We start from the raw sequence: 55,619 nt of genomic DNA, 5'->3' as shown, positions 1-55,619 counted from the left end.
TCGTCGCTCGACGAGGAGCGCGCCGTCTCGCGCACCATCCTCGGCGGGGCCGACGGCGCCGCGCCCGTCGAGCTGGTGAACGTGCCGACCGACGTGTTCGGCGACGAGGTCCGCGCATTCGTGCGCGAGATCCCGTGGACGGGCCAGCTCGGCGACTCCGAGCAGCCCCGCCACCTCGCCGAGCTCACGCTGCCCGTCGTGGACGGCACGGTCGTCGTCGAGTTCGACGGCGAGACGCTCCCGCAGCTCGAGGAGTCCTCCGCGTACGAGATCGTCGTGACGCCCGCGGGCGCCGGTGACTCGACGACGTCCACGCCCACCCTGTGGCAGGGCAGCTACGAGGCCGAGGACGCCGCGCACACCGGCAGCGGCTGGACGCGCAACGGTCCCGAGGGCTCGCCGTCGGACGTCGGCAAGTTCTACACGTCCGGCGGCTACGACGTCGGCGGCCTGCGCACGGGCTCGGACGTCGTGCTGGACTTCGAGGTCACCGTGCCCCAGGACGGCACGTACGACCTCTCGGTCTTCGCCAGCAGTCTCAACACCTACGGTCTCGTGCAGGAGCAGGGCCCGACCAACGTGTTCGTGCGCGTCGACGGCGAGCAGGAGCAGGAGATCTTCCTCCCGCTCGGCTACAAGTGGGTCGTCTGGGACCACTCCGACACGACCGTCGACCTGACCGCCGGCACGCACACCATCTCCCTCGCGGCGCAGAGCACGGAGGGGAACGGCGCGACCCAGGGCGACGCGATCGTCGACCGCATCACGCTGTCGCTCGCCAACCCCGACGCGGCCACGGCCGTCTACGAGGCCGAGCTCGCGACCACCGTAAGTGGCGACGCGCTCTACACGGCGCCCGCGGGCGTCGAGGCGGGCGAGATCTCCGGCTCGGGCGGCGTCGAGCTCGCCGAGGGCGAGACGGCGACGTTCTGGGTGTACGGCGAGCGTGACGCGGAGGCGACGCTCGGCGTGGACCTGCTCGACGGTGGCGACGGCACGCTCACGGTCAACGACCACGACGTGCTCGGGCTCGCCGACGGCCAGGAGGTCGCCGCGCACCTGCAGGGCGGCGTCAACGAGGTGGTCGTCACCGGCGGTGCGGACGGGCTCGTGCTCGACCGCCTCACCGTCGGCCCGGGCGAGGGCGTGCTCCCCGCGACCGAGTACCAGGCGGAGGACGCGGAGCTCACCGGGTCCGCCGCCGTCGTCGACCTCTCCCTCGCGGAAGGCGGCCAGGCGGTCGCCGGTGTGGGCGGCGCGCCGGGGAACGACAGCTCCCTGACGTTCACCGTCGACGCGACGGAGGCCGGGGCGCACGCGGTCGTGTTCCGCTTCTCCAACCCGGAGCAGGTGGACGGGACCCACTACAACCCGAACCCCGTCGCGCGGCACGCCGACATCACGGTGAACTCCGGCGACGCGCAGCGCGTGCTGTTCGTCCCGACGTTCCACGAGAACAACTTCTGGGAGCGCACGGTCGTGCTCGACCTCGCCGAGGGTGAGAACACGATCTCCCTGCGCTCCGAGGAGGCGACGAACTGGGACGGCGAGACGCTGGCGTCCGAGACGTGGCCCGCGGACTACAACCTGCGGGCGACGAGGCGCCGATCGTCGACCGCATCACCGTCTCGCCGCTGAGCGCGACGGCGTCGACGCCCGCCAGCCCCGTCGAGGTCACGACGCAGGTCCGGTGCCTCGCGGGCAAGGCGTACCTCGCCGTGCGCGCGACGAACACGTCCGACGCGGCCGTCCCGGTCGAGCTGTCGACCGCCTACGGGTCGAAGGCGTCCGACGCCGTCGCACCCGGCAAGAGCCTCTACCAGCGTTCGCCGTCCGATCCACGGACGTCGACGCCGGTGAGGCCACGGTCACCGCCGGCGGCGTGACCACCACGCACGCGTACGAGGCGGCCACCTGCGGCTGACCCGCCCGGCCGAACACGACGTTGGTGCCGTTATCCGCGGGATAACGGCACCAACGTCGTTCTGGGCGCGGATGGACAGGCCGGCGAGCGGGGCAGGGGGTGGGACGTGCCGGGTCGGTGGTGGGTCGTGGCGGGAGCGCCCGAGGAACGAGGGCGCGGATGGTAGACCCGGCACGTCCCACCCCCTGACGCGCGGACCTCCGCTGCGCTCCGGCTCAGCACTCAGCACTCAGCACTCAGCACTCGATGCTGGTGGTCGTGCTGGAGCCTGCGCTTGCTCCGCTGCGCTCCGGCTCAGCACTCGATGACGTTGACCGCGAGGCCACCCGTCGACGTCTCCTTGTACTTCGACGACATGTCGGCGCCGGTCTGGCGCATGGTCTCGATGACGGTGTCGAGCGAGACGACGTGCGAGCCGTCGCCCTGGAGCGCGAGACGGGCGGCGGACACGGCGGTGCACGCCGCGATGGCGTTGCGCTCGATGCACGGCACCTGGACGAGCCCGCCGACGGGGTCGCACGTGAGCCCGAGGTTGTGCTCCATGGCGATCTCCGCGGCGTTCTCCACCTGTGCCGGGGTGCCGCCGACCACGGCGCACAGGGCGCCCGCGGCCATCGAGCACGCGGACCCGACCTCGCCCTGGCAGCCCGCCTCCGCGCCGGAGATGGACGCGTTGCGCTTGTAGAGCGCGCCGATGGCGGCCGCCGTCAGCAGGTACGTCCGCATGGCCCGACGGCGGCGCTCGCCGTCCTCCGCGACGTCGGGGTGGGTGCGCAGGAAGTGCCGCCCGACGGCGGGGATGATCCCCGCGGCGCCGTTCGTCGGCGCCGTGACGACGCGGCGCCCGTCGGCGTTCTCCTCGTTGACCGCCATGGCGAACGCCTGCAGCCACTCGATGGACAGGTCGGCCGCGCTCGACGGGTCCCGCTCGAGGGCCTCCAGGCGCTCGCGCTGCGCTCGCGCCCGACGCCGGACCTGGAGCCGACCGGGGAGCACGCCCTCGCGCTCGAGCCCCGCGTCGACGCACGCGCTCATCGTGTCCCAGATGCGGTCGACGCCCGCCTCGACGTCGGCGGACGGCCGCAGCGCCACCTCGTTCGCCCACGCGAGCCGGGCGACGGACGTGCCCTCCCGCTCGCACAGCGCCAGCAGCTCGGCCGCGTTCGCGAACGGGAAGGGGACGCCCACGTCGTCCGCCCGCTCCGGGGAGGGGGCGCCGTCCCTCGCCGCGGCATCGGTCCGGTCGCCGGCGACCTCGGCGCTGCGCTGGGCCGCCTCGGCCTCGGCCGCCGCGGTGATCTCGTCCGCGGTGAGCACGAACCCGCCGCCGACGGAGTAGAACTCGCCCTCCGCGACCACCGCGCCGTCCGCCGCGACGGCGGTGAACCGCATGCCGTTGGGGTGCCCGGGCATGCGGGTGAGGGGCGCGAGGCGGACGTCCTCCTGCGCGACGACGACCTCGTGCCACCCGAGCAGCGGCAGCCGCACGCCGTCGCCGAGCTTCTCCCAGCGGCCGGGGACCAGGTCGGGGTCGCACGTCTCCGGGTCGAGCCCCACGAGGCCGGCGACCACGGCGTCCGGCGTGCCGTGCCCGACCCCGGTGGCTCCGAGCGACCCGCACAGCACCACCCGGACCCCCGACACGCGGGCGAGCTCGCCGCGGTCCGCCAGCGCGGTGACGAACGCCGTCGCGGCACGCATCGGCCCGACGGTGTGCGAGCTCGACGGGCCGAGGCCCACGGAGAACAGGTCGAGGACGGACACGTACGAGCTCATGCCCCCATCGTCGCACCTCGTCTCACGATGTGGGCGCCTGGGGGGTGCCGCGCGGGCACCCGGTCACGACGCCCGGTCACGACGCCCGGTCACGACCGCCGCGTCACGACCGCCCTGTCACTACCGCCCTGTCACGACCGGACACGTGGCGAGGTGGTCGTCGACGAGCCCGCACGCCTGCATGGCGGCGTACGCGGTGGTCGGACCGACGAACCGGAACCCCTCCTTCTTCAGCGCCTTCGACAGCGCAACCGACTCGCTCGTCCACGACGGCACGTCGGTCCACGAGCGCGGGCGCTCCGCGCGCGGGGGAGGGGCGAAGGACCAGAGCATCGCGTCGAGCGTGCGACCGCGCTCGTGCAGCGCGAGCAGCGCGCGGGCGTTGCCGATCGTCGCCTCGATCTTCTGCCGGTTGCGGATGATGCCCGCGTCCGCGAGCAGACGCGCGACGTCGTCCTCCCCGAAGCGCGCGACCGCCTCCGGGTCGAAGCCGGCGAACGCCTCGCGGAACGCGGGCCGCTTGCGCAGCACCGTGATCCACGACAGCCCCGACTGGAAGCCCTCGAGCGCCAGGCGCTCGTACAGCGCCTCCTCGCCGTGGACGGGCACCGCCCACTCCGTGTCGTGGTACTCCTCGTACAGCGGGTCGCCGTCGCGAAGCAGCGGGCTCCGGGCGGGGGAGCGGCCGGGGCGTCGTCGGGCGCGGCGAGCGAGGTCGTGGGCTCGGCGGAGGCGTCGGTCGTCATGGCGTCACTGTGCCGCGAGCGGCCGACACGCCACCACCGCCGCCGGGTTCCTGTGGAGGAACCCCTCGTCGTCCGGGGCTGTGCACGGTCTCGACGCGCGCGGCTCAGTCGTCGTCGGGGCGCGGGACCTTCACCGTCGCGATGGCCCGGAGCGCGGCGAGGTGCGCGTCCAGCGCGGTCCGGCCCGCGGGCGTCAGCCGTACCCAGGTGCGGGGCCGGCGTCCGGCACGGTCCTTGGAGAGCGCGACGTACCCGGCCGCCTCGAGGGTCGCGAGGTTCTTCGACAGGGTCGGGTCCGTCACCTCGACCGTGTCGCGGAGGCTGCGGAAGTCCGCCTTGTCCACACCCGCGAGCGCCGCGACGACGGAGAGCCGGACGGCGGACTGGAGCAGCTCGTCGAGGTCGTGGCGGGGGTGGCCGGCAGGCGTCGTCATCGGCTGCCGCCGGGGTGTGCGTCTCGGTGGCCGACGGCGCCGGCCACCACGCGCCGCGAGCAGGGGGAGGGCGCTGACCCCGGCGGCGGGGACCCAGTACGCGGGCTCGCCGGCCGCCGTCGGCAGCCCGACGGCGAGCACGATCCCGTAGACGGCGGCCCACAGCCCGGCGCCCACCCCGATGCGTCGTCCGGCGGCGGCGACCGTGAAGCCCTGGCGGCGTGCCCACGCCACGCCGACGCCGACGAGCGCGGCCCACGCGGCGAGACCGACGACCGTGCCGACCGGGCCGCCGAGGCCGATGAGCAGCACCAGGGCGACGCTTCCCGCCGCCCAGCCGGTGAGGTACGCGCGCACCCATCGCCAGGCGGCGGTGCGCGTGCGGGCGGCGAGGCGATCCGCGCGGTCGAGGTCCCGCCGGGGGTCGAGCTCGGGGTCCGGTGTCGTGTCGCTCATGCCTGCCATGGAAGCATCTACTTTCCATGTAGGCAAGTAGATACCCCGAGGAGAAGTCGTCGCCCGGGCGGCGCGGACGGTCAGCGCCGGGAGGCGATCCGCTGCTCGACGAACGCCGAGACGCCGTCGAGCACGATCTGCAGGCCGACGTCGATGTCGTCCTCCCACAGGTCCTCGTGCCGGGGTGAGCCGGGCGGCTGCGGGGCGCCTGCGAGCGCGGCGTAGAGCTCCGGGTACGCGTCGGGGCTCGCGAGGTGCGCGAGGACCGTCTCGAAGTCGTAGTAGGGGTTCGCGCGGTCGAGCGCGTCCGGGTCGAGCTCGGACTCCGGGGTGCTCGCCGGAAGCCCGTGCTCGCGCCGCACGGCGTCCGCTGCGGCGCGTCGCGTCTCGACCTGGACGCGGCCCTCGCCGAGCACGTGCTGGGCGAGGAGCCCGACGATCTGGAGCTTCTCGTCGACGGTGAGCTCGAGGTCGCGCAGGATCGAGAACGCCGCGTCGACCCAGCGCAGACGGTTCGGCCCGAGCTGGACCGTCGCGAGCGGCAGGTCGAGGAACCACGGCCGCGCGAGGGCGCCGTCGATCTGCGCGCGCGTCCACGCCTCGAGGCCCGCGCGCCAGTCGCCGTCGGGGAACGGGGGGAGCTCGAAGTCGGCCGCGGCGGCGTCGGCCATGAGCGCGAGCAGCTCGTCCTTGCTCGCGACGTACCGGTAGAGCGCCATCGAGGAGTAGCCGAGTGACTCGGCGACGCGCGCCATCGACACCGCGTCGAGCCCTTCGGCGTCGGCGACCTCGATCGCGGCGCGCACCACCTGGTCGATGCTGAGGGCGGGCTTGGGCCCGCGACGGCGGGGTGCGTCGCGCCGCCAGAGCCGCTGGAGCGTGGTGGAGGCCGGCGCTGCCGGGGTCGCCGCCCGGTGGCGGGCCTGTCGTGGTCGCACCGTCCTCCGCCATGGCGCCATCTTCTCCCGGGTCTTGACCGGACCTGCAACCGTGTCTACCGTAAACAGAAACGTTTTGCCCATAAACAGTTTCACCACGGCCTCACACGGAGGAGCAGCCATGTCCCCACCCCTGGTCCGGGCCACGGGCCTGCGCAAGAGCTATGGCAGCGCACGGCGACCCGTCCGCGTGCTCGACGGCGTCGACGTCACGCTCGCCGAGGGCGAGGTCCTCGCGCTGCTCGGTCCGAACGGCGCCGGCAAGACGACGACCGTGCGCATCCTCTCGACGCTCCTGCGCCCCGACGGCGGGACCGCGATGGTCGCCGGGTACGACGTCGTCCACGACGCCGCGCGCGTGCGCCAGGTCATCAGCCTCACCGGCCAGTCCGCGGCCGTCGACGAGAAGCAGTCCGCCCGGGAGAACCTCACGATGATGGGGCGACTCGCGCACCTGCCGCGTCGCTTCGTGCGCGGCCGGGTCGACGACCTGCTGCACGCGTTCGACCTCGGCGACGCGGCGGACCGCCGCGTCGGCACCTACTCGGGCGGGATGCGCCGCCGCCTCGACCTCGCGGCTGGCCTGCTCACGCGACCGCGCGTGATGTTCCTCGACGAGCCGACCACCGGCCTCGACCCGCGCAGCCGCCAGACCATGTGGGAGGTCGTGCGCGAGGTCGTCGCCGACGGCACGAGCCTGTTCCTCACCACGCAGTACCTCGAGGAGGCCGACCAGCTCGCCGACCGCGTCGCGCTCATCGACGACGGGCGCGTCGTCGCGGAGGGCGCTCCCGTCGAGCTCAAGCGCCGTGTCGGCGACGCGGCGGTCGAGCTGACCTTCACCTCGGCGGAGGACGTCGCGCGGGTCGGACTCGTGGGGGCCACGCCGGACGGCCGCGTGCTGCGCGTGCCGACCGACGGGTCCGTCGCGCACGTGCGCGACGTGCTCGCCGCCGTCGCGGCGGCGGTCGGGGTCGAGCCCGAGCGCTGGGAGGTGCGGGCGCCCACGCTCGACGACGTGTTCCTCACGCTGACCGGGCACGCCGCCCGGACCCGGGACGAGGAGGCCGCGGCATGACCGCCCCGACCCTGCCCGCGCCGTCGGGCACCCGGCCGCGCCGTCCCGCTCCCGCCGCCCGCCCGGGGAGGCACGTGCTCACCGACACGTCCGCGATGATCGGGCGCTCGCTGCGCCTCGTGCGGCGCGAGCCCGACGAGCTGCTCCTCGCCCTGGTCCTGCCCGTGATGCTCATGGTGCTGTTCGTGTACGTGTTCGGCGGCGCGATGTCCGTGGGCACGGACTACCTCACGTACGCCACGCCCGGGATCGTCCTGCTGTGCGCGGGGTACGGGGCGTCGAACACCGCGATCGCGGTGGAGCAGGACATGTCCGGCGGCATCATGGACCGCTTCCGGTCCATGCCGATCGCGAGCGCGACCGTGCTCGTGGGCCACGTCGTGGCGAGCGTCGTGAAGAACCTCGTGACCACCGCGGTGGTGCTCGGCGTCGCCCACGTGCTCGGCTTCCGGTCCGACGCGACGGCGCTCGAGTGGCTGGCGGCCGTCGGCGTGATCGTGGCGTACATCGTCGCCGTCACGTGCGTCGCGACGTTCCTCGGCGTGCTCGTGCGCTCGCCCGCCGCCGCCGGCGGGTTCGGCTTCTTCATGCTGTTCCTGCCGTACGTGTCGAGCGCGTTCGTCCCGCCGGGGACCATGCCTGCGTGGCTGCGCGGTTTTGCCGAGCACCAGCCCGTCACGCCCGTGATCGAGACGATCCGCGGCCTGCTCGTCGGCCTGGGCAGCGACGCGCAGCCCGTCGCGGACCTGGGGCCGACGGCGGCCCTCGCCCTCGCGTGGTGCGCGGGCCTGGTCGTCGTGTTCCTCGTCGGCGCGGCATGGGTCTTCTCGCGACGGCGGCGCCAGTAGGACGTGCCGGTGGTCGCCGCCGCCGGCCCGCCGGAGCGGGGGCTCAGGCGGCGCCCGCCGCCGGGTAGTCCGTGTACCCCTCGGCGCCGTCGGCGTAGAACGTGGCCGGGTCGGGCGCGTTCTCGCCCAGGTCCCGCGCCCAGCGCGCGACCAGGTCGGGGTTGGCGATCGCGGCGCGGCCGACCGCGGCGAGGTCGACGACGCCGTCCTCGACCAGGCCGACGGCCTCGTCGCGCGTGGTGCTCACCGCGAAGCCGGAGTTGCCGATCAGCGGCGCGCCGACGCGGGGGCGGATGCCCTGGACGAGCTCGCCGCCCAGGTCCCGGTGCAGCACGTCGACGAACGCGAGCCCGAGCGGCGCCAGACCGTCCGCGAGGCCGCGTACGTCGCGGCGGTGACCTCGGGGTCGGTCTCGACCGCGCCCTGGATGTCGTGCTGGGGCGACAGCCGGATGCCGGTCCGGTCGGCGCCGATCTCCGCCGCGACGGCGGTCACGACCTCGATCGCGAACCGCGCGCGGCCCTCGGGCGTCGCACCGTAGGCGTCGGTGCGCAGGTTGCTGGCGGGAGAGAGGAACTGGTGGATCAGGTAGCCGTTGGCGCCGTGCACCTCGACGGCGTCGAGGCCTGCGTCGACCGCGCGGCGGGCGGCGGCGGCGAAGCCGCGGACGACCTCGGCGATCTCGTCGGCCTCGAGCGCGTGCGGCACGGGGTGGTCCGCCTTGCCGGACGGCGTGCGGATCTCGCCCGGAGCGGCCACGGCGCTGGCGGAGACGACCCGCGCACCGGTGACGTCGGGATGCGCGATGCGGCCGCCGTGCATGACCTGCATCGCGATGCGCCCGCCCGCGGCGTGCACGGCGTCGGCGACGCGCGCCCAGCCGGCAGCCTGCTCGGCGGTCTCGATGCCGGGCTGGCCCGTCCACGTGCGGCCCTCGAGCACGGGGTAGGTGCCCTCGGTGAGGACCAGGCCCATGCCGGCCCGCTGGCGGTAGTGCTCGACGAGCAGGTCGCCGGGGACGCCGGCCCGCCCGGCGCGCAACCGGGTGAGCGGCGCCATCACGACACGGTTGGCGAGCCGGACGCTGCCGACGGTGATGGGGTCGAAGATCTTCACGCAGGTCCCAGCGTCGGCCGCCGCCCGCGCATTCCGTGACGCGCGCCACGGCCGCCGGCGTGGCCGGCGTCAGTCGCGGTCGTTCGGCATGAGGAGCCACAGGACCACGTAGGCGAGGACCTGCGGACCGGGCAGGAGGAGGGAGGCGACCGTCACGACGCGCACGACGGTCGTGCTCCACCCGAAGCGGCGGGCGATGCCCGCGCACACTCCCGCGATCATGCGGCCGTGGCGCGGACGGGACAGGGACGGGGAGGCTGCGGAGGTGCTCATGGCTCGAAACTACGGCGACTCCTCGTCCCGCGACATCGGGGTGTCCCCCGATCCGACCCGGATCCTCGGCGCCGGACGTCGACGGCCGAGCCGCAACGCGCGCGAGCGCCGGGGCGCCGTGCGAGCGTGATCGCGTGACCAGCACCGACGCCCCGGCCGGGCGCGAGGGGACGGACCCGGACACCCGGCTGTCCCGCTCCGTCGGCGGACGGCTCCTCTACCTGTTCATCCTCGGTGACGTGCTCGGGGCCGGCGTCTACGCGCTGGTCGGCGAGATGGCGGGGGAGGTCGGCGGGGCCGTGTGGCTGCCGCTGCTCGTCGCGCTCGGCCTCGCGCTGCTCACCGCCGGCTCGTACGCGGAGCTCGTCACCAAGTACCCGCGCGCCGGCGGTGCTGCGGTGTTCGCCGACCGCGCGTTCCGCAGCCCCCTCGTGTCGTTCCTCGTGGGCTTCTCGATGCTCGCCGCCGGCGTGACGAGCGCCGCGGGGCTGTCGCTCGCGTTCGCGGGCGACTACTTCGCGACGTTCGTCGACGCGCCCGACCGCCTCGTCGCGGTGCTGTTCCTCGCCGCCGTGGCCGCGCTCAACGCGCGCGGCATCAAGGAGTCGCTGCGCGCCAACGTCGCCATGACCGCGATCGAGCTGTCCGGCCTCGTGCTGGTCGTCGTGCTCGCCGCCGTCGTGCTCGGCCGGGGGGAGGGCGAGCCGGCGCGCGTCACGCAGTTCGCCGAGGGGACGACGCCGGCCCTGGCCGTCCTCGCCGCAGCCATTCTCGCGTACTACTCCTTCGTCGGGTTCGAGACGTCGGCCAACCTGGCCGAGGAGGTGCGCGACGTACGCCGCGCCTACCCGCGCGCCCTGTTCGGGGCGCTGATCACCGCGGGGGTCGTCTACGTCGCGGTCGGATCGCCGCGGTCGCCGTCGTCGCGCCCGACACGCTCGCCGGCTCGACGGGCCCGCTGCTCGAGGTCGTCGACGCCGAGGGCTCGGTGCCGCAGTGGGTGTTCTCCCTCATCGCCCTCGTCGCCGTCGCCAACGGTGCGTTGCTCACCATGATCATGGCGAGCCGGCTCGCGTACGGCATGGCCGAGCAGGGCATCCTGCCGTCCGCGCTCGGCCGCGTGCTGCCCGGCCGACGCACCCCGTGGGTCGCGATCGTCGCGACGACCCTCGTCGCGATGGGACTCGTCTTCACGGGCGACGTCGCGGCGCTCGCCGAGACCGTGGTCCTGCTCCTGCTCGTCGTGTTCGCGGCCGTCAACGTCGCGGTGCTCGTGCTGCGGCGCGAGCACGTGGACGAGCCCCACTTCCGCGTCGCCACGGTCGTGCCCGTCCTCGGCGTGGCCTCCTGCGTGCTGCTGCTCAGCCAGCAGGACGCGGCCACGTGGCTGCGGGCCGGCATCCTGCTCGCCGTCGGCGTCGTGCTCTACGCGGTGGTGCGCTGGACGGGCGGGGGCCGCGGCAGGCGCGCTCCCGACCGCGACGGGGCGGGCGACACGACGGCGGGCGACACGACGACGGGCGACGCGAGGGCGGGCGACGCGCGCGCCTGACGGCCCGCGACCCACGGCCGGTCGCGCCGTCGGGCGGACGCCGGCGCGTCTCAGGCGCGCGACACCACGACCGCCGCGCTGTGCCCGCCGAACCCGAACGCGTTGACGAGCGCGTGCTCCGCGGTCGTCGGGCGCGCCGCGCCGGTGACGACGTCGAGGTCGACCCCCGGGTCCTGCTCGTCGACGTTGAGCGTCGGCGGGACGCGGCCCTCGCGCAGCGCACCCAGGGCGGCGACGATCCCGAGCGACCCCGCCGCGCCGAGCAGGTGACCGGTCGCGCCCTTCGTCGACGTGACGGGCGGCGGCGACGGGAGCGCGGCCCGGATGGCGGCGGCCTCCGCGAGGTCCCCCGCGGGCGTCGAGGTGGCGTGCGCGTGCACGAACCCCATGTCGGCGGGCGCCAGGCCGGCCGACCGGAGGGCGAGGGTGATGGTGCGCGCCTGGTTCTCCGGGTCGCCGCCGACGATGTCGAACGCGTCCGACGTCACGGCCGCACCGGCGATCGCGCCGAGCACGCGCGCCCCGCGCGCCCGCGCATGGCTCTCGCGCTCGAGCACGACGAGCGCGCACCCCTCGCTCATGACGAACCCGTCGCGTCCGACGTCGAACGGGCGCGACGCCCGCTCGGGCTCGTCGTTGCGCGTCGACAGGGCGCGCGCCTGGGCGAACGCCGCGAGGGAGAACGGCAGCACCCCGGCCTCCACGCCCCCGCACACGACGACGTCCGCCGACCCGGCGAGGATCATCTCTCGACCGGTCGCGATCGCCTCCGCGCCCGCCGCGCACGCGCTGATCGGTGCCCGCGCGCCCGCCTTCGCGCCGAGGTCGATCGACAGCCACGCCGCCGGACCGTTCGACATGAGCATCGTCACCGTGTGCGGCGACACGCGCCGGTGCCCGCGGGTCTCCAGCACGCGGCTCTGCTCCAGGGTCGTCGCGATACCGCCGTTGGCGGAGCCGATGACGACCGCGACGCGCTCCGGGTCGGCGTCGGGGCTGCCGGCGTCCGCCCACGCCTCGCGTCCCGCGACGAGCGCCAGCTGCTCCGCGCGGTCCGTACGACGCAGCTCACGCACCGCGAGGGCGTCGGCGAACGCGTCGTCCACCCGCCCCGCGATGCGCACGGGCAGCTCCTGCGCCCAGTCGTCCTTGATCGAGGCGATCCCGCTCGCGCCCTCGACCAGCGCGCCCCACGTCGATCCTGCCGTGACACCCATCGGCGTCACCGCACCGACCCCCGACACCACGACACGATCCATCCGGCACCCCCTGCGAGCCCCGGGTCCCGCCCTGCACGGGACCTGCTGGCACAACTGTGCCTCATCCGGGTGAAGTTCAGGTTTCGGCCGGCGCTCGCGGAACGGTGGGAGCGGGGTCCGTGGCCCATGCTGTGGGGGATGACACAGACCGTGGAGTGGCTGTTCGACGCCCGCGGCGAGGCGTGGGTCCGGGACTACTGGGACCTCATGACGTCCGCCGGGCTCGCGAGCCTCGCGCTGCACACCTCGCCGTCGAACCGGCCGCACCTGACCGCGGTCGTGTGCCGGGCGCTGAACGACGACGCGGCCGACCGGCTCGAGTCCGCCGTCCGGCGCGCCGACCCCCGGCTCACCGGGCGCGAGACCCGCGTCGACGGCCTCGTGCTCCTCGGCGGGCGGCGGCGCCGCGCGCTCGCCCTGCACGTCGTGCCCGACGTCGGCCTGCTCACCGCCCAGGCGTGGCTCCGCGAGCACCTCGTGCGGTCCGAGCCCGGCGAGCTCACCGAGCCCGGACGCTGGACGCCGCACGTGTCCCTCGCCCGCCGCGTCGCCGACGACCAGCTCGGCCCCGGCGTCGCCGCGCTCGGCGAGCTCGCGCGGCGGCCCCTGCGCCTCGCCCGCCTGCGGGTGTTCGACGACGAGCGCGGCGTCCTCTGGGAGGGCTGATCCCGTCACACGACGGACACACGCGCGTGATTGGATACATCCGCCACGCTCTCCCGCGCGGCGACGAAGCGCCATCCCTCTGCGAGGAGACCCATGACGACGACGAAGGCGAGGGACGGCGCCGCACTGGTCGACGGCCTCGCCGCCCGGATCCGCGACCAGATCCTCTCCGGCGAGATCCCGGTCGGCCAGCCGTTGCGTCAGGCGGACCTCGCCGAGCAGTTCGGGACGAGCCGCACGCCGGTGCGAGAGGCCCTGCGCCAGCTCCAGACGAGCGGTCTCATCGAGATCCACCCCCACCGTGGCGCCGTGGTGCGCGTCCCCGTCCCGTGGGAGGTGCGCGAGACGTACGAGGTCCGTGCCGAGCTCGAGGCGCTCGCCGCCCGCCGGGCGGCGACGCGGCTGTCGGCCCGCACCATCGCCATGATGCGGGAGTCCAACGACGCGCTCTACGACCTGGCTCGCACGGCAGCGGAGCGCTCGACGCCGATGCGGGTGCGCGAGCTCGACGCCGCGAACGACTACGCGCTGCACTCCACGATCCACGAGGCCGCGAACAACGGACGCCTCCAGCGGCTGCTCAACGACATCCTGCTGTCCTACCCGCGCAACGTGCCGGCGATGCTGCTGCGCGAGAACGCGAAGCACCGCGAGGGCAACCACCGCGAGCACGTGGAGATCATCGACGCGCTCGCCGCGGAGGACGGCGACCTCGCGGCGCGTCTCATGCGCCGCCACGTGCTCAACGTCGGCGAGCAGGTCGCGCGCTGGTACGAGCTGAGGTCGTCCACGACGATCCGGGGCTGACCCGACAGGGCGCGGTTTCGCCGGGCGGGCCCCGCGGCCGTACTGTTGGATCCAATCTAGTGCGTATTGGATACGCGCTTCACCGGATCCGAGGAGTGCCCGTGTCCCCCTGCCGAGCCCGTGGTACGCGTTCGATGGGGTTCTGGCTCGTCGTCCTGGCAGCGACGGCCAACTACACGGTCCTCGCCGCCACGGCACCGCTCATCGCGCGCGCCGCTCCGGACCTCCTGGGTGCGGACGAGTCCGCGTCCGGCGCCCTCGTCTCCGTCGCGAGCCTGACCGGTGCCCTCTGCATGACCCTCGTCGGCATGGCGGCAGGTCGGTTCGGGCCCCGGGCCGTCACGCTCGTGAGCGCCCTCGTCGCCGTCCTGGCGATCGGCGCGATGGTCGTGGTCTTCACGACGCCGAGCGTCGCGGCGGCCCGCGTGCTGTACGGCGTGGGCAACGCGGGGATCACGGTGGCCACGACGGCGTGGGTCTCCGCCACGTCGCCACCGGGGGAGCGCGGCCGCGCCTTCGGCTACTACGGGGTCAGCGTCTGGGTGGGGCTCGCGCTGGGTCCGTTGCTCGTCGAGAACGTGTACGCGTCGCGGGGCAACGTCGCCGCGTGGACGGTCCTGCTCGCGGTGCAGGCCGTCGTCCTGGTCGCGGCCTCGTCGGTCGCCGCGCCGCCGCGTACGCGCACCGTTCCGTCCCCCGCGGCGCAGGCCCCGCTCCCGCAGCGGCGTGGCGGCCGCGCGGGGCCGGTCCTGGCCGTGGTCGGTGCGCCCGCGCTCGTCGCGCTCACCGCGTGGGGCGCGCAGGGAGTGTTCACGACGTTCCTCGTGCAGCACCTCGAGTCGCGCGGCTGTCGTCGACGGGCGTGCTCGGGGCGTCGAGCATCTTCCTCGTCTTCGCGGCGAGCGTCGTCGCCGCGCGGTTCGCCCTCGGGTCGGTGCCGGACCGCCTCGGTGCCGTCCGGGTGACGGGCGCCGCCCTGGTCGTCGTCGCCGCGGGGCTCGCGGTCATGGCGTCAGCCTCGTCGTTCGGCGTGGCCGCGCTCGCGGCCGTCGTCCTCGGCGTCGGCTACGCGCCCCTCTACCCGTCGCTGACGCTCCTCAGCACGACCGCGCTGCCGGAGCGCGAGCGACCCACCGCGATCGGGGTGTTCTCGGCCGCGACGTCGCTGGGCATGGCGGCGGGCGCCGCCTGCGGAGGGGTGCTCATCGGGCTGTGGGGGTCGCCCGCGGCGCTCCTGTGCGTCGCGGCCGCGCAGCTCCTCGTCGTGCCCGTGCTCCGGCTCGCCCGGTCGCGGCCCCTCGTCCCGGCACCGGAGGGCGTCCGGGTCTGACGGCGGACGCGGACGGCGCCCCACGAGGGGCCGGCCCGTCCGGGTCGTGCCGACAGGTCGCTCAGCGGCTGCGTTCCGGCTCCGGCTCGCGCACCGCGGCCGCCAGGGCGCGCGCGTTGCGCTCGACGCAGCGGTCGAACTCGGCGCGGCCGTGCTCCGCGTTCGCGTCGGCGACGTCGTTGCCCCACACGCCCGTGTCGCTCACCTGGTCCATGCGGTAGTCCCAGAACGAGTCCACGTCGCGGTGGGAGACCGCGCGGTCCATCCGCACGAGGTCCGGACGCAGGTGCAGCATGACCGACGTCTCGAAGAAGTTCGCGTGCATGAGGCCGCGGCCGTACCGGACGTGGCCGTCCACCTCGGGGCCGGGGTACATGGTCACGTAGCCGACGGACCGGGCGCGCACGTCGTCATAGCGGGTGCGCAGGTTCTCGATCGACACGTCGAGCGCCCCGTTGTTCCAGATGTGCCCCGACATGAAGACGAACTGCCGCACGCCCGAGCGGTAGAGGGAGTCGGTGAGGTCGCCCATCACCGCCACGAGCGTCTCAGGGCGGACGGTGAGGGTGCCGGGGAAGTCGCCGTGCGACGCCGACACGCCGACCGAGACCGGCGGGACCACGGGGATGCCGGTGATCGCCGAGACGGCGGTCGCGACCGCGAGGTCGATCTCGGTGTCGACGTTCAGCGGCAGGTGCGGCCCGTGCTGCTCGATGGCGCCGACGGGGATGATGACCGCGCGGTGCTGCTCGACGACGGCCGGCACGGAGGGCCAGTCGAGCTCCTCCCAGAGGACCGGGCGGCCGGTTCCGCCGAGCTCGGCGGCCAGCGCGGGGACGTCGAGGCCGGTGGGGGGGAGTGCGGTCATGACTGAGGGTCCTTCCGGGGAGGGGCGAGGCGTGCGGTGCGCACGTGACGGAACGGGAGCAGGTCGGCGGCGGCGACCCGCTCGGTGGCTCCTCGCCGGGCCGCCCAGACCGCGGCGTCGGGGCAGTGGTCGGCAAGGATCTCGGCGCAGACGCCGCAGGGCTCGATGAGGTGCTCGGCGCCGTCGGGGCGACGCAGGACGGCCACCAGGCCGACGATCTCCTCGCCTGCGACGGCCGCGGCGGACAGGACCCCGGACTCCGCGCACACCGACGCGCGCCCCTGGCTGGCTTCGACGTGGAGTCCGGTGACGACCTGGCCGGAGGCCAGCCGTGCGGCGGCCGCGACCTCGTGGCGGCCGGCGGCGTACCGGCTGGCCAGGACGGAGCGCGCCGTCTCGAGGAGCTTCCGGTCGGCCGGAGGCATGGCCTGGACGGTCTCGGTCAGAGCCGGGCGTGCGGACGTCGTCACGCCCACCCCATGATCCGGGCCATGTTGCCGCCCTCGATCAGGGCGCGGTCGGCCTCGTCCGGCACGGCCTTCGCGATCTTCATGCGCTCGAGGTCGAAGTCGCTGCCGGGCCACTCGGAGCCCATGAGGATCTTCTCGGCGCCCAGCCGCGCGTACGCGCGCTTCACGTCCGCCATCAGGGTCGCGGACGTCTCCAGGTAGACGTTCTCCCGGCGCTCTGCGACGAGGATCGCCTCCGGCACGTTCCACACCGCGCCCATGTGCGCGATGATCGTCGTCACGGTCGGGTGGTCCTTGGCGATCTCCTCGATGGCGAGCGGCGCGCAGAACGCGTCGTCGAGCGCGTTGATGAGCACGGGGATGCCGAGCTCCGCGCACACCGCGAACACCGGGTCGAGCAGGCCGTGGTCGGCCACGTGGTACCCGTGCATGCTCGGGTGCAGCTTGAGGCCCACGAGGCCCGCGTCGACGAACCGGCGGATCTGGTCCTCGGCGTCGTCGTCCTGCGGCATGACCTGGCCGAACCCGAAGAGGCGGTCCGGGTGCGCCTGGACGAGCGAGGCGAGGAAGTCGTTCTCGATGCGCTGCGCGAGGGAGCACACCATCGCCTTGTCGACGCCCGCCGCGTCCATGCGGCCGAGGATCCGGCCCGCGTCGAACGGGGTGTAGGGCGGCGCGGGCTGCCCCGGGCGGACGCCCGTCAGGTAGTCGCTGCGCCCGCGGACGTCCTGGGTCGTGTTGTAGGCGTCGATGATCATCCGTGCTTCCTCCTGCGTCGCGGGTCGGTTCCCCACGACGGCGTGCCCGGACGTGGGTGTAATGGATCCAATCTAGACCATCGTCGGGTGGTGACTCCGCCGCCGTCGCCCCTCCAGTCCGTCGCGCCCTGATCTTCACCAGGGATCGAACGGGCGAAATAGCGCGCTTCCTGGGACTGCGGCACCTCTGTAACACGGTGGACACATTAGCGACTCGTTCGGGATACATGTGTCGTTAGATTGGATACACATTGCACGGCTCGCCGCTTCGGCGTCCGACGTCCGCGACCTCGTCCCTCTCTCACGGGAGCATCACCATGGCCAGGAAATCTCTCGTCGCCACCTCCGTGGCGGCCACGGCGGCCCTCGCGCTCGCCGCCTGCTCGTCCGGCACCGAGGCGGAGGGCGGCGCCGACACCGGTGGCCCGGCGGCCGCCGACACCCTCAACACCGTGCTCTGGTACGCGCCGTCGACGTTCGACCCGTCGGCGGCCACGAGCTCGCCCGACCTCACGGTGGCCCGCCTCGGCTTCGACACGCTGCTGCGCAAGGGCGACGACGGCGAGTACCTCGCGGTCTCGCCACGGACTGGGAGGCGACGTCCGCGTCGTCGTACGTCTTCACCGTGCGTGACGACGCGACGTGCTCGGACGGGACGCCCATCACCGCCCAGGTGGTCGCGGACTCGCTCGAGCACCTCGCCGCCTCCGACGGGACCAACACGCGGAGCCTGGCCTTCGGCGAGGGTGACCCGACGTTCACGGTCGACGAGGAGTCCGGCACGCTGACGATCGACCTCAGCGCGCCGTACTCCCAGCTCCTGGGCGGCGTCACGATCGAGGGAACGGGCATCATCTGCCCCGCGGGCCTCGCCGACCTCGACGGCCTGGCGACGGGCGACGTCGAAGGTGCCTTCTCCGGCCCCTACACGCTGACCGATCAGGTCGCCGGCGTGAGCGCCACGTACACGCTGCGCGACGACTACGACGCCTGGCCCGACTGGGAGCGTGTCGAGGGCACCCCCGCCACGACGATCAACATCACGGTCGAGTCCGACTCGAACACGAGCGCGAACCTGCTGGAGACGGGCGGCCTCGACGTCGCGCGCTTCTACGACGCGAACGCGACCCGCTTCACGGACAGCGACGAGTTCACCTACGTCACGGACAACAGCACCGCGAACACGCTCCTGTTCAACGAGGACCCGAGCTCGGTCTTCGCGGACTCCCAGGAGCTGCGGGCGGCGGCCGCGCAGGCGGTGTCCGCGACGGCGTTCAACGACGCCGCGCTGGACGGGCTCGGCAACCTCATGACCTCCGTCACCGACTCCGGCTTCGCCTGCGTCGCGACCGACGAGTCGCTCCTGCAGCCCTACGACCCCGAGGCGGCCTCCGAGGTGCTGAGCGGCACGACCGTGCGACTGCTCACGATGACCAACTGGGAGCCCGCGGTCGACTACGTCACCGAGGCCCTCTCCGCCGCGGGCGCCGACGTCGAGGTGACGTCCCTCGACGCGGCCGACTGGGCGCAGCAGCTGCGCACCGAGCCCACGACGTGGGACCTCACCGTCCGCGGTGAGACCAACTCCTCCGGCCTCGTCCACCAGGCGCTCCTGACGAAGATCGGCCCGTCGTTCGGCGAGGGCGGGACGAACTACACGAGCTCGGACAACGCCGAGGGCGAGGCCTTCCTCGAGGCGGCGCTGTCGACCGCCGACCCCGAGGAGCAGTGCGCCGACCTCGTCGCCGCGCAGGAGACGGTCCTGGAGCGCGTCGACGTGGCGCCGCTCGCGACCAGCACGCACTACATCATCGCTCGCGAGGGCATCAACACCTACGAGTTCTCGGGCTACTGGGACGTCTCCGCGCTGCGGATCGCTTCCTGACCCACCGCCCCTCCGGGCCGTCCGTGCCCGCCAGCTCCTGAAGGAGTCCTCATGACCACGCAGCTCGTCACGAGCTCCCCGGCTGGCGGCACGGGCGGCCCGACGGCCGCCGACGGCCCCGCGGGCACCGGGCCCGACGCGTCCGGCGGCCACCGCGCCGGCTCACGTACCACGCTGTGGCGCAGGTTCCTCGCGCGACGCCTCGTCGGCGTCGTCGTGAACATCGCCCTCCTGGTGGTGCTCACCTTCTTCATCGTCCAGCTCATCCCCGGGACCCCGCGACCGCGATCGCCGGGGAGAACGCGAGCCTCGCCCAGGTGGAGGAGGTCCGCCGGTCCCTCGGCCTCGACCAGCCCATGACGGCGCAGCTCGCCCAGTACGTCTCCGGCGTGCTGCAGGGCGACTTCGGGACGTCGTTCCGGTACGGGGTGCCCGCCACGGAGGTCGTCCTCAACGCGCTCCCGTACACGCTGAGCATCGCGGCCGCGGCGGTCGCGCTCGTCCTCGTGGTGGGACGTCCGCGGGCGTCGTCGTCGGGATCGCCACGCGCGGCGACCGCAACCGGTGGCTCGACCGGGCGTTCAACGTCGTCACCGGCTTCATGCAGGCCGTCCCGCCGTACCTGCAGGCCACGCTGCTCGTCCTCGTGTTCGCCGTGTGGCTCGCGCTCCTGCCACCGGCGTACACCCTCGCGTACGGGCCGGTCGAGTCGGCCGTCCTGCCCGTGCTCGCCCTCTCCGTCGGCGGCGTCTCGTCCGTGGCCAGGATCGTGCGCCGCGAGACGGCGGTCGCACAGGAGATGGACTTCATGCGGACCGCGCGGGGCTGGCGGCTCCCGCCGCTGCGCGCCTACGCCAAGCACCTCGTGCCGAACCTGCTCACCACGACCCTCACCCTGGCCGGGATCATCATGACCTCGATGCTCGGCTCGGCCCTCATCGTCGAGACCGTCTTCGCGTGGCCCGGCCTCGGAAGCACCGTCATCCAGGCCATCGCCGTCGACAAGGACTACCCGGTCATCCAGGCGTCGGTGTTCCTCATCGGCACGGTCTCGATCCTCATCACGCTGATCATCGACGTGGTCCTCGGCCTCATCGACCCCCGCACCCTGGGAGGCAAGCATGACTGACGCGACCACCGCGGCGCCGGCCGCCACGGCGACGCCCGTGGCGGCCGGCGGCGGCAAGCGCCGGTTCTCGTGGAACGGGACGCTCGTCGTCGGCCTCGTCATGTCCGGCGTCGTCGTGCTGGTCGCCGTGCTGGCCCCGTTGTTCCTCACCGACGAGGCGACCGCCCTCAGCTCGGACGCCGGCCTCGGCAGCGCGCCGGGCCACCCGCTCGGCACGGATTCCCTCGGCCGGGACATGCTCGCCCGGACGCTCGTGGCCACCCGCGTCACGGTGCTGATGGCGCTCGCGGCGACCGCGATCGCCGGCCTCGCGGGCATCGCGATCGGCGTCGGTGTCTGGCTGGCGCCACGCCGGGTGCGAGAGCTCGGCCTGCGCGCGATCGAGTTCGCCGTCTCGTACCCCACGCTCCTCGTCGCGATCATGATCGCGGCGATCCTCGGGCAGTCCGCCACGACGGTCGTGATCGCCATCGGCATCGCCAACGTCGCCGGGTTCGCCCGTCTCACGGCGAACCTCGCGGCCGGTCTGTCGCAACGCGACTTCGTCTCGCAGGCGCGGCTCGTCGGCGTCCCCGCGCACCGCCTCGCGCTGCGCCACGTCCTGCCCAACATGGCCGAGCCGATGCTCATCCTCCTGACGCAGACGCTCGCAGGTGCGCTCGTGGAGATCTCCGGCCTGTCCTTCGTGGGCCTGGGCTCGCAGAACCCGTCCTTCGACTTCGGCACCCTCCTGCAGGACGGGCTGGGCAGACTCATGGTCAACCCCGTGCTGGTCGTCGGGCCGGCGTTCGCCCTGTTCTTCACATCGCTCGCGGCGCTGTTCGTGGGCGACGGGCTGGCGGCCGCCGCCAACCCGCGGTCCGTCGGCACTCGGGCGCGGCTCCTGCGCGCCGGACGCGGTGACGCGACGAGCGCCCCGACGCGCCGGCTCCTCACCGCCGAGCACGTCACCGTCACGCACGCCCGCAGCGGCCGCGAGCTGGTGCGCGACGTCTCCCTCCACATCGACCGCGGCGAGATCCTCGGCATCGTGGGCGAGTCGGGGTCGGGCAAGTCGTTGACGGCGTCGGTCGTCTCGCGCCTCGTGCCCGAAGGGCTGCACGCCACCGCAGGTCGTCTCACCCTCGGCGAGACCGACCTGCTCGGCAAGGTCCCCCCCACCGAGCTGGCGACCCGGATCGGCCTAGTCTACCAGGACCCCGGGACGTCCCTCAACCCGGCGCTCACGCTGGGATCGCAGTTCTCGGACGTGCTCGTCGCGCACCGCGGGATGTCCCGTCGCGCGGCGCGCGCGCGAATCGCCGCAGGGTTCCGCAGCGTCCTGCTGCTCGACCCGGAGGGCCGGCTGCGCCAGCACCCCCACGAGCTCTCCGGGGGCATGAAGCAGCGCGCCATGATCTCGTCGCGATGAGCACCGAGCCCGACCTGCTCATCGCCGACGAGCCGACCACGGCGCTCGACGTCACGGTCCAGCGCGAGGTGCTGGCCATCGTCAAGCGCATGAACGCCCAGGCCGGCACCGCCGTCCTGTTCATCTCGCACGACATCGGCGTGGTCCGCCGCCTGTGCGACCGGGTGCTCGTCATGAAGGACGGCGAGGTCGTCGAGGAGATCACCTCCACCGAGCGGCTCACCGTCGACACCGTGCAGCACCCGTACACGAAGCAGCTGCTGGCCGCGACGCCGTCCGTCGACGTCCGCCCGGCCACCGTGTCCCAGGAGGGGAGTCGGTCATGAGCGACACGATCGTCAACGTCGAGGGCCTGAACGTCTCGTTCGGGTCGGCGCACGTGCTCAAGGACGTCTCGCTGTCCGTCGACCGCTCGCGGACCGTCGGCGTGGTCGGTGAGTCCGGGTCCGGGAAGTCGACGCTCGCCAAGGCGATGGTGGGCCTCGTGCGCCCGTCGTCCGGGCAGGTCTGGGTCGACGGCATCGACGTCGCCACGGCGAGCCGTCGCGAGCTGGCCGCCTACCGCCGCCGTGTCCAGATGATCCCTCAGGACCCGTTCTCGTCGCTCTCGCCCCGCCAGACCGTCGGGCAGGCGCTCGCGGAGGCCGTCGACCCGCGTCGCGCACGGGTCGGTCGGCACCGCGACCTCATCGCGCACTGGCTGGAGCAGGTGGGTCTGCCGGCGGACGCCATGCACCGCTACCCGTACGAGTTCTCGGGCGGTCAGCGCCAGCGCGTCGCCATCGCCCGTGGCCTCGTCATCGAGCCGTCCCTCGTCATCGCCGACGAGATCACGTCGCGCTCGACGTGTCCGTCCAGGCCCAGATCCTCGAGCTCCTCGCGGAGATCAAGCAGTCGCTCGGCGTGACCATGCTCTTCATCTCGCACAACCTCGCCGTCGTGCAGCGGGTCAGCGACGACGTCGTGGTGCTCTACCGCGGTGTCGTCGTCGAGTCCGGGCCCGCCCGCGACGTGTTCGCCGACCCCCAGCACTGGTACACGCGGGCGCTCCTGAGCGCCGACCCGGGGTCCCCCGACTTCTCGCTCGACATCGACCCCGTCGCCCCCGTACCCGCCTGACAGGAGCCCACTGTGACCCGTCGCCCCGCCCTGCGCCGTCCGCTCGCCGGATCCGTCCGATGACCGGCGCACGCCTGCCCCGTACCCCGGCCGGCCGAGGACGCACCCGCATCGTCGGGGCCACCCTCCTCGACGGGACACTCGTCCCGCCGGTCCCGGACGCCGAGGTGGAGATCGTCGACGGGCACATCGGCTACGTCGGTCCGCGGCGAGGCGAGTCGGCCGACGGCACCGCTGCGGGTGGCACCGCGGACGACGTCACCGTCGTCGACGCCCGGGGCCACCACCTCATGCCGGGGTTCTTCGACCTGCACATCCACGCGTGCATGCCCAACGACGTCGGCCCGGAGGTCGTCAAGGACTGGTTCCCCGAGGAGGAGGCCTTCTCGACGGCTCGCTCCCTGCGGCAGACGCTCGACGCGGGGGTCACCACGGCGCGCGACCTGAGCGGTCTCACCCCGGGGTTCCGCAACGCCGTGGCCGCGGGCCACATCGACGGGCCGCGTTTGCACCTGGCGATCGCGCTCCTGTCACCCACGGGCGGGCATGGCGACCCCGTCGCGCCCAACGGCTCGCTGCCCGTCTACGCGCAGCGAGCGACGACGCCGGGCTGGCGGGTTGTGGACACCGCGGACGACGTCCTGCGCACCGTGCGCCGGCTCGACCGGATCGGGGCCGACGTCATCAAGGTCTGCACCAGCGGCGGGCTGAGCACCCCTGGCGACGCACCGACCGACCTCGGGGTGCCCGAGGAGCACGTCGCGCTCATCGTCGAGGAGATGAAGCGGCGCCGGTCCCAGCCCGTCACGGCGCACGCCCAGAGCGAGCAGGGCATCCGCGAGGCGGTGCGCGGCGGCGCCGCCAGCATCGAGCACGGGTACGGCCTCACGGACGACCTCATCGAGGAGATGCTCGGGCGGGGCACCACGCTCGTCCCGACGCTGTCCGCGCTGAACCGCATCCCGCAGGCAGGGCGTGCCACGCAAGAGGCGATCGACCGCAAGCTGTGGTGGCGTGACACCGGGATGCGCGCCGTCGCACGGGCCGTCGAGGCGGGGGTGCCGATCGCGCTCGGCACCGACGCCGGCATCGTCCCGCACGGGACCAACCTCGACGAGCTGCGCCTGCTGGTCGACGTGGGCATGAGCCCGCTGGGGGCGATCCATGCCGGCACGCTCGTCAGCGCACGTACCACCGGGCTCGCGGACCACCTCGGGTCCGTGGAGACCGGCAAGCTCGCGGACCTCGTCCTGACGAGGGCCGACCCGCTGTCGGCGATCGCGACGTTCGGCGACGCGAGCACGGTCCGGGCGGTGTGGCAGTCCGGCCGCGTCGTGAAGGACCTCGACGGGATCGCGTCCCCGGCGCGGTAGCGAGCGGCTCCGTCACCACCCGCCGGGCGTGAGGATCTTGCGGATCCGCTTCTCGCTCACCGGCCCGTCCGTCCCGAGCTGCTGCGCGAACAGCGACACCCGCAGCTCCTCGATCAGCCAGCGCACCTCGGCGAGCTCGCCGGCGCGCACCGGGTCCGCGGGCCCGGACGCGTATGCCGCCCGTGCACGGCCGTACGCCTCCTCGACGTCGTGCACGCGCCACGCGATCTCGGCGTCGCGGTTCGGGTTCGACTGCGCCTTGTCCAGCCGGTACGACGCCGCGCGCAGGTACCGCGTCAGGTGCGGCAGGCGCGCCGCGGCGTCGCGGACACGAACCCGTCGTGCACGAGCGCCGCCACCTGGTCACGCACGTCCGTCAGCGTGTTGAGCAGCGCGAGGCTGTTCGACGCGCGGATCTCGCCGTCGAGCGTGCGCGCCGCCGTGAGCGCCGCGACCACGTGGCCGACGACCGCGTGCACCTGGTCCTCCAGCCGCTGCCGCACGAACGACCGCGCTGCGTCGTACGCCGCCGCGTCCCGCACCGCGGCGGCGTCCGGCTGGGGACAGTAGGCACCGCTCCCGCCGCTCGTCAGCGCGATCACCGCCGCGAGCTGCACGTCCGCGACGAGCGACTCCGTGCTCCGATACGGGCTGGCGGCCAGCGTCAGCGCCTGCGTCCCGGTCCAGCGGCTCGTGATCCGCCCACCCTGCAGCGCCGTCTCCCCGAGCAGCAGCCGTCGCACACCCCGCGCGTGCTCCCGGGCCTGCGCCGCGGCGTCGGCGAGCACCCGCAGCGCCACCGTCGGCCGGCCCTTCGCGTCCGGCTCCTCCACGAGCGCCGGGTACCCCCGCACGACCACCCCGGCCCCGACGTCCGTCGACACCGCCTCGGGGATCACCCCGCCCGGCACGTCCGGCCACGTCGTGAGCCCGGTCTGCTCGGCGACGAGCGTCGCGGTCGGGTCGGACGCCGTGGTCGGGTTCGCGGCGGCTGCCCCCGAGGTGCTCGGGCTACCATCCGGAGCCCTCGTTCCTCGGGCTCCTCCCGCCAGGCCCGCCACGCCCTTCGCATCCTCGGGCGCAGCCGCCGCTCCGCGGCCACGTCGCCCGGGCGACCCGGTCGCCTGAGGTGACGTGCCGCCGTCGGACCCGTCGCGTGCCGCGCCGGAAGGTGAGCCGGACGCGAGGGGGAGGGGCGGCCGTCGGATGCGAAGGACGTGGCGGGCCTGGCGGGAGCGCCGCGAGGGACGAGCGGCGCGGATGGAGTCCGAGCACCGACGGCCGTCCCTTCCCCGGAGCCCGCCCCGGACGCCTCACGCAACGCCGCACCCACGGCGCCCTTGACCGCAGCGCGGACCGCCGCCTGGTTCTGGGCGGCGAGGCGGCGCTGCAGGGCGAGGAGGTCCTTCGACTCGTCGAGCACGACCTCGCCGCCGCGTCGGGGGTCGACCACGCGGAACGTCATGCGCAGGTGCGCCGGGAGGCGAGCCGCCTGCTCGGGGCCCCAGGCGTCGTCCGGGATGATCACGTCGCGCAGGGCCCGGACGGCGCGCGTGAACGCGACGGGGAAGGGCTCGGCCATGTCGCCGGCGCGGGCCATGTCCTCCCAGGCGGGCGTGTGCTCGCGCAGCCAGGCGACGACGTCGCGGGCGACGTCGGGCGCGGGGACGAGCTGGACGCGGACCGGCTTGGGCAGCGAGCGGATCGTCGCGGTCGCGAGCTCGTCGAGCAGGCCCGGGACCATCCAGTCGAACCCGTCGGGCGTGACACGGTTGAGCACGGAGATGGGGACGTGGACGGTGACGCCGTCGGCCTCGGTGCCGGGTTGGAACTGGTACGTCAGCGGGAGGGTGAGATCGCCTGGGGCCACGACTCGGGGAACTGCGACGTGTCGACCTGGTCGGCGTCCGGCACGAGCTGCTCGAGCGTGAAGGTGAGCAGGTCGGGGTCGCGGCGGCGCGCCGACTTCCACCAGCGGTCGAAGTGCGCCGCCGAGACGACGTCGTCGGGGACGCGCTCGTCGTAGAAGTCGAACAGGACGTCGTCGTCGACGACGAGGCCGCGCTGCCGCGACCGCGCCTCCAGCTCCTCCGCCTCCTGCAGGAGCTTGCGGTTGTCGTGGAAGAACCGGTGGTGCGTCGTCCACTCGCCCTGCACGAGCGCGTGCCGCACGAACATCTCGCGCGCCGCCTCCGGGTCGACCTTCGCGTACAGCACCTTGCGGTCCGCGACGATCGGCACGCCGTACAGCAGCACCTTCTCGCGCGCGATCGCCGCGCCCTGCTTCGTCGACCAGTGCGGGTCGGAGTACGTGCGCCGCGCGAGGTCGCCCGCGAGCTCCTCCGCCCACTCCGGCTGGATGCGCGCGACGTCGCGCGCCCACAAGCGCGACGTCTCGACCAGCTCGCCCGCCATGATCCACGCCGGCGGCTTCTTGCTCAGCGGCGACCCGGGGAAGATCGCGAACCGTGCGCCCCGGGCGCCCGTGTACTCGTTGCGCGCCTGCTTCTGCGCCCGGCGCAGCGCCTTCGCGCGCGCCTCGCCCTTCAGGTGCGCCACCGACGACGCCTTGACGTCGCCCGTGTCCTGCATCCCGATCTGCGACAGCAGGCCGGCGAGGAGCGCGCGATGGATCGTGTCGCCGTCCCAGGCGCGCTTGTACGCGGTGCTCGGGTCGGTCGTGGTCGTGGTCGTGGTCGTGGTCGGGTCCGCAGCCGGTGCGCCGCCGCTGCTCGGGCTGGCCGCGCCGTCACCTCGAGCGTTCGGGCGTGCGTCTCCGCGCGCGGCTTCTACGCCCTTCGCATCCGACGTCGCACCGTCCGCTCGCCCGTCCTGTCGCCCGGGTGAGCCGCCCGCCGTACCCGAGCCTCCCGAACGGCCCGATCGCGGGCGGTACGACATGTCGATGCCGAGGGGCTTGGACATCTCGCGGAGCTGGGCGACGACGTCCTGCCACTCGCGGATGCGCAGGAAGTTGAGGTACTCGGCCTTGCAGAGGCGGCGGAAGGCCGAGGACGAGAGGTCGTGCTGCTGCTCACGGACGTACTCCCAGACGTTGAGGTACGTGAGGAAGTCGGAGCGGGGGTCGGTGAAGCGGGCGTGGAGCTGGTCGGCCTGGGCGCGCTGCTCGGCCGGGCGCTCGCGCGGGTCCTGGATGGACATGACGGCGGCGATGATCGCGACCTCGCGTGCGACGCCGAGCCGCGAACCCTCGAAGATCATGCGGGCGAGGCGCGGGTCCATGGGGAGCTGCGCGAGGACACGGCCGACCTCGGTGAGACGAGTGGTCTGCTGCGCGCCGTCGGCCGCCGCAACGGTCTCGAGGGCGCCGAGCTCGGTGAGGAGCTGGACGCCGTCGCGCACGGCGCGCGTGTCCGGGGGCTCGACGAACGGGAAGCGTGCGACGTCGTCCGGGGTGTCGACGACGCCCACGGAGATCATCTGCAGCAGCACCGACGCGAGCGAGGTGCGCAGGATCTCCGGCTCGGTGAACTCCGGGCGGGACAGGAAGTCGTCCTCGGAGTACAGGCGGATCGCGATGCCGTCGGCGACGCGGCCCGAGCGGCCCGAGCGCTGGTTCGCGCTCGCCTGCGAGACGGGCTCGATGGGCAGGCGCTGCACCTTCGTTGCCTTGGAGTAGCGCGAGATGCGGGCGGTGCCGGGGTCGACGACGTAGTGGATGCCGGGGACCGTGAGCGACGTCTCGGCGACGTTCGTCGCGAGGACGATGCGGCGCGCGCCGTGCGCCTGGAACACGCGGTGCTGCTCCGCCGACGACAGGCGCGCGTACAGCGGCAGGATCTCGACGCGCTGCGGGTGCTTCGGGTCGCGCACGCGGTCGGCGAGGTGACCCTCGAGCGCGTCGGCGGCGTCGTGGATCTCGCGCTCGCCGGACAGGAACACGAGGATGTCGCCCGTGCCCTCGCGCATCAGCTCGTCGCACGCGTCGACGATGCCGGTGACGAGGTCCTTCTCCTCCGACCGGGAGTCGCGCGGCGTGCTCGACCTCCCGGCTCCCGCTCGTCCCTCGCGGTCGCCCGCCGGTCCCGCCACGGTCTTCACATCGCCGCGCGGCTCCCGGTCGGGCGAGAGCGGGCGGTAGCGGATCTCGACGGGGTACGTGCGGCCGGAGACCTCGACGACGGGCGCGGCGTCGGGCAAGGCCTCAACCACGTAGTCCGGGGCGCCACCGAGCTCGGCGAGGTGCGCGGGGGAGAAGTGCGCGGCGAACCGCTCGGAGTCGATCGTCGCCGACGTGATGACGAGCTTGAGGTCCGGACGCTGCGGCAGGAGGCGCGCGAGGTAGCCGAGCAGGAAGTCGATGTTCAGCGACCGCTCGTGCGCCTCGTCGATGACGATCGTGTCGTACGCGAGGAGCTGCGGGTCGCGCTGGATCTGCGCGAGCAGGATGCCGTCCGTCATGACCTTGACGAGCGTGTCCTCGCTCGAGGTGTCGGTGAACCGGACCTGGTAGCCGACGACGCCCCCCGGCTCCGTCCCGAGCTCTTCGGCGATGCGTTCCGCGACCGTGCGGGCTGCGATACGGCGGGGCTGCGTGTGGCCGATCTGGCCGGCGCGACCGCGACCTAGGTCGAGCAGGATCTTCGGCAGCTGCGTCGTCTTGCCCGAACCCGTCTCGCCCGCGACGACCACGACCTGGTGGTCGCGGATCGCGGCGGCGATGTCGTCGCGCCGCGCGGAGACGGGGAGCTGCTCCGGGTACGTGATCGGCGGGACGGTCACCGTCGCACGCGCCTCCGCCGCCCGCTCCAGCTGGGCCCGCGACACCTGCCGGGTGCCCGACGTCGTCCGCTCGCCCCGGCCGCGTCGGTTGCCGCGGCGACGGCGGGGCGGGCGCTCGTCACGCTGGGTCGGCTGGGGCTCTGCACTCACGACCACCCATTCTCTCAACCCGTCGCAAACGCATATCGCCGTCCGGCTTCGCCGAGCGAGAACGCGTCCTGAGTGCTGTCATAGTGCTAGCATCGCGGAAGGAGGTGATCGGCGTGGCGACGTTGACGATCCGTGGTGTGGACGACCAGGTGCGAGACCGGCTGCGTGAGCGCGCGGCCGCGCACGGCCGCTCGATGGAGGCAGAGGTGCGAGCCATCCTCACGCTCGCGGCGACGTCGACGAGCCCGGTCGAGCGCGGGCTGGGGTCGTGGCTGGCCGAGCAGCTCGACGGCGTCGCTGACGACGAGCCGGGGATCTTCGACGTCCGGCGCGGCGACGTCCCGCGCGCGGCACGGCTCGAGGCGTGAGGTGATCGTCCTCGACACGAACGTCATCTCCGAGGTGGCGCGGCGTGCACCCGAGCCGACCGTGGTGCGCTGGCTCGACGGTCAGCACGCCGCGGACCTGTACCTGACGGCCGTGACGGTGGCCGAGTTGTCCTACGGCGTCGCCCGGCTGCCGGCGGGCGCACGCCGTGACGACGTGGTGGCGCGGGTCGAGCGCGTCCTCGACGCGCTGGCCCCGCGTGTCCTCGCCCTCGACGTCGCGGCTGCGCAGGCGTTCGGAGCGGTCGCGGCGGCGCGCGACCGTGCCGGGTGGCCGATCGGCACCGCCGACGGGCAGATCGCCGCCCTCTGCCTAATGCACGGTGCGACGCTCGCGACGCGCAACGGGCGGGACTTCGTCGGCACCGGCGTGGACGTCGTCGATCCCTGGAAAGCCCGGCCCTGAAGTCCCATGAACCTCCCGTCCCGCATCAAGGGCGAGCCACTGCCGGCAGAGTTCCGGTTCGAGACGGGATCGGGTGCGACCGCGCTGCTACGACCGCCGTGCGCGGCGTGGGGTTCGACGCGCTCGATCTGGCCGCGGTCGAGGAGGAACGCGGTCGCGGGCGCATCCGGTCGCCAGCCGAGGTCGCCAGTGAGCGCTGCGGAGGAGTCAGGCATCGGCGGTCTCCGATCGGGTCAGCTCGATCAGCGGCCGGGACGCGACGGTCACGAGGAACGGGTCGTCCTTCGCCGCCCAGGCCGTTGGCGTCGTGGCGTGGATGTTGACGTCGAGGTGGAGCTTCTCCCGCGCCGCGTCCGCGACGTCGAGCAGATCGGTGCGCGACGGCGTTCCCACGACGAGAACGTCGATGTCTCGGGGTGGGGGACCCGGCTGTCCGGATCGGCGTGCCGCCCACGAGCCGTAGATGAAGGACCCAGCGACGCCGTCGATGCCGCCGAGAAGGTGGCGGAGCACGGGAACCGGGCCGTACGTCTCGGCGACCAGCTGCGACATGAGCGACCACAGCGGGTGCTCGGTGTTCGGGCGGACGAGCCGGTTGTTCCCCTGCCGGCGGTCGCGGAGCACGTCAGCCTCGACGAGACGGGTGACCTCGCGGTGAGCGACGGCGGGGAGGACGTCGGCTCGACGCGCGATCTCGGAGATCGACAGCTCGGTGCTCGGGTCGAGCAGCGTCTCGGCGAGCACCGCCCCCTGCGCGTCGGAGCGGACGAAGGGTGTCAGCAGCGATGGCCCGGTCTTCACAAAACCTGATGCTACTGCCACGTAATGCATCCATGTGGCTTCTTTCGGCGAAGGCGACGACCACCGGCGCGCGAACGGGCGGCCGTTTCCGGGCGTAGCCCCCGCACCGCGCCTACGGTGATCGCACGCCGAGAGAGGGAGGTTCATGGACGTCGTCCTGACCGTCGCGGGGATCGCCGTCATCGTGCTGGTGCTGCGCGACGTCTTCCACACGCTGTGGCACCCGGCCGGGGAAGGCCGCCTGAGCGGCCTCGTGGGTCGCGGGATCTGGGCGGTGATGCACCGTCTCCCGGCCCGGTCGAGGCCCCGTCGCCTGCTGATGGACCTCGCCGGCCCGCTCGTGCTCGCGACCGTCGTCCTCGTGTGGGCGGGCGGGGTGATCCTCGCGTGGGGGCTCGTGTTCTGGCCGCACATGCCGAGCGGCTTCGACGACACCGCCGGCCCGCCGGCCGTCACGGTCGGGGAACGCCTCGTGAGCACGGTGTACGTCTCGATGGTCGGCCTGTCCACGCTCGGCATCGGCGACATCGTGCCGACGACACCGTGGACGCGGCTGTGGACCGCGGTGCAGGCCATCGTGGGGTTCGCCCTGCTCAGCGCGTCCATGTCGTGGGTCCTCCAGGTGTCGCCCGCGCTCACGCGCCGACGGTCCCTGGCGCGGCGCCTGACCGCTCTCGCCGCCGCAGACCGCATCTCGGGCGACGGCGCCGGGCGGACGGTCGAGGTCCCCGTCACGACGCTCGAGGACCTCGGGCAGGAGGTCGGCATGGTGCACGTCGAGATGCGGCACTACGGGGAGACCTACTACTTCCGCGACTCCGTGGCCGACGAGGCCCTGCCCGCGGCAATCTCGACGGGCGTGGCGCTCGCGGACGGCGCCCTGCGTTCGGACGACCCCGAGACCCGCCGCTCGGGCGCGTCGCTGCGGTGGACGCTCGACCGGTTCGCCGCGCTGCTCGACGAGTCCTACCTACGGACGGGCGGGTCGACGACCGAGGTCTTCGCCGCCTACGCCGCCGACCAGGACCACGAGTCGACGCCGGACGGCGCCCCGCGACGGCCCGGTCGCGACCGCGCCTGAGGCGTCGCCCGCGGCGCGGCGCCCCTGCCCGTCTCGTGGCCGACCGCGAGAGTTCCGCCCGGCGTCAGGGCGTGTTCGCCCGCCGGTCAGGTCCCGGCGTGAGACTGCGCTCGGGTGAGTCCCCGGCCGCCGTGCGCACGACGCGGTCGTCGACGAGGCAGGGGGCAGGACGACGATGTACCTGGACGGGGCCGCGACGCTGCCCGAGGTCGGCGGCGGGCACGGCACGGTCGAGGAGGCGCCGCCGCTCGGCGAGGCCCGCGCCGTCGTCCACGACGCCTTCGGACCGGCCGAGCTCCCGGCCGCACCCGCCCCGTGCCCGGGGCCTGCCGTCTGGGACGTCGACGCCGTCTACGTCCTCGGCGACCGTGTCTCCTGCGGCGGAGCGGTGTTCGAGGCCGCATGGCGCTCGCGGGGGCGCGAGCCCGGCGCGTCGGCGCACTGCCCGTGGCAGGAGATCGCGACGGCGCCGGACGGCACCGCGCTCTGGACCCGCAGCCGGATCTTCGAGCCTGGGGACGTCGCCGTCCACGACGGCGCGTCGTACGTCGCGCAGTGGTGGACCCGCGGTCAGGAGCCGGGCGACACCCGCGGCCCCTGGCACGCGCTGCCGGGCCGAAGAACGGCGTGACCCGCCCGCCCGGAGGGGCGGACGGGTCACGACGCTCGTGCGGACCGGCGGAGGGTCAGCCGCAGGCGACGCCCTCGAACGGCACCGTGACGGCCTCCTCGGGGCCGGCGCCGTCCGTGGCGGACGCGGTGACGGTCACCTCGCCGCCCTCGACCGTGCCGGACCGGGTCGGGAACGACGTGTACGCCGACCGGCCCGGCGCGACGGCGGCGAAGTCCTTCGCGCCGTAGGCCGTGTCGAACCGCACGTCGAGCGCGGCGTCGTCGGCGTTCGTCACGCGGACCGCGAGGTACACCCGCCCCGCGAGGCAGCGCGGCTCGGCCGTGACGTCCATGAGCAGCGACGGGTCGGCCGGCTCGCCCGCGGTGAACGTGCGGACGGGGGACGTGACGGTCCCGCCGTGCGGGCCGGTCACCACGACGTACCACCCGTGCTCGCCCGGCTCGACGTCGGCCCACGTGCCTGACACGGACGTCCCGCTCGGCACGCCGGAGACCGTGTCGACGGTCTCACCGGTGAGCACGTCGACCGTCAGGCCGTCGGTCGCGAGGCGCTTCGTCGTCGGCTCGATCCCGAGCGCGGCGTAGGGGATCTCGAAGTCCTGCATCCCCGGCGGGTCGTTGAGCGCGGCGTTGTCGGAGTCGAAGACGTCCAGCGACGGCGAGTACGTGCGCACGACGATCCGGCCCGTGCCGTCCGCGCCGCCCTCGTTGTCGAAGTGCAGCAGGCGCAGGTACCCGAGCCCGCCCTCGGGCAGCCCCTGGTAGTCGAACAGCATGGAGTAGACGGTGCGGTCCGCCACTCCGTCGCCGTCGTCGTCGAAGTCGTCGGTCCGGGTGAAGGCGTCGTGGTAGTGACCCGAGCTGACGAGCACGACGTTCGGGTTCGGCGCGACGACCTCGTCGAGGATGCGCTGGGGGATCGGTCCGAGCCCGCCCGTGGTGAGCATGTACTCGTGCAGGTTGATCCAGACCTTGCGCTCCGGGTACTTCGCGATGACCTCGTTCATCCATGCGATCTGCTCGTCGCCGGGCGCCCAGCCCATGTACAGCAGCAGGAGGTCGACGCCCTGGACGCTGACGAGGTCGTAGTGGCCGCGGTTGTCCTGGATGTCACCGCCCCACCAGGGGTTGCCGGAGAAGCGGTCGGCCCCGAAGTACGTGGAGTACTGCGAGTAGTCGGCCAGCGCTCCGCCGACGTCGTGGTTGCCCGCCAGCACGCCGTACGGGAGCCCCGCGTCGTCGAGCTTGCGGTACGACGGGTCGGCGTTGAGCCACTGGTGCTCCTGGTCCCAGTCGTCGACGATGTCGCCGGTGTGGACGAGGTACTGGAGATTCACCTCGTCGCGGGCCTCGAGCACGAAGTCGTGGATCGCCTCCTGGTGGGAGTACCACTCGTCGCCCGAGCCGTCCGTCGGCATCCCCTGGTTGTCGTTGTAGTACTGCGTGTCCGACTCCCAGGCGATCGTGAAGTCGTACTCCGACCGGGGCGTGGCGTCGGGGTGGTACGGCGTCGCCACGTCCGCCCGCTCCGAGCGCGGAGTCCCCGCGAAGCCCTCGGAGTGCTGCACGAGCACCGTGATCTCGCCGTCCCGGACGTGCCCGTCCAGCGGCACCGTGCCGCCGAGCTCGAACTCGGTCGGCGCGCCGTCGGTCGTGACGTGGCGGTCCACCTCGGTCCACGTGCCGTCGGCCACGTCGAGCACCGACAGCAGCACCTTGGCGTCGGCGTTCGCCGAGCCGGACCAGGCGATCCGCGCCTCGCCGTCGGCGACGGCGTCCTCCGGGACGTCCACCGTGAACAGCTGGTAGGGCAGCGCGGTGTCGGAGGAGACCTCGGAGGACAGGCCGTCCGTGCCGGTGATCCGCTCGACCTCCTCGGCGCTCAGGGCCGCGCGGTCGTCCCGGACGGTCGACACGGCGTCGGTCGTGGTCCCCGCGAACGCCTCGACCTCCGGGTCGGCGGCGTCGAAGGAGTGCCCGACGCGGAACTCCACGTCGAGGTCGTCGCCCGTCGCGGAGCTCGGGGTCGCGGACAGCGTGACGTCGCCCGCGTCCACGGACGCGCCGTCCGCCGGCGTGCCGAGCTCGACGTCGGGCACCTCGTCCGGGGTCGTGAACGTGACGGTCCGCTCCGCGGTGTTGCCCAGGGCGTCCGTCGCCGTGAGGACGACGACGTGCTCACCGGCGGCGAGATCGAGCGACGACGTCGTGTGCGGCAGCTCGACCGGCTCGCCGTCGAGCGTCGCCGTGACGGTGTCGACGCCGGAGCCTGCGTCCGACGCCTGCGCGTCGACCGTGACCGTCCCGCGGTAGGTCTCGCCGTCGACGAGGTCCGTCGTCAGCTCGGGGGCGGTGTTGTCCACGACGACGGTGCGCGTCACCGTCTCGTTCCCCGCGCCGTCGCCGCGCGTCGCGGAAACGGTGTGCTCGCCGTCGTCCACCGCGGAGGTGTCCCACGTGTGCGCGAGCGAGTCGAACGCGTCCTGCGGCACGGCGAACGTAGCCGTGAAGTAGACCTGGTTCGCGTCGTTGAAGCCGATCCGCGTGGTGGGGTCCGGGCACTCGCGGACCGTCTCCTCCTGGCCCTCGCCCGCGCCGGCGCACACGTCGGGGCGCAGCACGCGACCGTCGGGCAGGGCGAGCCGCAGGTTCATGGCCGCGAAGTCGTCGTTGTTCTCGTCCGGGTCCGGCTCGGGCCACGCCTTGGTGCCGGCGTAGATGCCCAGGGTCAGGTCCTCCCCGGCGACGATGCGCTCGACCGGCACCTCGCTCGTGACGGTCTCGACGCGGGAGTAGAAGCCTCGTCGAAGATCGTCAGCACGTCGTCGCCCAGCCGGACGCCGTTGCGGAAGAAGGCGTCGGTGCTCGTCGCCTCGAACGCGAACAGCGCGGGACCCTCGAGCGCCGGGGTGAGGTCGTCGACCTCGGCCCCGTCGATCGCGAGGCTCAGGTCCGCGGGGTCACCGGTGGTCGTCGCCGCGACGCGCGTCTCGCCACCGACGTACTGCCCGTCGGCGACGTCGAGCCGCACGGGTGCGTCGCCGCTGTCGTCCAGCTCGACCCGGACCGGGCCGAGCGTGGTCCCGTTCTGCCCGTCGGACGCCCGGACGGTGTACTCCACCCAGGACTTGCCGTAGAGGTCGACGGCGGGCACGGCGTACGAGTACCGGTCGGCGGCCTCGGCGCGCAGCAGCCGGGTGACCGGCGCCCCGACGTCCGAGGTCAGCGTGAGCTCGACGGTGCTGACCAGACGGTCGTCCGTCGCCTCGACCAGCAGGGCCAGCCCGTCCGTCTCCGGGGCGTCGTCGCTGCCCGTGAGGTCGGTGACCACGGGCGCCTCGTCGTCCTGCGGCGTGACGACGAGCCCGGCGGGCACCTGGTCGCTCGAGACCTGGCCGGGCGTCGGCGCGCCGGGCCCGACGAGCGTCTGGCTCGTGCCCTCGTCCCAGCGGTACTGGATCGGCTGGTCGGGGAGGGTCTGGTCGTTGTTCATGTAGTCGGCGCGCGAGACCACGTGCCCGGTGTTGGTCTCGACCTGCAGGCCGCGCAGACCGCCGTTGGCCATGCCGCCGGAGAAGATCTCCACGAGGTCGACGCCCGCCGTCAGGGTGCTGCCGAAGTGGGCGTTGAAGTCGGCGGCGTCGAGGGCGTCGTTCGCGCCGTTCTTGACCCAGAGCACCAGCGTCCGTCCGGGCTCGATGATCGGGTCGGACGGCGTCGCCGGCCACAGCGTGCTGCTGGTGACGCCGTGGTCCGCGTCGAGGTAGAGGTAGTTCAGCGTGTGCTCCGAGAACGGCACCGGCGCGTCCGAGGCGTTGTAGACCTCGACGAACTCGTAGGCGTCCGCCCCGCCGACGTTCGCCGTGTCCGGTGCCACCTCGGTCACCTGCAGGACGGGTGCGTCGAGGGTGGGCTCGGGCTCGGGCTCGGGCTCCGCCGTCGGCTCGGGCTCCGGCTCGACCGGGGCGAGCTGCGCGGCGTCGACGGCACCGGGCGTGTACGGGCCGGTGGAGTGCTCCACCAGGGCCGTCGACCCGTCGCCGGGGACGGCGAAGTGGGTCGAGACGCCCGGCGCGGTGGCGGTGCGGTCGTAGACCGACCAGCTCAGGGTGCGCCCCGCCGGGTCGTCGACGCGGATGCCGCGCGTCCCGCTGTTGGCCATGCCGGGCTGCCCGGTGGCGTGGAGCAGCAGGACGTCGGCGTCGGCGCCGACGGCGGCGCGGAAGTCCGCGTCGGAGCGGGCGAAGCTGTCGACCGTGGCCGAGGTGTACTGCAACCACAGCACCGCGCTGCCGTGCGCGGGGATCGTCGCCGTCTCCTCGGTGAGCGTGAGCACCTTGTCGCTGCTCGACGTCCCCGCGTTCGTGTAGACGTAGGTGAAGACGTGGTCGGCGACGTCGACGGGATCGCCGGTCGTGTTGGTGACCTCGAAGAACTCGAAGTCGTCGTGGCCGACGGTGTCGGGAGCGATCTCGGTGACCACCAACGACCGGCTCGGGGCGACGTCGGTGGCCGCGGCCGCCGCAGCCGGGACGGCCGCGATCGATCCACCGGCGACGAGGGTCGCCGTGAGCCCCGCGATGTGTCTGATGACGGCATGTCGTGACAGAGGCATGCGAAGAGAACCCTTCCTTGGGGATGTCCTTCGCACGGTGCCGGAACGACGTGAACGGATCCGTTCCCGCCGGTGAACCTGCGGCGACCGGCGGCGGTCGGGCCCGGGACGACGGACGCGAGGTCATCACCGCCGCGGGGTGCTCACCGGAGGCTCAGCGCAGGACCGTCCGCATGACGACGCGGGCCACGCCACCGCTCACGCCCGTCGTCGGGGCGGCGCGGACGAACCCGGCCTCCTCGAACAGCGGGACGGTGCCGACGTAGCCGGAGATGACGTCGACCCGCTCGCCGCGGCTGTCCACGGGGTAGCCCTCGACCGCGGGCGCGCCGTGGGCGGCCGCGTGCTCGACGGCGCCCGCGAGCAGGTCGTGCATGAGGCCCCGGCCGCGGTACCCGGCGCGCACCACGAAGCACACCGCGCTCCAGGCCTCGAGCTCGTCGACGAACGGGATGGTCCGGGACCGCATGAGCCGCCGGTACGTGCTGCGCGGCGCGACGGAGCACCAGCCCGCGACCTCGCCGTCGACGTAGGCCAGCACGCCCGGGCCGGGGTCCGACTCGCACAGACCGGCCATGTACGCCGGGCGGTCCTCGTTCGCGACGCGGCTGTCGCGGTACGACATGCACCAGCAGCCCTGCACGCCCGGGCTCTTCGGGCCCACGACGGTCGCGAAGTCGGCGAAGCGTCCGACGGCGGAGCGCACCTCGGTCGTCATGGACCCACGGTAGGGCCGACCCGTGACGGAGGTGCCATGGTGGAGGGGTGTTCCGGCTGCTGGGGCTTCTCGGCGGGCTGTCGGCCGTGACCGACCTCGGCACCGGGGCGGTGCTGGACGAGGCGCTGACCCGGTGCGTCGTCGCGACGCGGTTCGCCCGGGGGCTGGGCTGCGCGCCGGACGAGGTCGCCGACGTCCTCTACGCGGGCCTCCTCCAGCACGTCGGCTGCACCGCCTTCGCCTACGAGACCGGTCTGCTGTGGGGCGACGACGTCGCCGCGACACGGTCCGCGTTGCGCACCGACTTCTCGAGCGCGCGCGACGTGCTGCGCGAGTGGGTCCCCGGGCTGGCCGCCGCGACCGGCCGCTCGCGGGCGCGCGTGCTCGCGCGGACCCTCGCGACGGCCCGGACCCTCGCGCCGGCGCCGACCGCGACGTGCGAGGTGGCGCGTGCGGCGTCCCGCGACCTCGGCCTGCCCGAGGGTGTTCAGCAGGCGCTCGGTCACGTCGTCACGGCCTGGGACGGCTCGGGCGTGCCGCCCGTGCACGGCGACGAGATCCCCCTCGCCACGCGGATCGTCCACGTCGCCTCGGTCGCCGTGGCGACCGCGCTCGACGCCGGGCTCCCGGCCGTGCCGGACGAGCTGCGCCGCCGCTCGGGCACGGCGCTCGACCCGGCGCTCGTCGCCGCGTTCCTGGCCGGCGCGCCGTCGACGTTCGAGGGTCTCGACGAGATCGACGCGTACCGCGCGGTGCTCGACGCCGAGCCCGATCCCGTCCGGCGCGTCCCGGACGACACCGCGGTCGACGTGGCGCGGACGTTCGGGCGTCTCGTCGACCTCAAGGCGCCCGGCACGCTCGGTCACGCCGAGGCCGTCGCCGCCCTGGCCCGGCGTGCCGCGCTGACGCTCGGGCTCGCCGGCGACGACGTCGCGGACCTCGCACTGGCAGGCCACCTGCACGAGCTCGGGAAGGTCGGCGTGCCGAGCGCGGTCTGGGCGCGGACCACGGCGCCGAGCGCGACCGGGCGGGAGCAGGCGCGCCTGCACGCGTACCACGGCGAGCGGATCGTCGGTCGGGTGCCCGAGCTGGCCGGGGTCGCACGCCTCGTCGGCGAGCACCACGAGCGGCTCGACGGCAGCGGCTACCACCGAGGCCTCACCGGGCCGCACCTGTCGCTCGCCTCGCGCGTCCTCGCCGCCGCCGACGCGTACCGGGCGCGGGTCGAGGGGCGGCCCGGGCTCGCGCCAGCGGCACCGGAGCCCGCCGCGTCCTGGTTGCGCGCCGAGTCCGTCGCGGGCCGTCTCGACGCCGACGCGGTCGACGCGGTCCTCGCCGGGACGAGACCTGACCGGCCGGGCCCGCGGTCCGCGCCTCACGTGCGGCCCTCGGGGCTCACGCCCCGCCAGGTCGAGGTGCTCCGCCTCGTCGCGCGCGGCCTGTCCAACGCGCAGATCGCGCGCGAGCTCGTCATCTCCCGACGGACCGCCGAGCACCACGTCCAGGACGTCTACGCGCACACCGGTGTCTCGACGCGGGCCGGCGCGGCGATGTTCGCGCTGCGGCACGGTCTCGTGGAGGCGCCCGACCGCCCTGCCGCACCGGAGGATGCGTAGGTCTACCCATGCCCGCCGGGCGGCACCGGCGCACGCTCGACGGCATGAGCACCCGTCACGCCCCGGCCGCACGGCCCGCGGCGGCCTCCGCCACCGCACCGCGCGAGCGGCTCCTCACCGGACCCTTCGTGCGCCTCGCCGCCGCCGACCTCGCCTGGTTCGTCGCCGCCGGCGTCACCATCCAGGTGCTGCCGCTGCAGGTGACCGGACCCGCGGGCGGCAGCGCGGCGGCGGCGGGCCTGGCCTTCGGCGCGTTCGCCGTGACGGCCCTCCTGCTGCGGCCCCTCGCGGGACGGGTCGGCGACACCCGCGGCCGGCGGCCCCTGCTCGTCGGAGGGGCGCTCGCCGGCGTGCCGATCGTGCTGCTCCTGGCGCACACGTCGGAGATCGTCCCGATCGTGCTGCTCCGCCTCGCGGCCGGCGGCGCGGAGGCCGCGTTCTTCGTCGCCTCCTTCGCCGTGCTGGTCGACCTCGCGCCCGAGAGCCGTCGGGGCGAGGCCCTCAGCTACAACTCGCTCGGGCTCTACCTGGGACTCGCGCTCGGCCCGCCGCTCGGCGAGGCGCTCGTCGCCGCCGGTGGGCTCAGGACCGCGTGGTACGGGGCGGCGGTGTGCTGCGCGCTCGCCGCCGTGCTGAGCGCCGGCCTGCCCGAGACGCTCGTGCCGGGCGAGCGCGGCGCGGACCCGGGTCCCCTCGTGCACCGCGCCGCGGTCCCGCCGTCCGTCGGCTTCCTCGCGTCGGTCGTCGTCATCGGCGGGTTCCTCGCCTTCGCGCCGCTGCACGCGGCCGACGTCGGGGTGTCGCCCACGAGCCTCGTCGTCGCCGTCTACGGGGCCGTGGTCGTCGTGTGCCGGCTCGCGCTCGCGCGCGTCGTCGACCGCCACCGGCCCCTGCTCCTCGGCGCGGGCGCGCTCGTCGTCGTCGCGGTGGGCGTCGCGCTGTGCGCGGCCTGGCGCTCCCCGGCCGGGCTCGTCGTCGGGACGGCGGTCCTCGCCGTCGGCGTCGCGCTGAGCACACCCGCGTTCTTCGCCGCGATCTTCGCCGGCGTGCCGGCCGCCGAGCGCGGCGCGGCGGCGGGCACCGCGTCGGCGTGCATCGACCTCGGCCTCGCCGGGCCGCTCGTGCTCGGCCTCGTCGCCGAGCGCCTCGGGATCCCGTGGGCCTTCGCCGCGACGGGCGCCGTCGTGCTCGCGGGCGCGGCGTGGACGCTCGGGCTCGATCGGCGCCGTCTGCACGTGGCAGCATCGCCGCATGCTGCGCCGTGAGACCACCCGCTTCGACCTCGTCCCGCGCCGTGTGCGCGTCCACGCCGTCCGGGAGACCTCGGGCTCGCTCCGCCGGATCACGTTCCGCGACGTCGACGGCGCGGACCCGGCCGCCGCGTCGTCGCTCGCGGCGCTACGGGTCCCGGGTCCCGAGGACCACGTCAAGGTCTTCTTCCCCGACCCGGCGACCGGCGTCCTGCACGCGCGACGATCACGCCGGACGGTGGCCTGCAGCGGCCCACGGGCGTCGTGTCCATCTCGCGCGACTACACGGTGCGCGCCGCGCGCACGGTCGACGGCGTCGCGGAGGTCGACGTCGACTGGGTCCTGCACGGCGACGAGGGCCCGGCGTCAGCCTGGGCGGCGCGCGCGCAGGAGGGCGACGAGCTCGTGCTCGCCGGGCCGCGCGGCAGCGTCGGCGCCCGGGAGGCGTCGGCCGGCTGACGCTCGCCGTCGACGAGACGGGCCTGCCCGCGGCGGCGCGCTGGGTCGAGGCCGTCGGCGCCGACGTCCCGGTCACCGCGGTCGTCGAGATCGGCGACGACGTCGACGAGGCGTTCGTCGAGGACGAGCTCGGGCACGCGGACGTCGAGATCCTCTACCGCACCGACGGGCCGGGCCAGCTCGCCGAGGCCGTCCGCGCGCTCGGCGGCCCGGCCGACGACGAGCTCGTCGTCGCGGCAGGGGAGGCCGGCGACCTCGTGCCGGTCCGCCGGCACCTGCGCCGTACGGTGGGCGCACGCCCTGACCAGCTCGCGAGTCTCCGGGTACTGGCGCCGCGGCGTCGTGAACCTCGACCACCACCTGCCGCTCGACCCGACCGACCCCGACTGAACGGTCCTGACCCCGCTCGAACCCGGGTCCGCGCATCGATGGTGGCGGTGATCGGGTCGGAACCCCGGGCTCGGCGACGGATCTGCTCTGCCCGAGGCGTAACGGGCTGCGGGCGGGCCCGGAGCGCGCGACCCTGAGGAGCATGACGACTCGACTCCTGGTGCTCGGCGGCTCCGACTTCCTGGGCCGCGCGGTCGTGGACGACGCGCTCGCCCGCGGGTGGGACGTCACGGTGCTCAACCGCGGCACCCGGCCCGCGCCCGACGGCGTCACCTCGCTCGTCGGGGACCGCACCCGGGCCGACGGCCTGGACGCCCTGCGCTCGGACGACGTCGCGCAGAAGTGGGACGTCGTCGTCGACACGTGGTCGTGGGGGCCCGCCGCGGTGCGCGACGCCGCGCGCCTCCTCGCGGGCCGCGTCCCCGGGGACAGCCGGTACGTGTACGTCTCCTCCCGGTCGGTCTACCGGCCGTGGCCGCCGCGCGGTGCCGACGAGTCGGCGCCGCTCGTGGACGGCGACCCGGACGAGGAGGCGTACGACGACTACGCGCGCGCCAAGCGGGGCGCGGAGATCGCCGCGGTCGAGGCCCTCGGCGACCGCGCGCTGCTGCTGCGGGCGGGACTGATCCTCGGCCCGCGCGAGAACGTCGGGCGCCTCCCCTGGTGGCTGCGGCGCGTGGCCCAGGGCGGCCCCGTGCTGGCGCCGGGTCCGGCGGAGCTCCCGCTGCAGCTCGTCGACGCGCGCGACCTCGCCGCGTTCGCGCTCGACGCCGCGATCACCGGGGCGTCGGGGCCGGTCGACGTCGTCTCCGCGCCCGGGCACGCCACGATGCGCGAGCTCCTCTCCGCGTGCGTCGCGGTCACCGCCGACGCCGCCGCGGCGGCGGGGAACCCGCCCGCCGAGCTCGTCTGGGTCGGTCCGGAGACGGTCCTGGAGGCGGGAATCGCGCCGTGGACGCAGCTCCCGGTGTGGATCCCGCCGGGCGAGCTGCACGACGCCCTGCACGGCTCCGACACGTCGCTGGCGTTCGGCCTCGGGCTGCGCACGCGCGACGTGCGCGAGACGGTCCACGACACGTGGGCCTGGCTGCAGGAGCTCGACGAGCACGGCGAGACGCCGCCGCGGCGCGAGGACCGGCCCGGCGTCGGGCTGCCGCGCGACCTCGAGGAGCGGGCGCTGCGCGCCGCGGGCGTCGACCCGGACGGCGCCGCCCCGCCGGTCGGTGACGCGGGCGGCTCGCGCGTCGGCTTCACCGCCTGAGCACGCCCTTTCTCGCCCTCGAGAACGAGGTTGGTGTCGCCTTTCGCGCGATGGCGACACCAACCTCGTGCTCGGCAGCGGGCCGGCCGGTGCTCGGCGGTGGCACGTCCCGAGGTCGGGCCCGTCAGCCCTCGGCGAGCAGCTCGCGCACGCGCGGCGCCACCTGCGTCCCGTAGAGCTCGATGCTGCGCATCATCGTCGCGTGCGGGAGCGTTCCGCTGGAGTACTTGAGGTCGAACCGGCCGAGCCCGAGCGTGCGCACCGTCGACGCGATCTTGCGCGCGACCGTCTCGGGGGAGCCCACGTACAGCGACCCGTCCCGGATGTCGTGCGCGAACCGGCCGCGGTGGTACGCCGGCCAGCCGCGCTCGCGGCCGATGCGGTTGTTCATGGCCGCGAAGTGCTCGTAGACCTCCTCCTGCGCCTGCTCGTCGGTCTCCGCGACGTGGCCGGGGGAGTGCACGCCGACCGGGAGGGTCGGCGTGCCGAGCTCGGCGACGGCCCGGTGGTACAGGTCGACGTAGGGGCGGAAGCGCTCGGGCTCGCCGCCGATGATCGCGAGCATGAGGCCCAGCCCGTGCCGCGCGGTGCGCACGACCGACTCCGGCGACCCGCCGACCCCCACCCACGTGCGCAGCCGCCCGCCTTCGGTCTTCGGGTACACCTCCTGGCCGGCCAGCCCGGCGCGCGTCGTACCCGACCACGTCACGGGGCCCTCGTCGAGCAGGCGCACGAACAGGTCGAGCTTCTCCTCGAACAGCACCTCGTAGTCGGCGAGGTCGTAGCCGAACAGCGGGAACGACTCGATGAACGACCCGCGCCCGAGGATGACCTCGGCGCGCCCCTCGGACAGCGCGTCGACGGTCGAGAAGCGCTCGAACACCCGCACGGGGTCGTCCGAGCTGAGCACGGTCACCGCCGACCCCAGCCGGATGCGCGACGTGCGCGTCGCGACGCCCGCGAGCACGACCTCGGGCGCGCTGACGGCGAAGTCCTCGCGGTGGTGCTCGCCGACGCCGAAGAAGTCGACCCCGACCTGGTCGGCGAGCACGGCCTCCTCGACGACGTCGCGGACCGTCCGCGCCGCGGCGACGGGGGTGCCGTCCGGCCCGGCGGTGACGTCGCCGAACGTGTCGAGCCCCAGCTCGAGGCTCGCGGGGTCCGGCGCGCCGGCCGGACCCGTCGGGGGTGTGGTCGTCGGCTCCGTCATCGTCTCTCCTCGTCCTCGTGCGCTCGCGTGGACCCGCCCGCCTCGGACGGGCGCGGCGTCGGGCTCAACCGTGCCGGGTGCCGGATCCTTCCGCCACCAGGTCGTGCGGGCCGCGCCGCGCGACGACGAAGGCCGCCGCCACGGGCAGGGGCGACGGCCTCGGTCGGGGACGGGGTCGTCAGTACGTCGCGACCTCGCCGCTCGCGATGAGCGCGCCGATCGCGAGACGTAGATGATGCCGAGGATCACGCCCAGCACGGTGAAGACGATGCTGAGGATCAGGCCCCACTTGGCGATCGTGTTGTCGAAGCCCGCCTCGCGGCTCTGCTTGCGGGCGATCGCGCTGACGACGATGCCGGCGATGGAGAACACGAACGCGAGGACGAGGCCGACGATGCCGAGCGTCTTGCCCGGGTCCTCGACCGGGGCGCCGCCGTAGTGCGCCGAGGGAGCCTGCGGGGCGGAGGGGTACTGCTGGGTCATGGGTGCTCTGCTTTCTGTGGGGCCGACGCGTGCGTCGAGTCCGGACGGTGCGCGGGCGGTCCCGCGCGGTGCGGCCCTCATTGTGGTGCACGGACGTCGGCCTGAACAGGGGGAAAACTCCCCACCGTCGCTCGCGCCCGCGTCAGGACCCGGCGCGGCTCGTCTCGCCCCGCAGCTCGTCGATGTGCGCCTGGAGCCGCTCGAGGGCGCCGGCGACGTCGGCGTCGTGCTGGTGCGCGAGGTCCGTGACGTACCGGAGCTGGGCCGAGGCGGCGTCGAGCGCGACCTGGGCGTCGCCGAGGGCGGTGGCCGCCGTGCCGTCCGCGGCGGCGTCGGCGTCGGCCGCGCGGGCGAGCGCGGCCCGGGCCTCCGACGTCGCCGCCTCCACGGAGCCCACGGCGTCGACGACGCTTCCGCGCAGCGCGGGGGCCAGGGCGGCGAGGTGCAGGGTCACGCGCTCGAGGTCGTCGTCGATGGTGCGGGTCTGGACCTGCGCCTGGGCGATGAGCTGTTCGACCTCGACCTCGGAGGCGGTGGACCGCGCCGCGAACGGGAGCATCATGCGAGGGCGAGGAGGCTCGCCGCCGCCACCCGTGCGGACGCCTGGTCCGGAAGGGGGTCGCCTGCTGCTGGCACGTCCACGCTGACATGTCCACCAGTGTGACCGTCGAACCTGGGAAGAACCCGACAATCACGGGTGAAGACGTGGAGATCTCGCGCACACGTGCGGTCAGACCCGGGTGAGGCGCCGTCGGCGGGCGCTCGCGAACCGCGTGGCGACCAGCCCGTGCCGCGGGCTGAGGAGGTAGGCGAGAGCGAAGGCGAGGCCCAGCGTCACCACGACGGTGCCGCCCGACGAGGTGTCGAGGTAGTAGCTGGCGTAGAGGCCGACCACCCCGCTCCCGGCGGCGACGAGCGGGGCGATCCACAGCATGCGCGAGAACCGGTCGGTGAGCAGGTGCGCCGTCGCGCCGGGCGTGATGAGCAGCGCGACGACGAGCACGACGCCCACCGCCTGGAGGGCCACGACGACCGTCAGGGCGAGCAGGCCCAGCAGGAGCGCGCCGAGCCGGCGCGGGGACAGGCCGATCGCGTGCGCGTGCACGGGGTCGAAGGCGAACAGCGTGAGGTCGCGCCGCTTGAGCACGACGACGGCGAGCGCGACCGCGCCGAGCACGAGCACCTGCACGAGATCGGCCCGGGAGACGCCGAGCAGGTTGCCGAAGAGGATGTGGTTGAGGTCGGTCTGGCTCGGCGTCACGGAGATGAGCACGAGGCCCAGTGCGAACAGGGTCGTGAACACGACGCCGATCGCCGCGTCCTCCTTGACCCGGCTCGTGTCGCGCACCGCCCCGATGAGCGTCACCGCGAGCAGGCCGAACAGCAGCGCACCGAGCGCGAAGGGCGCGCCGACGACGTACGCGAGGACGACGCCCGGCAGGACCGCGTGCGACACGGCGTCGCCCATGAGCGACCAGCCGACCAGCACGAGCCAGCACGAGAGCACCCCGCACACCACGCCCGCCATGAGCGTGACCGCGAGCGCGGTGCGCATGAACTCGAACGACAGCGGCTCGAGGAGGGGGTCGAGGACGGTCACGGCGCGGCCTCCAGACCGAATGCCAGCGCGAGGTTCTCCGGGCGCAGGACCTCCGCGGGGGTCGCGCGCAGGAGCACCCGGCGCAGGAAGAGGACCGCCTCGTCCGCGAGCGCCGGCAGCGCGTGCAGGTCGTGGGTGGAGACGAGGACGCACGCGCCGTCGGCCGCGAGCTCGCGCAGCAGGGCGGTGATCGTCGCCTCGGAGCGCTTGTCGACGCCGGCGAACGGCTCGTCGAGCAGGAGGGTCGTCGCGCCCTGGGCGAGCCCGCGCGCGACGAACGCGCGCTTGCGCTGGCCGCCGGACAGCGCGCCGATCTGCCGGTCGGCGAGGTCGGACAGGCCGACGCGGTCGAGGGCGTGCGCCACGGCCTCGCGGTCGGCGGCGCGCGGGCGCCGGGTCCAGCCCTGGAACCCGTACCGGCCGGTCATGACGACGTCGCGCACCGCGAGCGGGAACGCCCAGTCGACGTCCTCGCTCTGCGGCACGTACCCCACCGCCTGGGCGCGGCGGGCGCGGGCGGGCGGGGCGCCGTCGAGCAGGACGGTGCCCCGGTCGGGGCGCACCATGCCCATGATCGCCTTGAACAGCGTGGACTTGCCCGAGCCGTTCATGCCCACGAGCCCGCACACGGTGCCCGTGCCCGAGGGCGAGGGTGGTGCCGTCGAGCGCGAGCACCTCGCCGTAGTGGACGGTGAGGTCGCGGACGTCGATCGCGGGGGCGGTCATCAGCCTCGTCCTCGGGCGCGGCCCCGGTGAGGCCGGCGACGATCGTGTCGACGTCGTGGCGGAGCAGGTCGAGGTAGGTGGGCACCGGGCCGTCGGCCTCGGAGAGGGAGTCGACGTACAGCGTGCCGCCGAACGCGGCGCCCGTGGCGGAGACGACCTTCTGCATCGCCTCGTCGGAGACGGTCGACTCGCAGAAGACGGCGGGGACGTCGGCGTCGTCGACGAGCTCGATGGTGCGGGCGACCTGCTGCGGCGTGGCCTGCCGTTCGGCGTTGACGGCCCACAGGTACTGCTCGGTGAGGCCGGCGTCGCGCGCGAGGTAGGAGAAGGCGCCCTCGCACGTGACGAGCGCGCGGTGGTCGTCGGGCAGGGTGTCGAGCGCGGCGGTGAGCTCGTCGTGGAGCGTCCCCAGCTCGGCCGCGTAGTCCGCGGCGTTCGCGGCGTAGTCGTCCGCGTGCGCGGGGTCGAGCTCCGCGAACGCCGCGGCCATGTTCTCCACGTACCGCTGCCCGTTCAGGGGCGACATCCAGGCGTGCGGGTTGGCCGTGCCGCGGTACTCCTCGGCGGTGTCGTCGCCGAGGGGGATGGTCTCCACGCCCTCGCTGACGACGGCGTGCGGCACGTCGAGGTCGTCGACGAACCGCTCGAACCACGCCTCGAGCCCGAGCCCGTTGTCGAGCACGAGGTCGGCCTCCGCCGCCCGGCGCAGGTCCCCCGGGGTGGGCTCATAGCCGTGGATCTCCGCGCCGACCTTGGTGATCGACTCGACGCGCAGGTGGTCGCCCGCGACGTTCTCCGCCATGTCGGCGAGCACGGTGAACGTCGTCAGGATGACGGGCTGGTCGTCGCCGCCGGCCTGCGCGGCGTCGGTGCTCGTCGAGCAGGCGGCGAGCGGCACGAGGAGCGCGAGGGCGCCCGCGGCCCACGCTCGACGGGAAAAGTTCGGCATACCGAAAAATCTAGTGCGGCAACCCGTGCCGAGCAAGCGTCGGCCGTCACCGCGGTCCGGCGTGGACGACCGCGACCGGCCCGGGGGCGTTGCGCAGCACCTCCTGGCTCACCGGCCCGAGCACCGCGCCCGAGGGGCCGCGTCGTCCCCGGGTCCCGACGACGGTCAGCGCCGCGTCCGCGCCGAGCTCGCGCAGCGCCGTCGGCGGCCGCTGGCCGACGACGAGCGGGTGGACGTCCACACCGCCGTGGCCGACGGCGCCCACCCGGTCGAGCGCGGCCCGGACCGTGGCCGCGCCCTCGGAGGCCGGAGCCCCCGCGCACACGGCCACGACGCGGCCGCCCGTGACCCGTGCCTCGTCGAGGGCGAAGGCCAGGGCGGCGTCGGCCGCCGCGGAGCCGTCGACGCCCACCACGACGTCGCTCGTCCTGCGCCGGCGGTCCTCGACCGGTGGGACGACGACCACGGGGACCGCCGCGGCCGCGGCGACGCGCGTCGAGACGGAGCCGCACGCGACCGCCTCGTCCGGCCGGGGCCGCCGGGTGCCCAGCCGCCGCGTGCCGACGACCACGACCTCGGCCGTGCGCGCGGCCTCGAGCAGGACCGCCACCGGCGCGCCGGACCGCAGCGTCGTGCGCACCCGCACGTGCCGGTCGACGCGCGCGGCGCGGTCCGCCGCGGCGTCGAGCACGCACGCGCCCTGTTCGCGCACGTCCGTACGGGGTGCCACGAACACGATGTGGAGCGCGGCGCCACGCAGCGCCGCCTCCCGCACCGCGCGCTCGACCGCCTTGGCGCTCGTCGTGCTGCCGTCGACACCGACCAGCACCGCGCGACCGACGTCGTCGTCCGTCCCCGGCATGTCCCCACCTCGTCCTGCCGCGGCGCCTGCCCGCCGCACCTCCCTGCCTACCGCGGGTCCGGGTTCCCGGCACGCCCGGACGGGTCCTCCGGCCCGGGCCGGAGGTCACCGAGGTCCCGGGCGAAGGTCCCGATCGCGGCGAGCCGGGCGCGACGGTCCGGGCGGACGCGCCGTCGCGGACTAGGTTGAGTGCCATGGGCACCCCCGAGCCGATCCGTGTGTTCCTGCTCGACGACCACGAGGTGGTCCGCCGCGGCGTCGCCGCGCTGCTCGAGGCGGCCGGTGACATCACGGTCGTCGGCGAGGCCGGCACCGCGGCCTCCGCGCTCGCGCGCATCCGCGCGACGCGGCCCGACGTGGCCGTCCTCGACGTGCGCCTGCCCGACGGGTCCGGCGTCGAGGTGTGCCGCGAGGTGCGCTCCGAGCTCCCCGAGGTGGCGTGCCTCATGCTCACGTCGTTCGCGGACGACGAGGCGCTGTTCCAGGCCGTGGTCGCGGGGGCGTCGGGCTACGTGCTCAAGCAGATCCACGGCTCCGACCTCGTCGGCGCGGTCCGCACGGTCGCGGCGGGCGGCTCGCTGCTCGACCCGGTGAGCACGGCGCGCGTGCTCGAGCGCCTGCGCCACGCCGCGGACGAGGCCCCGGACCGGCTCGAGGGCCTGTCGCCGCAGGAGCGCCAGATCGTCGCGCTCATCGGCGAGGGCCTGACGAACCGCGAGATCGGGGCGCGCCTCTTCCTCGCCGAGAAGACGGTGAAGAACTACGTGTCCCACGTCCTCGCGACGCTCGGGCTCCAGCGTCGTACGCAGGTCGCCGTGCTGGCGACGGAGCTCCGGCAGGAGGAGTCGGGCCGCGGGCGTCCGGCCGGCGGTCCGGCGACGCCCGGCGGGGGGCCGGGTGGACGGCCTCGACGCTGACGGCTCGCCCGGCACCGGCGACGTCGGTGCGGGCGCGCAGGTGCCGTCAGGACCTTCGGCACTGACCGGGCCGCGCACCGCGCGCGACGATGGCGTCATGGAGACGACCGGGGTCACCTCGGCAGGGCTCACCGAGCTCGCGCCGGAGGAGAGCTACGCGCTGCTCGCGACCGTGCCCGTGGGGCGCGTCGTGTTCACCGACCGCGCGCTGCCCGCGATCCAGCCGGTCAACTTCGCCCTCGACGGCCCGGACGTCGTCTTCCGCACCGCCGCGGGGTCGAAGCTCGCGGTCGCGGTGAGCCGCGCCGTCGTCGCGTTCGAGGCGGACTCCTTCGACGCCGAGGCCCGCAGCGGCTGGTCCGTCGTCCTCGTGGGGCGCACCTACGAGGTGACGGACCCCGCCGAGCGCGGACGGCTGCTCGCCCTGCCGCTCGAGACGTTCGTGCCGGGCGAGCGCGACCGCGTGGTCAAGGTCGTGCCGCGCATCGTCACCGGGCGCCGCATCGTGCGCTGACCGGTCGACGCGTCACGGCAGGGGCGCCCACCACTCGAGCCTCGTCCCGCCGTCGGGCAGCGCGACCGCCGTGCAGCCCCCGCCGAGCGCCGAGGCGCGGGCCGCCATGTTGCGCAGCCCGGAGCGACGGCCCCCCGCGCGGATGCCCACCCCGTCGTCCGTCACGACCAGGCGCGCCTCGTGGGCCGTCACGCCCAGGTGCACGACGACGGCGCTCGCCGCCGCGTGCCGCGCGACGTTCGTCAGCGCCTCGCCGAGCACGACGACGAGCTGGTCCGCGACCTCCGCGGGCATGCTCGGGCTGCCGTCCGTCACACCCGCCCCCGACCGCGCGCCCGCGACCTCGACCGCGACCGCGGGGGCGAACCCGAGGACCGTCGTCGCGGCCTCGGCCTGCGCGTGCAGCCGGTCCTCGATCGACGGCGCGTCCGGGTCGGCGGCGGTGTGCAGCGCGAAGATCGTCGAGCGGATCTGGCGGATCGTCTCGTCGAGGTCCGCCACGGTCTCCTCGATGCGCGCGCGAGCCCCCGGGTCCGTGACGAGCGGCTGGACGCTCATGAGCGACATGGCCGACGCGAAGAGCCGCTGGATGACGACGTCGTGCAGGTCCCGCGCGATCCGGTCGCGGTCCTCGAGCACGCCCACCTGCTTGGCGCGCCCGTACAGGCGCGCGTTGTCGACCGCCACGCCCGCCGCGGCCGCGAGCGCCACGACCGCCGCCTCGTCCCGCGCGGTGAACGGCACGCGACCGGCCTTGTCCGTGAGGTAGAGGTTGCCGAAGACTGTGTCGCGGACGCGCACCGGCACCCCGAGGAACGTGTGCATGGGCGGGTGGCCCTCGGGGAAGCCGGCCGAGCGGACGTCGTCCGCGATCTCCGGCACCCGGATGGCCTCGGGGCGGTCGATGAGCTCGCCCAGCAGGCCCTCGCCGTGCGGCCAGTGGTCGATCGCCGCGACCTCGTCGTCCGTCAGCCCGAGCGGGATGAACTGCGTCAGGCGCTCGCGGCCGGAGGCGTCGAGCACGCCCAGCGCGCCGTAGCGCGCCCCGGTGAGGTCCATCGCGGCCTGCACGATCCGCCGCAGCACCTGGTCGAGGTCGAGGTCGCTCGTCACCGCAACCACCGCGTCGAGCACGCGCTGCCCGACGGCGTCCGGCAGGTCGGTCGTTCCGCTCACCCGACGCAGTCTTCCAGACCCCTGCGCGGCTCCGGTGCGGCCCAGGTGCGGCCCAGGTGCGGCCCTGCACCGCCCCGCACGGTGGCCCGCGGTGCGTGTGACCTGCACGACACCCGTGTGCGCTACCCTGCCGCCAGCCGGGTGGCATCCGCGATGCCCGACCCGCCCGTCGACGCAGGGGGACGGAAGGACGTGCTGCTCCGATGACGACCACCCCGACCGCACCGACGCCCGTCCCGGACGGCGCACGGCTCGCGCTCGACGACCTGCGGGCCGCCGTCGCGCACCTGCACCCCGACGACCCGCTCGCGCTCGTCGCGATCGCCGACGACCTGTGCGCGCTCGGCAACCCCGCCGCGGCGGTCCCGTTCTACGAGGCCGCCGTCGGGCACGACGTCCCCGGCGCGCTCTACCGGCTCGGCCTCGCCCACCACGACGCGGGCGACGCGGCGGAGGCGTTCCGCTGCTTCGAGCTCGCGGGCCTCGCCGGCGACGCGCAGGGCGCGTTCATGGCCGGGCACGTCGCGCACGAGCACGGCGACCTGCACGCCGCGCGACGCTGGTACGAGCAGGCCCAGGACGTCGAGGGGGCGCCGGTCCGCCTCGCCCGCGTGCTCCGCGCGCTCGGCGACACCGGCGAGGCAGGGCGCCTGCTCGCCGCGGCGGCCGGGGAGAGCTGGGAGGCCGCGGTCGAGCATGCGCTGTCGGGTGACCTGGACCCGCAGGCCGCCACGGGGCTCCTCGAGGCGTGGGCGGACGCGGGGGAGGTGCGCGTCGCGTCGGCGCTCGCGGACCTCTACGTGCGCGCGGGTCGCGGCCTCGACGCGGAGGACCTGCTGGAGCAGGCGGTCCTCGTCGGGGACCCGGCGTCGCGCACGAGCCTCGGCGTGCTGCGGCTGCGGGCCGGGCGCGTCGCCGAGGCGATGGCGCTGTGGCACGACGCCGCCGCGCAGGGCGACGCCTACGCGGCGGAGCTGCTGTCGCGGTTCGGCTGACCACCGTCGGGAGCACGACGTCGGGGTGTGCGGGCGGTCTCCCCACCACCCGCACACCCCGTCCCTGCAGCGGCCGGGCCTCTCAGACGAGCCAGGCGTGGCGCCGCACCAGCGGCACCCGCTTCCACGCTCGGCCCAGGCCGAGCACGTCGCCGGCGCCGATCATCGCGAGGGCCACGATCGTCAGGGCCATCGTCAGGTGGTCGTCGAGCACCGGGTTCGTCTCGAGCGGCAGCGACGCGAGGTACATGAACAGCAGCAGCGCCGCTCCGCTGACCGCCGCGACCCGCATCCCGACGCCCAGGACGAGCGCGAGCCCGATGCCGAGCAGGCCGGCCATGAAGAGCCAGTCGGCCCATGCCGCCCCGGCCATGCCGTGGAAGAAGTCGGCGAACGGGCCCTCGACCCCCGAGAGGTAGCCGGTGGTCGGGCTGCCGCCCTCGACCCAGGCGCGCTCGGCCGGCGTCGAGAAGCCGAGGCCGAACGTCTTGTCGAGGAACGCCCACAGGAAGTACAGGCCCAGCACGATGCGCAGCACGCCGAGCACGGCCTGCGTCGGCCGTCCCGCCCGTGCGGCGAGGCTGGGTGTCCCGGTCCCGTGCTCGTGACCGTCGGGAGCGGGGTGCTCACGTTCCGGTCGATCGTCCCCACCATGGTCGTCCCCTCTCGTCGACCCGGTCCTTCTGGCCGGGCTCCTCGGTCCTCAGCCAACCGTGGCGGGGCGGGGACGGGAGCCGGGCGAAGGTCGCCGGGCGCGGGGACCTTGGTCCTCGCGGGGGTCAGGACGGTGAGGGGGTCAGGATCCCGAGGAGTCGATCTCCGCGCTCAGCTCGTCGACCTGGGCGCGCAGGTCCTCGAGCGCCGACCGCACGGCGGCGTCGGCGCCCGACAGCGAGGACGTGACGGACTCGAGGTCCTGGGAGGCCTGGTCGAGCGCGTCCTGCGCGTCGGCGAGGCGCTGCTCGGCGTCGGCACGCGCGTCCTCGCCCGCGGCGGCGGCGTCGTCGACCGCCGCCCGCGCCTCGTCGGCGGCCTGCTGGGCGGACGCGACGGCCTCCTCGGCCCGCGCCTGGGCGTCGTCGGGCAGGGAGCCGAGGTCGTCGGTGAGCGAGCGGACGTCCTCGCCGATCGACTCGGCCTGCGCACGGGCGTCCTCGAGCAGCTGCTCGAGCCCGTCGCTCGAGAGGGTGAACTCCGGCACGGACACGGAGCCGTCGTCGGCGCACGCGCCGAGGGTGAGCGTCGCTGCCGCGGCGACCGCGGCGACGACGACGCGCGAAGTTGACCTGGGGCGACGCGGCGATGAACTCATGGCGCCATTGTGCCCCCGGCGGATGAGAGCCGGGTGAGAGCCCGGGAGGCGCGGTGTACGGTAGGGCGACGAGGGCACCGCGACGGTCGTCGCCGTGGCCCCGGGTGCGCGACGACGCGCGCGACCGGGCCGGGCGTCCGCGACGGCGGGGTCCGCCAGAGCAAGCGCACGAGGGAGTCAGCGTGAGCACGTCGACGCACCGGGACGACGCGGCCGACCGCGTCCTGCCCGCGCCGTCGCGCGGTGTGCGCACCGTCTCGCAGGTGCTGATCTCGTCCGCGCTCGGCATCACGCTCGCCGCCGCCCTCGCGGGCAGTGCGCAGCCTCGTGAGGGTGCCTCGTTCTTCGCCTCGACAGCGGTGTCGGGCACCGTCGAGACCGTGGCGCGCGACGTCGACCGGGGCCTCGACGAGACGCAGCAGATCCAGGGCGCGATCGAGGTGCTGGCCACGGCGAACGCGCTCGACTCCGACGCGTCAGCCCGTCGATCGAGGCGGCGCGCTCGGACCTCGGCGTCCTCCTCGCCACGTACCTCGCGCAGCAGGACGCGGAGCGTCGCGTGACGGTCCCGGCGGTCGCCGACGAGCGCGAGGAGGCCGACGGGCTCGGTCCCGCGGACGAGGACGCTCTCGACGACCTCGGTGGCGCGCCGGACGGTCTCCGGCTGCCCACGCTCCCCGGCCCGGTCGTCCCGGGGCAGGGCGGCGTGACCGGCCTGGCCGGCCCGGGCATCGGCGTCGACGAGCGGTCGGGCGACCGCTCCGCAGGGGACGGCGGCGGAGCCGGCGACGAGGAGTCCGGGGACGGCCGCCGCGGGTCCGGCGAGGAGCCGGACGTCCGGCAGGCCGCCGGACGGACCGACGAGCGGCCGGCGGCCCACGACACGGCCGGGACCGCAGCGCTCACCTCGGCCCACCTGTCGCCGACGCCGGCGCCGTCGCCGTCGGTCACCCCCTCGCCGTCCCCGTCGACCGGTCCGACCGCGCCGGCGACGCCGTCGCCCGCTGCGCCCGGCCGCGACGGGACGGAGGACGACGACGGGCGCGTGCTGCCGGAGGACAACGTCCCGGCACCGGACGGCGTGCGGCCCGGCGGGTCCGGCTCGTCCGACGACGACGCGCCGGACGAGGACGGCCTCGCCCCGGGCGGTTCCCGGGAGGACGGCGCGGAGCGCGGCGACGACGGGGCGGACGACGACGCGGCCGCCGACGGCTCGCTCGACGACGACGCGCTCGACGACGACGCGACCGGCGACGGCGCGACCGCCGACGGGTCCGTGACGCTGGACGACGTGGTCGGGACCGCGACCCGCCTGGCCGACCTCCTCGCGCCTCGGCGACGTACCCGTCCGTCGGCGTCCTCCCCGCGGACGGCGTCACCCCGCAGACCGCCACCGCGCTGCGCGAGCGTCTGCGCGAGGTCGTCGCCAAGTACGCCGGCACCACCGAGGACTACGAGAACGGGCGGATCCCGCCCGACGCCCTGTGCGACCTGTCCTTCGCCCCCGGCCACTCGCTGCGGTGCGACGCGGCCGAGCAGCTCGAGGCGCTCGCCGCCGAGTTCCAGAAGGAGTTCGGCAAGCGACTCGCCATCACCGACTCCTACCGCACGTACGAGTCGCAGGTGCGGCTGAAGGCGATCAAGCCGTACCTCGCGGCGGTGCCCGGCACGTCGCAGCACGGCTGGGGCCTCGCGATCGACGTCGGCGGCACCGTGCCGTCCGGTACGTCCGCCGAGTACGTGTGGCTGCGCACGCACGGGCCGGACTACGGGTGGGACAACCCGACCTGGGCGCGCCCCGGGGGGATCAAGCCCGAGCCGTGGCACTTCGAGTTCTTCGGCGCCGGCCCGATGCCTGACCGGTACACGCCGGGGGAGATCGACGTCGTGCCGACGACGCCGCGCCCGCGCCGGACCCGAAGCCGCTGCCGACGCCCGGCCCCTCGCCCAAGCCGACTCCCGGCCCGGGCCCGACGCCGAAGCCCACGCCGACGGACCCGAAGCCGGACCCGAAGCCGACCACGCCGCCGACGAAGCCACCGACGGACCCGACGAAGCCGCCACGGACCCGACCGACGCCCGAGCCGCACGCGTCCTGAGCACCCGGCGGAGCAGGTTACACTTTCGACGGCCGGTCGCACCGCCCGAGA

The 55,619-nt window shown here is 74.5% G+C and carries 52 protein-coding genes and 8 pseudogenes (1 of these 60 running past the window's edge); 33 read left to right on the top strand and 27 right to left on the bottom strand.

Annotated features, from left to right (window positions below; translation table 11 throughout):
- Together BJF88_RS01670 and BJF88_RS20875 are read left to right on the top strand one after the other, a co-directional pair.
- Positions 1 to 1,638 carry the 3' portion of a LamG-like jellyroll fold domain-containing protein gene (locus tag BJF88_RS01670; RefSeq protein ID WP_255371656.1) on the top strand. The gene continues 1,986 nt to the left of window position 1, outside the view, so 1,638 of the gene's 3,624 nt are visible here — the last part of the coding sequence; the start codon falls outside the window, past its left edge; its stop codon occupies positions 1,636 to 1,638.
- Entirely contained in the window at positions 1,569 to 1,886 is a 318-nt protein-coding gene (locus tag BJF88_RS20875; RefSeq protein WP_075827505.1) for a hypothetical protein, read from the top strand. The genes BJF88_RS01670 and BJF88_RS20875 overlap by 70 nt, the downstream gene beginning before the upstream one ends.
- Before the next feature lie 332 nt (positions 1,887 to 2,218).
- Here BJF88_RS20875 and BJF88_RS01660 read toward each other — a convergent pair whose 3' ends face one another.
- From BJF88_RS01660 to BJF88_RS01645, 4 genes and pseudogenes are all read right to left on the bottom strand, one after another.
- A complete protein-coding gene (locus BJF88_RS01660) occupies positions 2,219 to 3,700 on the bottom strand; it encodes an L-serine ammonia-lyase (RefSeq protein ID WP_075827504.1) in 1,482 nt (493 codons plus the stop codon).
- Between the two features lie 120 nt (positions 3,701 to 3,820).
- Positions 3,821 to 4,446, bottom strand: a pseudogene (locus BJF88_RS01655) (DNA-3-methyladenine glycosylase I).
- A gap of 104 nt (positions 4,447 to 4,550) precedes the next feature.
- Positions 4,551 to 5,345, bottom strand: a complete 795-nt coding sequence (locus BJF88_RS22860) for a winged helix-turn-helix domain-containing protein (protein WP_369824435.1) — start codon at positions 5,343 to 5,345, stop codon at positions 4,551 to 4,553.
- A gap of 71 nt (positions 5,346 to 5,416) precedes the next feature.
- Positions 5,417 to 6,142, bottom strand: a complete 726-nt coding sequence (locus tag BJF88_RS01645; protein ID WP_255371655.1) for a TetR/AcrR family transcriptional regulator — start codon at positions 6,140 to 6,142, stop codon at positions 5,417 to 5,419.
- A 253-nt stretch (positions 6,143 to 6,395) separates the two neighbouring features.
- On the opposite strand from BJF88_RS01645, the gene BJF88_RS01640 reads away from it, so the two are divergent.
- Positions 6,396 to 7,352, top strand: coding sequence for an ATP-binding cassette domain-containing protein (locus BJF88_RS01640; RefSeq protein ID WP_075827501.1), 957 nt, complete (start codon positions 6,396 to 6,398; stop codon positions 7,350 to 7,352).
- Positions 7,349 to 8,200, top strand: a complete 852-nt coding sequence (locus BJF88_RS01635; RefSeq protein WP_083648778.1) for an ABC transporter permease — start codon at positions 7,349 to 7,351, stop codon at positions 8,198 to 8,200. Before BJF88_RS01640 ends, BJF88_RS01635 begins: the two co-directional genes overlap by 4 nt.
- Positions 8,201 to 8,243: 43 nt before the next feature.
- Here the strand turns inward: BJF88_RS01635 and BJF88_RS01630 are convergent.
- Both BJF88_RS01630 and BJF88_RS01625 read right to left on the bottom strand, forming a co-directional pair.
- Positions 8,244 to 9,259: pseudogene (locus tag BJF88_RS01630) on the bottom strand (alkene reductase).
- 126 nt (positions 9,260 to 9,385) lie between these two features.
- A complete protein-coding gene (locus tag BJF88_RS01625; RefSeq protein ID WP_075827500.1) occupies positions 9,386 to 9,589 on the bottom strand; it encodes a PspC domain-containing protein in 204 nt (67 codons plus the stop codon).
- Between the two features lie 134 nt (positions 9,590 to 9,723).
- Here BJF88_RS01625 and BJF88_RS01620 point away from each other — a divergent pair.
- Positions 9,724 to 11,141, top strand: a pseudogene (locus BJF88_RS01620) (APC family permease).
- A 50-nt stretch (positions 11,142 to 11,191) separates the two neighbouring features.
- On the opposite strand, the gene BJF88_RS01615 reads toward BJF88_RS01620, so the two are convergent.
- Complete coding sequence (locus tag BJF88_RS01615; RefSeq protein ID WP_075827499.1) at positions 11,192 to 12,400, bottom strand: beta-ketoacyl synthase; 1,209 nt, start codon at positions 12,398 to 12,400, stop codon at positions 11,192 to 11,194.
- Between the two features lie 138 nt (positions 12,401 to 12,538).
- On the opposite strand from BJF88_RS01615, the gene BJF88_RS01610 reads away from it, so the two are divergent.
- The 4 genes from BJF88_RS01610 (at position 12,539) to BJF88_RS01595 (ending at position 15,203) form a co-directional block, all read left to right on the top strand.
- Entirely contained in the window at positions 12,539 to 13,066 is a 528-nt protein-coding gene (locus BJF88_RS01610; RefSeq protein WP_075827538.1) for a 2'-5' RNA ligase family protein, read from the top strand.
- A gap of 93 nt (positions 13,067 to 13,159) precedes the next feature.
- A complete protein-coding gene (locus BJF88_RS01605) occupies positions 13,160 to 13,873 on the top strand; it encodes a GntR family transcriptional regulator (protein WP_075827498.1) in 714 nt (237 codons plus the stop codon).
- A 134-nt stretch (positions 13,874 to 14,007) separates the two neighbouring features.
- Positions 14,008 to 14,838, top strand: a complete 831-nt coding sequence (locus BJF88_RS01600) for an MFS transporter (protein ID WP_075827497.1) — start codon at positions 14,008 to 14,010, stop codon at positions 14,836 to 14,838.
- Entirely contained in the window at positions 14,736 to 15,203 is a 468-nt protein-coding gene (locus BJF88_RS01595; protein WP_075827496.1) for an MFS transporter, read from the top strand. Before BJF88_RS01600 ends, BJF88_RS01595 begins: the two co-directional genes overlap by 103 nt.
- A gap of 61 nt (positions 15,204 to 15,264) precedes the next feature.
- Here BJF88_RS01595 and BJF88_RS01590 read toward each other — a convergent pair whose 3' ends face one another.
- From BJF88_RS01590 to BJF88_RS20870, 4 genes are all read right to left on the bottom strand, one after another.
- On the bottom strand, positions 15,265 to 16,071 hold the full coding sequence (locus tag BJF88_RS01590) for a creatininase family protein (RefSeq protein WP_075827495.1): 807 nt from the start codon (positions 16,069 to 16,071) through the stop codon (positions 15,265 to 15,267).
- Positions 16,068 to 16,541 (bottom strand): cytidine deaminase, encoded by a 474-nt coding sequence (locus BJF88_RS01585; protein WP_158068863.1) that lies wholly within the window; start codon positions 16,539 to 16,541, stop codon positions 16,068 to 16,070. Before BJF88_RS01585 ends, BJF88_RS01590 begins: the two co-directional genes overlap by 4 nt.
- The gene (locus BJF88_RS01580; protein ID WP_075827494.1) at positions 16,538 to 17,299 is read right to left on the bottom strand and encodes an amidohydrolase family protein; all 762 of its coding nucleotides are present in this window, start codon (positions 17,297 to 17,299) and stop codon (positions 16,538 to 16,540) included. Before BJF88_RS01580 ends, BJF88_RS01585 begins: the two co-directional genes overlap by 4 nt.
- A 301-nt stretch (positions 17,300 to 17,600) precedes the next feature.
- Positions 17,601 to 17,795 (bottom strand): hypothetical protein, encoded by a 195-nt coding sequence (locus BJF88_RS20870; protein WP_255371667.1) that lies wholly within the window; start codon positions 17,793 to 17,795, stop codon positions 17,601 to 17,603.
- Here BJF88_RS20870 and BJF88_RS01575 point away from each other — a divergent pair.
- From BJF88_RS01575 to BJF88_RS01555, 9 genes and pseudogenes are all read left to right on the top strand, one after another.
- Positions 17,757 to 19,184: an ABC transporter substrate-binding protein gene (locus BJF88_RS01575; protein WP_255371662.1), complete on the top strand. Its 1,428-nt coding sequence runs from the start codon at positions 17,757 to 17,759 to the stop codon at positions 19,182 to 19,184. The two genes, BJF88_RS20870 and BJF88_RS01575, sit on opposite strands and share 39 nt — an antisense overlap.
- 51 nt (positions 19,185 to 19,235) lie before the next feature.
- Entirely contained in the window at positions 19,236 to 19,544 is a 309-nt protein-coding gene (locus tag BJF88_RS20865; protein WP_139315854.1) for a hypothetical protein, read from the top strand.
- Positions 19,502 to 19,606 (top strand): annotated as a pseudogene (locus BJF88_RS22855) (ABC transporter permease); the annotation flags it as partial. The gene BJF88_RS20865 and the pseudogene BJF88_RS22855, both read left to right, overlap by 43 nt.
- Before the next feature lie 116 nt (positions 19,607 to 19,722).
- Positions 19,723 to 20,313: an ABC transporter permease gene (locus BJF88_RS20860; RefSeq protein WP_139315853.1), complete on the top strand. Its 591-nt coding sequence runs from the start codon at positions 19,723 to 19,725 to the stop codon at positions 20,311 to 20,313.
- Complete coding sequence (locus BJF88_RS01565; RefSeq protein ID WP_083648773.1) at positions 20,306 to 21,724, top strand: ABC transporter permease subunit; 1,419 nt, start codon at positions 20,306 to 20,308, stop codon at positions 21,722 to 21,724. The genes BJF88_RS20860 and BJF88_RS01565 overlap by 8 nt, the downstream gene beginning before the upstream one ends.
- The gene (locus tag BJF88_RS20855; RefSeq protein ID WP_158068862.1) at positions 21,721 to 22,050 is read left to right on the top strand and encodes a hypothetical protein; all 330 of its coding nucleotides are present in this window, start codon (positions 21,721 to 21,723) and stop codon (positions 22,048 to 22,050) included. Before BJF88_RS01565 ends, BJF88_RS20855 begins: the two co-directional genes overlap by 4 nt.
- Positions 22,047 to 22,631 (top strand): ATP-binding cassette domain-containing protein, encoded by a 585-nt coding sequence (locus tag BJF88_RS01560; protein ID WP_255371654.1) that lies wholly within the window; start codon positions 22,047 to 22,049, stop codon positions 22,629 to 22,631. Before BJF88_RS20855 ends, BJF88_RS01560 begins: the two co-directional genes overlap by 4 nt.
- Entirely contained in the window at positions 22,571 to 22,843 is a 273-nt protein-coding gene (locus BJF88_RS20850) for a hypothetical protein (protein ID WP_255371653.1), read from the top strand. Before BJF88_RS01560 ends, BJF88_RS20850 begins: the two co-directional genes overlap by 61 nt.
- A gap of 59 nt (positions 22,844 to 22,902) precedes the next feature.
- A complete protein-coding gene (locus BJF88_RS01555; RefSeq protein ID WP_075827492.1) occupies positions 22,903 to 24,216 on the top strand; it encodes an amidohydrolase family protein in 1,314 nt (437 codons plus the stop codon).
- A gap of 12 nt (positions 24,217 to 24,228) precedes the next feature.
- On the opposite strand, the pseudogene BJF88_RS18730 reads toward BJF88_RS01555, so the two are convergent.
- From BJF88_RS18730 to hrpA, 3 pseudogenes are all read right to left on the bottom strand, one after another.
- Positions 24,229 to 25,277, bottom strand: a pseudogene (locus BJF88_RS18730) (DUF3418 domain-containing protein).
- Between the two features lie 335 nt (positions 25,278 to 25,612).
- A pseudogene (locus BJF88_RS22850) lies at positions 25,613 to 26,442 on the bottom strand (DUF3418 domain-containing protein); the annotation flags it as partial.
- A 159-nt stretch (positions 26,443 to 26,601) separates the two neighbouring features.
- Positions 26,602 to 29,004 (bottom strand): annotated as a pseudogene (gene hrpA / locus BJF88_RS19810) (ATP-dependent RNA helicase HrpA); the annotation flags it as partial.
- A 218-nt stretch (positions 29,005 to 29,222) separates the two neighbouring features.
- Between hrpA and BJF88_RS01530 the strand changes: the two are divergent.
- Positions 29,223 to 29,477, top strand: coding sequence for an Arc family DNA-binding protein (locus BJF88_RS01530; RefSeq protein ID WP_075827536.1), 255 nt, complete (start codon positions 29,223 to 29,225; stop codon positions 29,475 to 29,477).
- 1 nt (position 29,478) lies between these two features.
- Positions 29,479 to 29,901: a type II toxin-antitoxin system VapC family toxin gene (locus BJF88_RS01525; protein ID WP_075827490.1), complete on the top strand. Its 423-nt coding sequence runs from the start codon at positions 29,479 to 29,481 to the stop codon at positions 29,899 to 29,901.
- Between the two features lie 207 nt (positions 29,902 to 30,108).
- Here BJF88_RS01525 and BJF88_RS01520 read toward each other — a convergent pair whose 3' ends face one another.
- The gene (locus BJF88_RS01520; RefSeq protein WP_158068861.1) at positions 30,109 to 30,885 is read right to left on the bottom strand and encodes a winged helix-turn-helix domain-containing protein; all 777 of its coding nucleotides are present in this window, start codon (positions 30,883 to 30,885) and stop codon (positions 30,109 to 30,111) included.
- Here BJF88_RS01520 and BJF88_RS01515 point away from each other — a divergent pair.
- Together BJF88_RS01515 and BJF88_RS01510 are read left to right on the top strand one after the other, a co-directional pair.
- Complete coding sequence (locus tag BJF88_RS01515; protein ID WP_075827488.1) at positions 30,848 to 31,783, top strand: potassium channel family protein; 936 nt, start codon at positions 30,848 to 30,850, stop codon at positions 31,781 to 31,783. The two genes, BJF88_RS01520 and BJF88_RS01515, sit on opposite strands and share 38 nt — an antisense overlap.
- A gap of 175 nt (positions 31,784 to 31,958) precedes the next feature.
- Positions 31,959 to 32,414 carry a hypothetical protein gene (locus tag BJF88_RS01510; RefSeq protein ID WP_075827487.1) on the top strand — a complete coding sequence of 152 codons (456 nt, stop codon included), beginning with the start codon at positions 31,959 to 31,961 and terminating at the stop codon, positions 32,412 to 32,414.
- Positions 32,415 to 32,469: 55 nt separating this feature from the next.
- Here the strand turns inward: BJF88_RS01510 and BJF88_RS20840 are convergent, their stop codons facing one another.
- The 3 genes from BJF88_RS20840 to BJF88_RS01495 form a co-directional block, all read right to left on the bottom strand.
- The gene (locus BJF88_RS20840; RefSeq protein WP_075827486.1) at positions 32,470 to 35,181 is read right to left on the bottom strand and encodes a metallophosphoesterase; all 2,712 of its coding nucleotides are present in this window, start codon (positions 35,179 to 35,181) and stop codon (positions 32,470 to 32,472) included.
- Positions 35,145 to 37,031 (bottom strand): lamin tail domain-containing protein, encoded by a 1,887-nt coding sequence (locus tag BJF88_RS20835; protein ID WP_075827485.1) that lies wholly within the window; start codon positions 37,029 to 37,031, stop codon positions 35,145 to 35,147. Before BJF88_RS20835 ends, BJF88_RS20840 begins: the two co-directional genes overlap by 37 nt.
- A 154-nt stretch (positions 37,032 to 37,185) precedes the next feature.
- Complete coding sequence (locus tag BJF88_RS01495; protein ID WP_075827484.1) at positions 37,186 to 37,749, bottom strand: GNAT family N-acetyltransferase; 564 nt, start codon at positions 37,747 to 37,749, stop codon at positions 37,186 to 37,188.
- Positions 37,750 to 37,796: 47 nt separating this feature from the next.
- Here BJF88_RS01495 and BJF88_RS20830 point away from each other — a divergent pair, with 47 nt between their 5' ends.
- The 5 genes and pseudogenes from BJF88_RS20830 (at position 37,797) to BJF88_RS01470 (ending at position 42,725) form a co-directional block, all read left to right on the top strand.
- Positions 37,797 to 39,365, top strand: coding sequence for an HD domain-containing phosphohydrolase (locus BJF88_RS20830; protein ID WP_075827483.1), 1,569 nt, complete (start codon positions 37,797 to 37,799; stop codon positions 39,363 to 39,365).
- 44 nt (positions 39,366 to 39,409) lie between these two features.
- On the top strand, positions 39,410 to 40,630 hold the full coding sequence (locus tag BJF88_RS01485) for an MFS transporter (protein WP_158068860.1): 1,221 nt from the start codon (positions 39,410 to 39,412) through the stop codon (positions 40,628 to 40,630).
- 180 nt (positions 40,631 to 40,810) lie between these two features.
- Positions 40,811 to 41,074 (top strand): annotated as a pseudogene (locus BJF88_RS20120) (siderophore-interacting protein); the annotation flags it as partial.
- A complete protein-coding gene (locus tag BJF88_RS22845; protein ID WP_369824438.1) occupies positions 40,987 to 41,601 on the top strand; it encodes a siderophore-interacting protein in 615 nt (204 codons plus the stop codon). The pseudogene BJF88_RS20120 and the gene BJF88_RS22845, both read left to right, overlap by 88 nt.
- Positions 41,602 to 41,606: 5 nt before the next feature.
- On the top strand, positions 41,607 to 42,725 hold the full coding sequence (locus BJF88_RS01470) for an NAD-dependent epimerase/dehydratase family protein (RefSeq protein ID WP_075827480.1): 1,119 nt from the start codon (positions 41,607 to 41,609) through the stop codon (positions 42,723 to 42,725).
- Positions 42,726 to 42,849: 124 nt separating this feature from the next.
- Here the strand turns inward: BJF88_RS01470 and BJF88_RS01465 are convergent, their stop codons facing one another.
- The 6 genes from BJF88_RS01465 to BJF88_RS01440 all read right to left on the bottom strand — a co-directional run bounded on the left by BJF88_RS01465 (position 42,850) and on the right by BJF88_RS01440 (position 48,555).
- Positions 42,850 to 43,935, bottom strand: a complete 1,086-nt coding sequence (locus BJF88_RS01465; RefSeq protein ID WP_075827535.1) for an LLM class flavin-dependent oxidoreductase — start codon at positions 43,933 to 43,935, stop codon at positions 42,850 to 42,852.
- Between the two features lie 625 nt (positions 43,936 to 44,560).
- Positions 44,561 to 44,980, bottom strand: coding sequence for a hypothetical protein (locus tag BJF88_RS01460; protein WP_075827479.1), 420 nt, complete (start codon positions 44,978 to 44,980; stop codon positions 44,561 to 44,563).
- Between the two features lie 168 nt (positions 44,981 to 45,148).
- Positions 45,149 to 45,973, bottom strand: a complete 825-nt coding sequence (locus BJF88_RS01455) for a metal ABC transporter permease (protein WP_075827534.1) — start codon at positions 45,971 to 45,973, stop codon at positions 45,149 to 45,151.
- A 41-nt stretch (positions 45,974 to 46,014) separates the two neighbouring features.
- Complete coding sequence (locus BJF88_RS01450) at positions 46,015 to 46,647, bottom strand: metal ABC transporter ATP-binding protein (protein ID WP_255371651.1); 633 nt, start codon at positions 46,645 to 46,647, stop codon at positions 46,015 to 46,017.
- Positions 46,626 to 47,693 (bottom strand): metal ABC transporter substrate-binding protein, encoded by a 1,068-nt coding sequence (locus BJF88_RS01445; protein ID WP_255371650.1) that lies wholly within the window; start codon positions 47,691 to 47,693, stop codon positions 46,626 to 46,628. Before BJF88_RS01445 ends, BJF88_RS01450 begins: the two co-directional genes overlap by 22 nt.
- Before the next feature lie 46 nt (positions 47,694 to 47,739).
- Positions 47,740 to 48,555 (bottom strand): universal stress protein, encoded by an 816-nt coding sequence (locus BJF88_RS01440; protein WP_075827478.1) that lies wholly within the window; start codon positions 48,553 to 48,555, stop codon positions 47,740 to 47,742.
- A gap of 194 nt (positions 48,556 to 48,749) precedes the next feature.
- Here BJF88_RS01440 and BJF88_RS01435 point away from each other — a divergent pair, with 194 nt between their 5' ends.
- Positions 48,750 to 49,472, top strand: a complete 723-nt coding sequence (locus tag BJF88_RS01435; RefSeq protein ID WP_075827477.1) for a response regulator transcription factor — start codon at positions 48,750 to 48,752, stop codon at positions 49,470 to 49,472.
- 97 nt (positions 49,473 to 49,569) lie between these two features.
- Positions 49,570 to 49,986, top strand: coding sequence for a pyridoxamine 5'-phosphate oxidase family protein (locus tag BJF88_RS01430; RefSeq protein ID WP_075827533.1), 417 nt, complete (start codon positions 49,570 to 49,572; stop codon positions 49,984 to 49,986).
- A 12-nt stretch (positions 49,987 to 49,998) separates the two neighbouring features.
- On the opposite strand, the gene BJF88_RS01425 is transcribed toward BJF88_RS01430, so the two are convergent.
- On the bottom strand, positions 49,999 to 51,162 hold the full coding sequence (locus tag BJF88_RS01425; protein ID WP_075827476.1) for a GAF domain-containing sensor histidine kinase: 1,164 nt from the start codon (positions 51,160 to 51,162) through the stop codon (positions 49,999 to 50,001).
- A 203-nt stretch (positions 51,163 to 51,365) separates the two neighbouring features.
- On the opposite strand from BJF88_RS01425, the gene BJF88_RS01420 reads away from it, so the two are divergent.
- On the top strand, positions 51,366 to 52,157 hold the full coding sequence (locus BJF88_RS01420; protein WP_075827475.1) for a tetratricopeptide repeat protein: 792 nt from the start codon (positions 51,366 to 51,368) through the stop codon (positions 52,155 to 52,157).
- Between the two features lie 82 nt (positions 52,158 to 52,239).
- Here BJF88_RS01420 and BJF88_RS01415 read toward each other — a convergent pair whose 3' ends face one another.
- Complete coding sequence (locus BJF88_RS01415; RefSeq protein ID WP_222843897.1) at positions 52,240 to 52,695, bottom strand: DoxX family membrane protein; 456 nt, start codon at positions 52,693 to 52,695, stop codon at positions 52,240 to 52,242.
- A 258-nt stretch (positions 52,696 to 52,953) separates the two neighbouring features.
- The gene (locus tag BJF88_RS01410; protein WP_139315849.1) at positions 52,954 to 53,469 is read right to left on the bottom strand and encodes a hypothetical protein; all 516 of its coding nucleotides are present in this window, start codon (positions 53,467 to 53,469) and stop codon (positions 52,954 to 52,956) included.
- 182 nt (positions 53,470 to 53,651) lie between these two features.
- Between BJF88_RS01410 and BJF88_RS20115 the strand changes: the two genes are divergently transcribed.
- From BJF88_RS20115 to BJF88_RS22840, 3 genes are all read left to right on the top strand, one after another.
- The gene (locus BJF88_RS20115; protein WP_075827473.1) at positions 53,652 to 54,032 is read left to right on the top strand and encodes a hypothetical protein; all 381 of its coding nucleotides are present in this window, start codon (positions 53,652 to 53,654) and stop codon (positions 54,030 to 54,032) included.
- Positions 54,029 to 55,102, top strand: a complete 1,074-nt coding sequence (locus tag BJF88_RS20825) for a hypothetical protein (protein WP_255371649.1) — start codon at positions 54,029 to 54,031, stop codon at positions 55,100 to 55,102. Before BJF88_RS20115 ends, BJF88_RS20825 begins: the two co-directional genes overlap by 4 nt.
- Positions 54,985 to 55,619, top strand: a 635-nt coding sequence (locus BJF88_RS22840) for a M15 family metallopeptidase (protein ID WP_369824437.1), incomplete at its 3' end; no start/stop codon positions are given. The genes BJF88_RS20825 and BJF88_RS22840, both read left to right, overlap by 118 nt.

Origin of the sequence: Cellulosimicrobium sp. CUA-896 (assembly GCF_001942335.1) — a bacterium.
Lineage (GTDB): Bacteria > Actinomycetota > Actinomycetes > Actinomycetales > Cellulomonadaceae > Cellulosimicrobium.
The sequence above is the reverse complement of the archived record's forward strand: the minus strand, read 5'-3'. Positions and strand labels throughout refer to the sequence as shown.

Bases quoted from the DNA above. Each gene is read 5' to 3' on its own strand.
- BJF88_RS01660 (WP_075827504.1), bottom strand. From the start codon at position 3,700: ATGAGCTCGTACGTGTCCGTCCTCGACCTGTTCTCCGTGGGCCTCGGC.
- BJF88_RS22860 (WP_369824435.1), bottom strand. From the start codon at position 5,345: ATGGCAGGCATGAGCGACACGACACCGGACCCCGAGCTCGACCCCCGG.
- BJF88_RS01640 (WP_075827501.1), top strand. From the start codon at position 6,396: ATGTCCCCACCCCTGGTCCGGGCCACGGGCCTGCGCAAGAGCTATGGC.
- BJF88_RS01635 (WP_083648778.1), top strand. From the start codon at position 7,349: ATGACCGCCCCGACCCTGCCCGCGCCGTCGGGCACCCGGCCGCGCCGT.
- BJF88_RS01625 (WP_075827500.1), bottom strand. From the start codon at position 9,589: ATGAGCACCTCCGCAGCCTCCCCGTCCCTGTCCCGTCCGCGCCACGGC.
- BJF88_RS01615 (WP_075827499.1), bottom strand. From the start codon at position 12,400: ATGGATCGTGTCGTGGTGTCGGGGGTCGGTGCGGTGACGCCGATGGGT.
- BJF88_RS01610 (WP_075827538.1), top strand. From the start codon at position 12,539: ATGACACAGACCGTGGAGTGGCTGTTCGACGCCCGCGGCGAGGCGTGG.
- BJF88_RS01605 (WP_075827498.1), top strand. From the start codon at position 13,160: ATGACGACGACGAAGGCGAGGGACGGCGCCGCACTGGTCGACGGCCTC.
- BJF88_RS01600 (WP_075827497.1), top strand. From the start codon at position 14,008: ATGGGGTTCTGGCTCGTCGTCCTGGCAGCGACGGCCAACTACACGGTC.
- BJF88_RS01590 (WP_075827495.1), bottom strand. From the start codon at position 16,071: ATGACCGCACTCCCCCCCACCGGCCTCGACGTCCCCGCGCTGGCCGCC.
- BJF88_RS01580 (WP_075827494.1), bottom strand. From the start codon at position 17,299: ATGATCATCGACGCCTACAACACGACCCAGGACGTCCGCGGGCGCAGC.
- BJF88_RS20865 (WP_139315854.1), top strand. From the start codon at position 19,236: ATGACCACGCAGCTCGTCACGAGCTCCCCGGCTGGCGGCACGGGCGGC.
- BJF88_RS01565 (WP_083648773.1), top strand. From the start codon at position 20,306: ATGACTGACGCGACCACCGCGGCGCCGGCCGCCACGGCGACGCCCGTG.
- BJF88_RS20855 (WP_158068862.1), top strand. From the start codon at position 21,721: ATGAGCACCGAGCCCGACCTGCTCATCGCCGACGAGCCGACCACGGCG.
- BJF88_RS01560 (WP_255371654.1), top strand. From the start codon at position 22,047: ATGAGCGACACGATCGTCAACGTCGAGGGCCTGAACGTCTCGTTCGGG.
- BJF88_RS01555 (WP_075827492.1), top strand. From the start codon at position 22,903: ATGACCGGCGCACGCCTGCCCCGTACCCCGGCCGGCCGAGGACGCACC.
- BJF88_RS01515 (WP_075827488.1), top strand. From the start codon at position 30,848: ATGGACGTCGTCCTGACCGTCGCGGGGATCGCCGTCATCGTGCTGGTG.
- BJF88_RS01520 (WP_158068861.1), bottom strand. From the start codon at position 30,885: ATGACGGCGATCCCCGCGACGGTCAGGACGACGTCCATGAACCTCCCT.
- BJF88_RS01510 (WP_075827487.1), top strand. From the start codon at position 31,959: ATGTACCTGGACGGGGCCGCGACGCTGCCCGAGGTCGGCGGCGGGCAC.
- BJF88_RS20835 (WP_075827485.1), bottom strand. From the start codon at position 37,031: ATGCCTCTGTCACGACATGCCGTCATCAGACACATCGCGGGGCTCACG.
- BJF88_RS01495 (WP_075827484.1), bottom strand. From the start codon at position 37,749: ATGACGACCGAGGTGCGCTCCGCCGTCGGACGCTTCGCCGACTTCGCG.
- BJF88_RS01485 (WP_158068860.1), top strand. From the start codon at position 39,410: ATGAGCACCCGTCACGCCCCGGCCGCACGGCCCGCGGCGGCCTCCGCC.
- BJF88_RS01470 (WP_075827480.1), top strand. From the start codon at position 41,607: ATGACGACTCGACTCCTGGTGCTCGGCGGCTCCGACTTCCTGGGCCGC.
- BJF88_RS01465 (WP_075827535.1), bottom strand. From the start codon at position 43,935: ATGACGGAGCCGACGACCACACCCCCGACGGGTCCGGCCGGCGCGCCG.
- BJF88_RS01460 (WP_075827479.1), bottom strand. From the start codon at position 44,980: ATGATGCTCCCGTTCGCGGCGCGGTCCACCGCCTCCGAGGTCGAGGTC.
- BJF88_RS01455 (WP_075827534.1), bottom strand. From the start codon at position 45,973: ATGCGCACCGCGCTCGCGGTCACGCTCATGGCGGGCGTGGTGTGCGGG.
- BJF88_RS01445 (WP_255371650.1), bottom strand. From the start codon at position 47,693: ATGCCGAACTTTTCCCGTCGAGCGTGGGCCGCGGGCGCCCTCGCGCTC.
- BJF88_RS01440 (WP_075827478.1), bottom strand. From the start codon at position 48,555: ATGCCGGGGACGGACGACGACGTCGGTCGCGCGGTGCTGGTCGGTGTC.
- BJF88_RS01435 (WP_075827477.1), top strand. From the start codon at position 48,750: ATGGGCACCCCCGAGCCGATCCGTGTGTTCCTGCTCGACGACCACGAG.
- BJF88_RS01430 (WP_075827533.1), top strand. From the start codon at position 49,570: ATGGAGACGACCGGGGTCACCTCGGCAGGGCTCACCGAGCTCGCGCCG.
- BJF88_RS01420 (WP_075827475.1), top strand. From the start codon at position 51,366: ATGACGACCACCCCGACCGCACCGACGCCCGTCCCGGACGGCGCACGG.
- BJF88_RS01410 (WP_139315849.1), bottom strand. From the start codon at position 53,469: ATGAGTTCATCGCCGCGTCGCCCCAGGTCAACTTCGCGCGTCGTCGTC.